This window comes from Corynebacterium sp. KPL2830, assembly GCF_040225635.1.
GTDB lineage: Bacteria > Actinomycetota > Actinomycetes > Mycobacteriales > Mycobacteriaceae > Corynebacterium.
Map to the genome: position 1 here is coordinate 1 of NZ_JBEHFR010000014.1, position 57,671 is coordinate 57,671.

A 57,671-nucleotide genomic window follows, 5' to 3' on the forward strand; every position below is an offset into this window, starting at 1 on the left:
CATCCTGGTCAAATTTTCTTGGCATGTTCCAGATTTTCCCATCTACTCAAACGGAACAAAACCTGGGACACTTCACAGCACGCGTTTACAGGCACTGCAGTCGCAGAAACGCTCCAACACCTCATCGACACCTACGGGCCACCCGCATCCACACTCACCGACAACGGACTGGTCTTTACGGCACGACTCACAGGTCGAAAAGGAGGCCGCAACGCATTCGAGAAAACCCTCAACCACCACCGCATCCAACAGAAAAATGGTCGTCCAGGCCATCCCCAAACTCAAGGAAAAATCGAGCGCTTCCACCAAACACTCAAAAAATGGATCAACGCCCGACCACCCGCTAAAGCCGTCGCTGAACTGCAGACACTCCTCAATGAATTCCGCGACTACTACAACACCACACGCCCCCACAAAGCCCTAGGCCGACGCACCCCACACCAGGCCTACACCACCGGCACCAAAGCCAACCCAGCCCACAACCCGACACAAGAATGGCGCACAAGAAACGACGTCGTCTGGGACAACGGCAAAACCACCGTGCGCTACGCCGGCAAACTCTTCCACCTAGGCATCGGCCGCAAATGGAAAAGACAGAAAATCCTCATGGTCATCGCCGACAACCACGTCATCACATCACTAGCCGAAACCGGCGAAGTCATCACCGAACACTACATCGACACCAGCCGCAACTACCAAAAGCCCTACTGGAAAAAAGGCGACCCACCCCTAGACCCCAAATAACAAGAAAACCGGCACCCCAGAACAAAAACAACTGAGATGCCGGTTCGTCAACGATGTCGCGACTGACCTGACAAGCATGTCGCGACTCATGACAATGGAGCCGACGACGGGAATCGAACCCGCGCCAGCAGCTTGGGAAGCTGCAGTTCTACCATTAAACTACGTCGGCGCTGCGCCAAATGCGCTTTCCCTACTATACACCTTGGGTAGGTGATTGAGTAGAATCGGGTCCGTGCTTCTTTCAGATCGTGATATTCGTTCCGCCATTGATTCCGGAGAGCTGGGCATCGACCCCTTTGATAGTGAGCTTATCCAGCCTTCTTCCGTTGACGTGCGCTTAGATAAGTACTTCCGGGTATTCAATAACTCCCGCTATACGCACATTGACCCCAAAGAGGAGATGCCGGAGCTTACCACTTTGGTGGAAGTAGAAGAGGATCAATCCTTCATTCTCCACCCCGGTGAGTTTGTCCTTGGTGCCACGCTGGAGAAATTCACCCTTCCGGCTGACCTGGCCGGGCGTTTGGAGGGCAAGTCCTCGTTAGGACGGCTAGGGCTATTGACCCACTCCACCGCAGGCTTTATCGATCCTGGCTTTTCCGGGCACATCACCTTGGAGCTCTCCAATACCGCGAACCTGCCCATTGCGCTGTGGCCGGGGATGAAAGTGGGCCAGCTGGCCATCTTTAAGATAACCTCGCCGGCGGAAAGCCCCTATGGCACGGGTGCCTTGGGATCGAAGTACCAAGGTCAGCGCGGCCCAACGCCATCAAAGTCTTACCTGAACTTCCGCAGGGATTAATCTGGTATTTACATAAAATCTCTAGGATGAGGTTTTATGCGGATGACTGTTATTGGCACCGGTTACCTGGGTGCCACCCACGCCGCCTGCATGGCGGAATTGGGGCATGAAGTTTTAGGCGTCGATGTAGACGAGGATAAAATCTCCGTCTTGCAATCGGGCAAGGTTCCCTTTTTTGAGCCGGGGCTACCGGAGGTGCTCGAGCGCAATATTGATGCTGGGCGCCTAGGGTTTAGTACGGATTATGACGAGGCCGCGCAATTCGCCAACGTGCACTTTCTCGGCGTGGGAACCCCGCAGCGCCGCGGTTCTTATGCGGCGGATATGACCTACGTTAAGGCCGTTATCACGGACTTGGTGCCCAAGCTGCGTGGGGAGCACGTTATCTTTGGTAAATCCACCGTTCCGGTAGGAACGTCGGCGGAACTACAAGAACTGGCGGATAGCTTGGCGCCCGAGGGAACCCGCGTGGAGATCGCGTGGAATCCGGAATTCTTGCGCGAGGGTTATGCGGTGCACGACACCATCACCCCGGATCGCATCGTAATTGGCACCCGCGAATCAGAATCGCGCGCGGAAGAGCTTGCCCGCGAGATCTACGCGCAGCCGTTAGCGCAGGATACGCCCTTCATCGTGACCGACCTGCAGACTGCCGAGCTGGTAAAAGTTTCCGCCAACGCTTTTTTGGCCACCAAGATTTCCTTTATCAATGCGGTCTCTGAGATTTGTGAGATCGCGGGCGCGGATGTGGTGGCGCTGGCGGATGCCATTGGCATAGACAAGCGTATTGGCCGCAAGTTCCTCGGCGCGGGCCTAGGCTTTGGCGGTGGTTGTCTGCCTAAGGATATTCGCGCCTTTATGGCGCGCGCCGGTGAGCTCGGCGCCGATCAGGCCCTGACCTTCCTGCGCGAGGTGGATGCGATTAATATGCGCCGGCGCGACCGCATGGTGGATCTGTCTAAAGAAGCCTTCAATGGATCGCTCTTGGGTCACCGCGTTACCGTGCTGGGCTGTGCTTTTAAGCCGAGCTCGGATGATGTGCGCGATTCGCCGGCACTATCGGTTGCTGGGTCCTTGTCCTTGGCGGGTGCTGCGGTCACCGTCTATGACCCCGAGGGTATGGACAACGCCAAGAAGGTTTTCCCCACTTTGGACTATGCCGCCGATACGGAATCCGCCTTGCAGGAGGCGGAATTGGTCATCCTGGCTACCGAGTGGCAACAATTTAAGGAGCTGGACCCGAACGAGGCTGGCGAGCTCGTGGATAATAAACAGATTATCGATGGTCGCAATGTGCTCGACGTTGCGGCTTGGTCTAACGCCGGCTGGAAGATACAGGCGTTGGGCCGCACGCTCTAGCGGCGGCGTGACGGGACCGTATACGCGGCAATCAATGTCGTAATCGGCACCGCGAGGGTCAGCGCCATGGCGCCGACGCCGGAGCGCAGGAGTTCGGTGGCGACGAGATCGCTGCTAAGTATTTGCCCCGCGGGGCGTTCGGCGGCGGTGATGAGCAGGAGCAGGGGCAATGCGGCGCCGGTATAGGTCAAAATGAGGGTATAGACCATCGAGGCAATGTGGTCGCGGCCGACCCTCATGGCGGATAAGAAAAGCTCTAGCGGTGTGGCAGCGGGGTCGGATTCATGCAGCTCGGTGATGGTGGAGGCTTGGGCGATGGCGACATCGGCAAGGCTGCCCAACGCACCCACGACGAAACCACACAGCAGCACGCCCAGGATGGAGACATTGGGCATATATAGCAGCAGTTTCAGGTTATCTTCGGAGCTAAAGCCTTGCAGCTGCGAGCTATCGATGGCTGCCCAAGCCAAAAACGCAGCGATGGCCAGCGCGGTCAGTGAACCGCCGACCGCAGAGGCGGATTTCCAATTCACGCCGTGGACAAGCGGCACGGCAAGGAGAATGATGGCGGTACAGGCGGCGAGGGCCACCCACAGGGGATTGGTGCCCGCAATGAGCGCTGGGATGAGGAAGCTAAAGACGATACCAAGGCTCAACCCCAAGCCGATGATCGCGCGCACCCCATGCCACGCCGCGAAAGCAATGATGACGATCGCGATGACCACTCCCCAGAGCAGGAGGCTATTGCTGCGCTGATAATCGGCAAAGGCATACGACACGGACCCGGCGGGATCCGTGGCCTTGGAGAGCACGATATTATCGCCCGGCTGCAATTCTGGGTCGCCCGCGTTGCCGAAGGTGACCAATTGGGTCATCTTTCCTTCGTCCTCACCGGAGGTGATCCTCACCAGCGCGCGGTTACAGTCCACCTCTTCCTTTTCCGGAATCAGCGGCGGGGTATCGAAGGCCAAGCCGGTCTGCTCCGATTGGCACGCCGAATGGTCGGTTTTCTCCACGGTTCCCTCGACCTGCGGGTGGTTCAGCGCATAGGTGGACTCGAACTCCTCCGAGGTATGGTCCGAGGCGGCACTAGAGGGCCAGAGTAGAACAAGGCCTACTAGCATGGCGATAAGGGCCGCGCCGATGGCGGTTACTAGGCCAACGCGCCACGGGTGGCCGGATACTTCCTGCACCAGCTGAATTGGATTTAAGCGTTCAAACGTTGACCGGCGTTGCGCATGCCCGCTGGGCTCCGATCGACGCCGCGCTTGCCGATGCCGCGAAGCTGAGCCCGACGCGGAATTAGAAACCGAGGAATGTCGTCCCATACGGTATATTGTCAACGATTATCACTGCAATTACCAATCGCCTGCTGGGGCGCTATTGGCGGTAGCTCACCAAGAAATTGCCCAAGCGCTCGATGGCGTTTTCCAGCTGGGAAGCCCAGGGCAGCGTGACCACTCGGAAGTGATCCGGGTGCGGCCAGTTGAAGCCGGTGCCTTGGACCATGAGGATCTTTTCGGCCTTGAGGATGTCCAACATGAGCTTGGAATCATCGTGAATCTCATAGACATTGGGGTCCAAGCGCGGGAAGAGGTACAGCGCGCCCTTGGGCTTTACTGCGGATACACCGGGAATCTCATTGATCTTGTCGTAGGCGATATCGCGCTGGCGCAGCAATCGTCCCCCGGCTCCGGTGAGCTCGTAGATGGATTGGCGCCCGCCCAGCGCCACCTGGATGGCGTGTTGTGCGGGAACATTCGGGCACAGGCGGGTACCGGCCAGCAATTCGAGGCCCTCGATAAGCCCGTGTGCATGATGCTTCGGGCCCGTAATGACCATCCAGCCCGCGCGGTAACCACAGACGCGGTAGGCCTTGGATAGGCCATTAAAGGTAAAGGTCAAGAGATCGGGGGCCAGCGAGGCGATGGAGATATGCTTCGCATCGTCATAAAGGATGCGGTCATAAATCTCATCGGCCAAAATCAGCAGGTTGTGCTCCCTGGCGATGTCCACGATTTGCTGCAGGACCTCGCGCGAATACACCGCTCCGGTTGGGTTATTCGGGTTGATGACCACGATGGCCTTGGTCTTTTCGGTGACCTTGGACCGAATATCCTCGATGGATGGGTTCCACTCGTCTTCCTCATCGCACAGGTAGTGCACCGGAGTACCACCGGCCAGCGAGGTTGCTGCGGTCCACAGCGGGTAATCGGGGGCTGGGATGAGGATCTCATCGCCGTTATTGAGCAGGGCCTGGGTGGTCATGGTGATAAGTTCCGATACACCATTGCCCAAGAAGACATCGTTAATATCAAAATGCGGGAAGTCCTCGAGCTCATAGCGCGTGACGATGGACCGCCGAGCCGAGGTAATGCCTTTAGAGGTGGAATAGCCCTGGGAGGTGGGCAATGCGCCGATCATGTCGCGCATGATGACATCGGGTGCATCGAAACCAAAGACGGCGGGGTTGCCGGTATTGAGCTTGAGGATGGTGTGGCCATCCAGCTCCATTCTCTCCGCTTCCGCTGAGACCTCACCGCGAATATCGTAAGCGATTCCCTTTAATTTTTCGGACTGGTCAAAGATGCGGGGTTTGGGAGAAGTCATGGCCATATTGTGCCATCTTTCACAGCGTTAAGAAATATTGCAGCGCACCTCAGCGCTATTTATTATTCCACTTGTTGATTTGCTTCTTTGCCATTTCCATAGCCTGACCAGTAAGTTCACCGGCCTGTTGGCGGCGCTCGGCCCACATTTTCTTTTCTAATTCTTTTTGGTGCGCCCGCTCGTGTGCCGTCAGTGCACGGATCTCGCGCTGCTGTTGGCGCTCAATTTGCCGCACCGACGGGGCGTGCCACGATTGCGGGCCCACCTTGGCCACGTACAAGAGGATCCACACGATAGGGATGAGCGCTGCGGCTACGGCACCGCCCGCCAGCAACCACGGGCTATTCATGGTGGCGCTGAGCATGACCAGGGTAGGAGATGCCGCGAGCAGAACCACCGAGCTGGTCAGCGCGGTAGCGATGCGGGGCTTTTTCGCGGCATTAAAGGCGCGGTCCACATCGCCTTGGGAATAGATCTTTACCTCTTGCGATCCGGTGGCAGGGATATCGCTGAAAATTGGCGCCAGGTCCTTGTGAGTGACGGCCTGCATGACGCTATCGGAGCGCTCCTCAAACTCGTCCATGGACAAGCGGCCTTCGCCCACTGCGCGGGCTAGATCGGTCAGGGCATCGTTGCGCTCTGAATCGGATAAACGCAGTGTCCGGTCGTAAGGGGAGGATCCGTAGCTATTAGGCACAGCCACCATAATAGACAAGCTGATTCAAAAAGAATATGCCCTGCCACGGTGGCAGGGCATGGCTTCTAGCGTGGAGTACACAGGCTAGAGTTCTTGCGACTCTTCTTCCTTATCGTCCTCGTCAGAATCCGGTTTCTTCTGTGGATCGGATTCATCAACCTTCTTGGAGTCCTTCCTTCCCACCAAGTTGGCCAGGAACGGGAAGATGGCAACGGTCAATGCGCCACCGGCGACGAAGATCGAGGCGGTTTCTTGTTTCATCAGTTCGGAGTTAACCGCCAGCGAGGTTACGGCGACGATGATCGGCAGGCCGGTCGCCGTGTACAAACTGACCTGGAGGCGCTCGCGCACCGTTTCAATTTCGGAACCGGTATGGCCCACATTTTCGCGCAGGAATACCGGCAGGCCGCGGGTGACAAGAATAAGCGCCGGGATGCCCAGTACCTTCCCCGGGTTATTAGCGATGGTATCCCAGTTAATCGTCATGCCAGAGACCACGAAGAAGACCGGGATGAGCATGGAGTGAAAGACCACATCGAGGCGGTGTTCTAGCCGGCGATGGAATTCATCCGGAATGATGCGGTTCAAGATAATGCCGGCGGCAAAGGCACCCAGCACGATGTCTAGCTCAAAGACCGCCGTGACGGCCATGAGCGTGGCAAGGATCAGAATGATGAGGCGCAAAATGGTCTGGTTGGTGGAACCCGCACCGGAGATAAACGCCGCTTTAACCCACGGAATCGTCGTGGCAATGGCCGCCGGCATGATGGCGACGGCCACGGAGATGCCGATGAACGCAAGCATAATTAGCAGCGTGGTCCACGTGGAGCGCGTGCTCAGCAGCAGCGCCATCGCGGTAATGGGGGCGACCTCACCAATAGCGCCGTGAATCATGACCGATTTGCCCACTTTGGTCTCGAGCACACGGTCCTGCTTCAACATGGGTTGCAGTGTTCCCAGTGCCGTGGACGTCAGCGCCAGCGCCACCACGATGGCACCTGGGACGTTATCGACCAAGAAGTACGCACCGACGCCGCAAGCCACGAGGCAGATAAGCCAGGTGGACAGCGCGGTTCCCGCCTCTTTGGTCTTGAGCGTAGAAATCTCGATCTCAAAACCGGCGAGCAAGAACAGCGCACCAACGCCCAGCTCTTTCAGCATGCTGATGCCGGCATCCTCATGGGCGACATCCAAAAGCGATGGGCCGATGACCATGCCAAAGATGATCAAAAGGGCAACGGCCGGCAGCCGGTTGCCCAACATGAACGACACTATGGGCGCCAACAGCGCCGCTAACATGATCCAGGCAAAGGAAACGAGGCTAGTGGTGTTTTCCGTCGCACCCGCTGCCAGAACAACAGTATCCGCAGCCCATCCCACATCTAAATGCATGGATCACAGCGTACGCACTCATCCCTGCACATGCCTACTCGGTATTCGTGTCTTTCGGCGGCGTGGGTGGCTTCGGCGGTTCCGGTGGCTTGGGGGCCTTGGGAGCCTCCGCGCTTGCCGATGGCGCCGGTGGTGCAGGCGGAGTGGATGGCGCGGACGATGCCGGCGGAGCCGGCGGGGCTGGCGGCGCAGCTGCCTCGGGTTTCTTGTCAGCCTGCGGTGGCTTTGGCGCTGCCGGAGCCTGTGGTGCCTTGGCAGCTTGCGGATCCTTTGGCGGTTGTGGAGCTGCAGGTGGTTCCGGCGCAGCCGATGCTTGCGATGCAGCGCGTGGCTGCGGGGCACTAGGCGGTTGGGGTGCCGCGGGTGCTTTCGCATCTGGAGCAGCCGGCGGAGTCGGGGCACCTGGAGCTGCCGGAGCCTTCGGAGCCGCCGGGGCACTTGGTGTCGAAGAAGAACCCGGAGCCGCTGGGGCCTTAGGAGCCTTTGGCGGCGTGGGAGCACCCGGTGGGGTTGGTGCGCTGGGCACGGAGGGGGCACTCGGTGCAGAAGGTGGAGTAGGTGCCGCCGGGGCATTAGTGGATTTCGGGGCACTCGGTGCGCTGGGTGCGTTGGGTGCCGAAGGATCCTTGGGGTCCGCCGGTGCCGAAGGAGCCGGTGCGGATGGAGCCGCAGCATTGGGAGCCGCCGGAGCCGTCGGAGCAGAGGGTGTGGCTGGGGCAGAGGGCGCGCTTGGAGCTGCCGATGCCGAAGGAGCAGAAGGCGCGGAGGCTGTAGCAGGTGGAGTGGCAGCTGTGGGGGTATTGCTGGAGGAGGGGGCATCGGCAGGCGTGGGTGCCTTGGGGGATTCAGCGGTGGTGGTAGCTGAGGCCGCACGGTGGCGCACTGGGGTGGCCAAGAAGGTCTTGGGACGAGGCTCTGGAAGGGTGCCCTTGTCATCCAGGGAAATGGAATTGCGCAGCATGGTGGCCACGTCGTTGACCTGGGTGGTGGGGGTGGACTCGGCGGCCAAAGACTTCACACCGCCGGTCATCATGACATTGCAGAACGGGCAGCCAGTGGCGATTTCCTCGGCGCCGGTCTCTAGTGCCTGCTCCGTGCGGAACTCATTGATGCGAGAACCCAGCTTTTCTTCCATGAACATGCGGGCGCCGCCGGCGCCGCAGCAGAAGGCCTCATCGCGGGACTTGTCCATCTCTCGCAACTCGACGCCCGTGGCCTCGAGAAGCTCGCGTGGTGGATCGAAGACCTTATTGTGCCGGCCTAAGAAGCACGGGTCGTGATAAGTGATGGGCTTGCGGTTTTCTGGGGTGCGCGGAACCGGCTGCAGCAGCTTCTCGCGTACTAGGCGGTTGAGTAGCTGCGTGTGGTGGAAGACATCGAAATGCCCGTCGAAGTCCGGGTACTCATTGCGGATGGTATTAAAGCAGTGCGGGCAGGTCGTGATGATTTTCCGCTGGCCTTCCGGCACGCCCTCGAAAGCGTTATTGAGGGTTTCCACGTTTTGTTGCGCCATCATTTGGAATAAGAACTCATTGCCGGCGCGGCGGGCGGGGTCGCCGGTGCAGGTCTCACCCGTAGAAAGCACGCCGAACTTTACGCCGGCGGTGTGCAGTAGATCCACGACGGCGCGGGTGGTGCGGCGGCCATTGTCATCATAGGCACCGGCGCAGCCGACCCAGAGGAGGTATTCCATATCGGAGAAATCCGCGGCGTCCTCGCCAATGATGGGTACCTCGATGCCATCGGCACGCGCCTCATCAATCCAAGCACGCCGCTCGGAATTATTGCGGCCCCAGGGGTTGCCCTTGGTTTCCATGTTCTTAAATAGGCCGGTGAGCTCTGAGGGGAAATCGGATTCCGCCAAGACCTTGAAGCGGCGCAGGTCTGCAATATGGTCGATGTGCTCGATATCAGTGGGGCACTGATCCACGCAGGCCCCGCAGTTGGTGCAGGACCACAGGACGTCATCGTCGATGACACCAGCCATCGAGAGCACATCGAGGCCCTCGTGCGGGTTGTAATTATCTAGCGCACCTTGACGCAAGTCCATCATGACCTTTTTGGGGCTGAGCGGCTTATCGGTATTCCAAGCCGGGCACAGCTCTTGGCAGCGGCCGCATTCAGTGCACGCGGTTGAATCCAGCAGCATCTTCCAGCTGCCAGGGGTGATGTCTTCTTCCAAGTCCGGGGTGGGCAGGGATTTAAGCGCCTTATCCCCAGAGGTATTGCGCTGGAAAAAGATATTGAAAAACGCCATGAAGCGGTGCCACATGACACCCCACTGGAAATTGCGGGCAATAAAGAAGATGAAGAGAAGCCCGGATAGCAGCTTGACCAAGGCGAAGAAGCTGACCAGTGCCGGGGACTCAGGCAGTGCCTTAGCTAAGTGAACGGTCAAGAAATCCGCGACTGCGGAACCGCCACCAAAGGCCGCGATCTTGGAAGCTTTGACCAAGAGCATGCTGAGGCCCTCGATGAATACAATGGCCTCTACCCACCGGGCCGCCGCCGTTTGGGAGTTGAAAAAGCGGCTGCCGCGCTCGGTATCGCCTAGTTTCAGGCGCACTCCGATGAGGAAGCAGATGCCCAGCACCGTGCCGATGCCAAGCATTTCTTCTACAAAGTGATACACCGGCCAGGTGCTTAAGCCAGGCCACCCTTTATCCGGGGCGAAGGTTTGGATATAGGCCTCAAACCACACCAGGATGCCGAATAAAAAGCCCACCATGACCGCCCAGTGAGCGGCATTGACCAATGGCTTTCCCTTGAAGTGGGTGTGGCCGAAGACCTCTACCAGCACGCGCCCGAGGCGTTTTAGAGGGCTATTGGTGCGCTCTAGTTGGGTTGGTCCGCCCGAGCGGATGAACTTAATGAGCGCGCCTATGCGGGCGAAAAAGTATAGCCACACCGGAATCGATGTGGCTATAGCAATCCAACCGGATACGGTTGTCATTCGTGCTCCTTCACTACTAATGCTCCACGTTGTTATCTACCTTAAGGCCTCAAGGTGCAATCGTGGGAGTCAGTATTCAGTAACTATGAGTGAAGGGGTAAAGGCCTTAGTAGTGGAAGCCGCCTTCAGCTTCCGCCTTCTCAAAGGCGCGGGTAGCGATAGGAACCATGCGTGCCTTACGCGGGAGGACGGAGAAGACGCCACGGACGGCGCGGGAGAAGATCTTGAGCTTGCGCTCATCCTTCTTGGTCCACTCCCAGCCAAGCTTGTTGCGCAGCTTGTCCGGAATCATGCCGATTGCAACCCACAACAGCAGGCGGGATGCGTAAGGTGCAATGGGCTTCCACAGCCAGTTGGGCACCTTGGGATCTGGGGTGTCGAGGGTAAGGCCGTTGATGATGCGGGACCGCTCGATGGTCTCGCTGATATCGAGGGTATCGATCATGTTGTCCACGTACTCTTCAAACTCAGCGTACGTCTTTGGCGCATCGTCGGGCTCTGCAACCTCGTAGAAGGTGTACCAGGTACGGGTCTCCTGGAAGAGCTGCTCGCGCTCCTCTGGGGTCAAAGGATCCATGAAGTTGCCGGCCAACTGGTACGGCATAGCAGCGAAGGTGGCGTGTGCCCAGTAGTAAACATCCGGGTTCAGCGGGTGGTAGCGGCTTCCATCTGGGTGGGTGCCCTTGATGTCCTTGTGGAAGTCACGAATCATGACGCCAACTTCTGGGCCTTCATAGATCGTGCGGATGATCGGGAAGGCGGAGCGAACCAAGCGTGCAACCTCGTTATCAAAAACGTTGGAGTGCTGCACCAAGGACCGGCTGACGTCACGCTGGGCAATCTGCAAAAGACCAGCAGACAGTGCGACGAATGCGGAGCGCCAGTCACCAAAGCGCTGCCACAGGATGGAATCCGGGCCCAGCTCAGGCAGGTTATCGGTGTTATTATCTGCAGTCTGGGTGTGCTTGTCGTTTACAGTGCTTTCAGGATTGCTCAGAGTAGTCATTATGCCTCCTTAAGGGCAGTAGCGGACTTTTGTTGTTTCTGGCGTTCGGACGAGGCGGACTCAGGGGCGTAGTTGGATGCTCGCTTGAAATCATGGGCCGGTGCATCGAACCCTGCGAGCACTTCGCGGATTCCGCGTACGGTACCGGGCTGAACCAACCACTTATCGTGCTTGACGGTTAGTTCGCCTGGTCCACGAATCTCGAGCTGGCGGACGTAACGGCGGCAGTGATCGGCGCGGGCTTCGATGACAGCCAGTGGGCGACGCTTGAGGTAAGAGTCACGCGGGGTGGGGCCGTCAACAAAGAGGGTATTAGGCAGCCCGAATACCTCTACGCCGTGGTGGAGGTACATGTCATCGACGCTGGCCTTTGACCGTCCTGGAACGGAAATCCACGGGGACTCCTCGCCGGTGGCGCGAATCAACACATCGAAAGCTTGGGTTTCCTGACCAGAATCACCGAGGTAGGAGATTTCCCATTTGCCCTCTGCTCGGTCGAACTCGGCACCAGTAACGGCGGTGGAACCGCGGAACTCGGCGCCACTGGCAGCAACAGCCTCTTCAAGGTGGCGTACTACAGAAGCTGGCGAGCCATCAGTTTTAGTGAGACGGAGGTACGGGGTACGGAAGTGGTGCTTCCGGGAAACCTCAGTGGCCTCAGCGGAATTGAAGTGACCACCGATGTGTGGTTCTTGTTCAAAAAGAACGGTGTCGAATCCAGAGAATGCGCATTCAGAAGCCGCGGCGCATCCGGCTACTCCGGCACCAACCACTGCGACAGTCGGTCGGCGGTATGGCTTGAACATACTGTTCCTTTCGAGTTTCACAGGGCGCTTACTGGCCGCTGTGTGTTTGTGCAATTTATGTATTCAGCAGAACACATTTCTGAGTATGTTGTGATCGTACACACATGCCTGCTAAATGTGAAGTGAGTTACTGAATTTAAGCGGTGACTGCTTATGCTGCGCAGTGCTTAGGGGAGGAAACGCAAGGCCTTTCCTAAGCGCAATGCAGAGCTCAGCAAAGTGCCGTAGTACTTATTGGGAAGCCAGCTTGGCCCACGCATCGGCATGATCCTTTGCGAGGAGATATTCTTCGCTTCCGTATATTTGGTCAGACCCTCGTGGCCATGGCGGCGACCAACACCGGACTCCTTGACACCACCCAGCGGGGTAGAAATCGAGGCCCACGTAGAGGCGTAACCGTCATTGATGGTCACGCTGCCTGCTTCAATTTTCTCAGCGATGCCCTGCGCGGTCTCGGGTTGTCCGAATACAGAGGAGTTCAGGCCGTAGGGCAATTTATTTGCCTGCTCGATGGCCTCTTCGACATCGCGCACGCGTTGCACATAGACCACGGGGCCAAAGACCTCTTGCTCTGCAAGCTCGGTGCCTTCTCCCAAATCAGTGAGAACCGTGGGTTCAAAGTGGTAGGGGCCAATATCCGGGCGGGGCTTGCCGCCGGTAATAACGGTGGCGCCCTTATCCACCGCATCGTCGACAAAGTGCTGCACCACATCTAGTTGGTTTTGGCCGATGAGTGAACCCATCGTGTAGTCCCAGTTCAAACCGGAACCAAGCTTGATGGACTCGGTTGCCCGGCGGAATGCGATGATAAATTCATCGAATATGGCATCGGGAACGTAGATGCGCTCAATCGACACGCACAGCTGGCCCGAATTGGAAAAGCAGGCGGTAGCGATGGTGTCAATATGCTTGTCGATGTCCGCATCCGGCGCGATGATCATCGGGTTCTTGCCACCCAGTTCTGCGGAGTATCCAACGAGGCGCTCGCCTACGGTGGTACCCAAAATCTTGCCGGTCTTGGTAGAACCGGTAAACATCAGGTAATCGCAGCGTTCTGAGATGGCGGAGCCGACGACTCGACCGGAGCCGGTAACGATCTGCAGCAGATCCTTCGGCAGTCCTGCTTCCCTCAAGAGGTAGAGGGAAATCAGGTTAGAAAATGGAGTGGATCCATCGGGCTTGGCCACTACGCCATTGCCAGCAAGTAGCGCCGCAACGGCATCGGAAATGCCCAATGCTAATGGATAGTTCCATGGGCTGATTTGCCCCACAACGCCCTTAGGAACCCGCTGCAGGTGAGTTGTGGTGATGAGTGGAAATGCGCCCGGCTGCTTCTGAGTGGCCAGTAGCTTTGGCGCATTATTTGAGTAATAACGCGCGTTATTTAGCACATCGAGTACCTCATCAAAGGCGGCCGTGCGGTCCTTGCCGGTTTCCAATTGGATGAAATCCGCCAGCAGCTCGCGGTGTTTAGCCACGAGGTGGTGGAAGCGCTTCATTACCTTTACGCGCTGCTTAACGTCGGTATCGGCCCAGGCCTTTTGGGCCTGACGCGAACGGCGGAAAGCCTCATCTACGTCTTCTTCGGAACCTACTCCAACCCATCCTAATTCTTCTTCGAATAGGGGGGAATGGACCGCTTGGTGTTCGCCTTTGTCCAGCGAACCAGTGGAGTAGTTAGTGGTGAGATGTTGTAGCTCAGTCAGTAAATGCTGTGGCAAGGGCCGTTCTTGTAGACGGCGTGGTAAAGACATGTAATGCACGCTCCAGAAAGATCAATGAAAAGGTTCGTGAGCTAAAAAGCTCACGAACAATTGGGAAGCCGGTGTGTTTTAGAACGGGCAGCCGGCAGCACGGCGTGCGGCTACTGCATCATCGGAATCCGGCTTGTCGGTAGATTCCGCGGTGGCAGCAGAGTCCTTAGCCTGGGCGGCGTTGTAGCCTTGGATCTTCTTCGGCTCCTTGTACTTGCCCTCAATCATGCCGTTCTTGATCATCAAGGAACGACCAGGCTCCATGTAGCGCTTGTCCTCTGGGAGGTGGTCCATGATGAAGCGAACGGACTTGGCGATGCGGTCGAAGCGCTTTTGGTCGCGCTTGGTCCACTTCAGATCCAAGATGTCGCGGTACTTTTGCGGCAGGGTAGCCACAGTCAACCAGATGGCGCTGCGCATAATGGGCTTCCAGATAACCTTCCATACGGCCTCTGGAACGCCTTCCGGAGCCTTGACCGGCTCTACGCGTGCGGTGCGCAGTGCGAAGTCAACGGTCTGGTTGCGCTCGAGCACGGTGTCTGCCATGTCATCCATGTACTTGATCAAGTCATCGTAGTTATCAATGACCGGACGCTCAGACATGCCGTACTTGTCCCACCAAGTCACGCCCTCGCGAACGATCTGGTCGCGCTCTTCCTTGGTGAATGGAGTACCGAAGAGGTCTTGGGCGTAGATAACGCGGTAGACGAAGGTAGCGTGTGCCCAGTAGTAGGTCTCTGGGTTCAGGGAGTGGTAACGCTCGCCATTTTGCAGCGTGCCCTTAATGGTGACGTGGTAGTCGCGGATACGCTCACCGATGTCCCCATCATCGTAGATGGACTGAATAATCTGCGGCGTAGAGCGCTGCAGACGGGCGAAAGGTTCGTCAAAGAACTTCGAGTGGTCCAAAAGGGACTGACCAATCGCTGGGTGCATATTCTGCAAAATGCCGGTGTAACCGCGCAGTAGCTGCAGGCGGTTGTCCGAGCCCCACTTCCACAACAGGGAATCCGGGCCCAAAGGAGCGCGCCGCAGTTCGCGCTTTTCTTCCTTCTTGTCCTGAGCGTTTACTTCTTCTGCACCGGACTGAGAGGAATCAATGTGGGTATTTTCTTCGTTTGCCTGTGCATTTTCGGGTTTCAGTGAGTTGGACAATTCGACCCTCCTTAGTCGATAAAATCTGATGGTTGTGTAGCGTAACACACACCGGTGGGCACCTATTACATGGCGCACAAATGTGGGGGTGCAACGATGTGCGCTGCAGGTTTAGTGGGGGATTTGAAGTTGACAACGGCAGGGGGTGCGATAATCTTCATTAAACATATGACTTGGGCTACACCGTTGCGGGCGTATTTAATTGCACCCCTATTTGTGTGACGTGTCTCAGGTAGTGTTAACGTGTGTTCAAGCTCATTTAATCAGTGGATTGCGTAGGTCTAATACTCATCATCGGCTTGTGTACCTCTGGCCGCGGTAAAGAGTGGGCTGAAAATTCACCGTAGACGGGGGATGCCGCTAAAACAGGCTGCTACCCCGCCTTTTCAATTCCACAGAAAGGTTCCTTCATGGGCAGGATTAGTATTCCAAAGTTTGCAACCGCACTGGCTGCCGGGCTTGCGGCTTTTGGCGTAACAGGTTTTGCGGTAGCCCAAGGTGGCTTGACCGCTAATATCGCACTTTCAGGAACCTTCTTTAAGGTGAACATGAGCCACCTAGAGGGCGAAGGATTGTCGATCTTCGTTGATAGGGACAGGATGGGAGAGGAAACCATCCCGGCCGCGCGCTTGAAGTTTGAGCACGCCGTGGCTTCCAACTTGTGCCTGTCCGCCAATCTTCCTGATGTCCCAGGGATTGGCGAGACCACCTTCGCCCTCCGTGCGAATGGTGATGACAGTGTGGAGGTAGAAAACCTCTTGGTTGGTGCTACCGACATTAAGGGTCAGCTCGATCTGACGAACGCCAACGTGGGTGTTGACGCCAGCCAGGTCAATGACAAGGCAGATCCAGGTTCGTGGGGATTGTACGCGCAGAAGGTGACCCTGAGCGCGGATGATATTCGTACGACCTCGGTGGGAGCAGAAAGGCTCGCTGCCTCTGGTGTGAATGTGACGGTGAAGAGGGGAAGCAACAACAATGGCTGCTAAGTCTTCTGATGATGAGACTTTGCGCATGCCTGCGGTGACCGAAACCGATACCGATAACGGCGAAGCTGCACGCAGCGCACAAGATTCCTCCCAGGAGTCGGCCGGAAATACCGCTGGCGAGGCCGCCATTGGCGCCGATCATGCTAGTGCTTCGGAGACGAAGGCCGAGGACACCGCTGATGCTGGTGCTGAAGCCACGGCCACAGCGGAAAGCGATGGAGAGAACACATCGCAGTCGGTAGCGGATGCGGTCAAAGGTGCTAATGAACCGCAGGATTCCGCAGCGAATAACAAGAATGACAAAGCCGTAACCAGAGTGGCCCCTAAAGAGAGCTGGTGGAAGCGGTTTAAACACTGGCGCAAGCGTCGTCCGTTCGCGGGTGGCTTGTTGCTTATCTTGTCCGGCATCGCCATCGCTGCGCCGGCCTATATTACTGTGCGCATTTCTGATCTGCTGGTCATGATTTCCACGGTGTCGGGCGTTTCGACGCTTCTTATTGGTGCGGCACTTATCATGTTCGGCCTAGGATCTTGGTTTAGGCAGGAGACGTCGTCTTACCTGGGTGTTTTAGCCATCTTGGTAGCGATCGTCGCGCTTCCCACCACCAACCTGGGTGGCTTCGTTATAGGCAGCCTTTTGGGCATTATCGGTGGTGCGCTCGCATTTGCTTGGCAGCCACAGGATCGCCAGAAGTCTCCTAAGAAGCGCAAGAAGAAGAAAAAGTCCCAGGCCAAAGAACTGGCGGTTTCAGCATGAAGCTATTCAGGCTGAGCTCACTACCGCGTCGTCGCTCCGCTCGTGTGGTAAAAGGTAGTGCGCTCGCAGTGCTCTGCGCTTTTACAGCGGTGTGTGCGGTGAACCAACCTGAGGAAACCCGTGCGCAGGAAGGCTTGGCCTTAGCGCAATCTGAACTCAGCACGGTGACTGCTGATAATGTCACCCTGACTGGAAACGTAAGCGCCTCGCTCATCACTGTGCCTACCGCACAGGGTGAACAACGAGCACTGAAGCTCGTAGGTGATAAGTTGGCGGCGCGAAACCTCTCGTTGACCCTGCCCGCAGCTATGGGACAAGGCAAGCTAACCACTGGTGACGTGGAAACCACCGTCACGGACGGGCCGGTCACCGTCCTGACCACTGGACTGCAGACAACGCCTGCAGTGGTGGATCACCCCACCATTCCGGTAAACGTCGATCTATCCAACGGCGATCTCAACGCGGTGCTTGATCAATTGGGCGTTCCTGACCCGCACGTGGTGCCCGATGCTCCTATCCCAAACGTTTTGATGGAGCACATTTCGCTGCAAGATGTCACCATGGAGCTGGTCAACCTGCAGGGCGCTAATTTGCATGCCCCGCAGGTCCAGCTCAACGTGCAGTAACCACGCAGCGGCTCCCCCTTAAGCCTCGTTGAACTGCGATTGGTGCAGGCGCCAATAAGCGCCCTGGGCGCGCAGCAGTTCTTCGTGCGAGCCTTGCTCGACGATGCCCCCGTTTTCCATCACCAAGATCAGATCAGCATCCCGGATGGTGGATAGGCGGTGGGCGATGACGAAGGAGGTGCGCTCTGCGCGCAGGGCATTCATGGCCTCTTGGACAAGCACCTCGGTGCGGGTATCCACGGACGAGGTCGCCTCATCCAAGATGAGCAGCGCAGGCTGGGCCAAAAAGGCGCGAGCAATGGTAATCAACTGGCGCTCACCGGCGGAGATGGCGCCGCCATCTTGGTCGATGACGGTGTCATAGCCCTCCGGTAGGGAGTGAACGAAGCGATCCACGTAGGTGGCCTTGGCAGCGGCAATAACCTCATCGTCCGTGGCATCGAGCCGGCCGTAGCGGATATTGTCCATGATGGTGCCCTCAAAGAGGACGGCATCTTGTAGCACCATGCCCACCTGGGAGCGCAGGGCGGTGCGGGGCATGTGGGCGGTATCGTGGCCATCGATAAGAATGCGCCCAGAATCGATGTCATAAAAGCGCATGAGCAGGTTGACCATGGTGGTCTTGCCCGCGCCGGTGGGCCCCACGATCGCCGCGGTTTGCCCCGGTTCCACGCGCAGGTTGAGCCCGGTAATAAGTTCCTTCTCCGGAGAATAGGAAAAGTCAACGTCCTGGAACTCCACGCGGCCGCGGGCGCGGCCGGCCAGCTCATCGCTGGCGCAATCCAACGATTGCTCTTCCGCATCGAGGAATTCGAAGACGCGCTCAGCAGAGGCCACGCCGGATTGCACCTGCTGCATCATGCCGCCCAATTGGCCCAGCGGCTGGTTAAATTCGCGGGAGTATTGGATAAAGGCGGTGGCCTGGCCCAGGGTCATCTGCCCGTTGGCCACGCGCAGGCCGCCCAAGACGGCGATGGCCACATAAGACAAGTAGGACACGAATTGCATGATGGGCATCATGATGCCGGAGAGGAATTGCGCCAGTGCAGAGGAGCGGAAGAGCTCGTCATTGCGCTCATCAAATTGGCGCGTCATATCCTCCGTGCGGCCAAAGACGATGCCCAGATCGTGGCCGGAGAAGGACTCTTCCACTTGGCCATTAAGCTGGCCGGTAGCGCGCCACTGCGTTTTGAACTGGCGTTGCGAGCGCCCGCCGATGACCCCGATGATCAGCGCGGTCAGCGGCAGCGCCAAGAGTGCCACCAGGGCGAGCTGCCAAGAGATGCTAAACATCATCACGGTGATGCCCAGGATCATCAAGATATTATAAAACAGCTGGGAAAGCGCCTGCTGGAGGGCCTGTTGCACATTGTCGATGTCATTGGTGGTGCGCGAGAGGATATCGCCGCGCTGGCGGGAATCGAAGTAATTTAACGGCAGGGCATGCACCTTGGCTTCCACGCGCTGGCGCAGCTCGTAGACCGTGTCGATGGTCAGGCGGTTTAAGATGAGCCCCTGCCAGAGCTGGAAGCCGGCAGAGACGATGTACATCGCTATCACCGCGATGATAAGCGTGCCCAAGCGGGTAAAGTCGATGCCTTCTCCGGGAGTGAAGTCCATGCCGGAGGCCATATCGGCCACCTGGTCTTGGCCCTGGGCGCGCATGCCGTCGATGGCTTGCTGCGCAGAGATGTCTGCCGGCAGCTCGCGGGAGATGACTCCGGAGAAGATGACGTCCATGGCATCGCCCAAGACCTTGGGAGCGAAGACCGCGAGGAAGACGCAGACTACGTTCATCGCCGCCACTACCGCTAGCAGCCGCTTATAGGGCATGAGCAGTAGTAGCAAGCGTTTAGCAGAGGGCCAGAAGTTCTTGGCCTGGCGGGGCGCGGAACCGGACCATTCATCGGCGGCGACCTTGGCCTCAAGCTCCTGGAGCTCGGCGTCCTCAGCGGAGGAGTTGTGTGTGGTGTCCTTGGCCATTACTGCTCTCCTCCAGCTACTCCAGCGGTTTCTTGGGATTCAACGATTTCCTGGTACACGCCCGAGGATTTCAGTAACTGCGCGTGGGTGCCGCGGGCGACGATGCGCCCGGCATCGATGACCAAAATCTGATCAGCATCTTGGATGGAGGCCACGCGCTGGGCCACGATGATGGTGGTGACGGCCTCGCCGCGCTGGGCAAAAGACTGGTGCATGGCAGCGCGCACATTGGCATCCGTGACCACATCCAGCGCGGAAAAGGAATCATCAAAGAGATAAATGCGCGGCTGGGCCACGAGCATGCGGGCGATGGACAGGCGCTGGCGCTGCCCGCCCGATACATTGGTACCGCCCTGTGCGATGGGCATGTCCAGGTCATCGACGAAGTCTGCCTGCGCTACGCGCAGCGCCTCCCATAGTTCATCGTCTGTGGCCTCGGGGCGGCCCAACCGCAGGTTGGAGGCCACCGTGCCGCTAAAGAGGTAAGCCTTTTGCGGCACGAGCGAGACGCGGCTGACGATGTCCGGGCGGGAGAGGGAGGTTGTCGGGGTGGCATCGATCAGCACCTCGCCCTCGCTCGGGACATACAGGCGCGGGATGAGGGAAAGCAGCGTGGTCTTGCCCGCGCCGGTAGAACCAATGATCGCGGTGGTGGTGCCGGGAGTGGCGGTAAAGGAAATATCCTCTAGCACTGGGGCATCCGCGCCGGCATAGGAGAAGCTGACATTGCGAAACTCCACGGTGCCGGACATGGTTTCAGGGGTGACGGTATCTTGCGGCGGGGTAATGGACGGCTCGTGGCTCAAGACCCCGGTGATGCGGCGGGCACACACGAGGGCGCGCGGGAGCATCATCGCCATAAACGTGCCCATCATGACCGCGGCGAGGATTTGCAGTAGGTATTGGAGGAAGGCGGTGAGCCCGCCGACATCGACAAGCCCGGCATCCACGCGGTGGCCGCCAAACCACAGCACGGCGCCCGTCGCCACGTTCAAGATGACGGTGATAAGCGGGAACATGAGGACAAAAAGCTGGCCGATTTTCAGCGAAAGCTGGGTAATATCCTTGTTGGCCTTGGTAAAGCGCTCAGTTTCATAAGCCTCGCGCACAAAGGCGCGCACGACGCGGATGCCGGTGATTTGCTCGCGCAAGGTGCCGTTAATAGTGTCCAATTTGTCCTGCATAGAACGAAAAGCGGCATAAGCCGCACGATGAGGACGGAGATGGTGCCGAGCAGCACCGCGACAGAAACCCACACCAACCAGGACAGTCCGGCGTCCTCGCGGATGGCCATAATGATGCCGCCTATGGACATAATGGGTGCTGTGACCATGAAGTTCAGCATCATCATGTAGACCATCTGCACTTGCTGCACGTCATTGGTGCCGCGGGTAATAAGCGTGGGCGTGCCGAACTCGCTCATATCTTCTGCAGAGAAGGTAGTGACCTTGCGGAAGACCTCGCTGCGCAGATCCCGGCCTACGGCCATGGCGGTGCGGCTGCCGCACCACACTGCGCCGATGGCGGTAATCACCTGAACAAAGGCCACGATGAGCATGATTCCGCCGGTGCGCCAGATATAGTCGATATCGCCTTGAGACACGCCTTCATCAATGATCTTGGCGTTCAAGGAGGGCAGATACAGGGTCGCCGCGGTGGACAGCGCCTGCAGGACAAGTACCGCTATGACGTAGAGCGTATAAGGCGCCGAGCGGGTGAAGAGGATTCGGACTAGATCCATAAACCTGCGCTTCTTTCGGGACTAATAGGGGGGTAACCGCGCAAGTATATCTGGTTGGCGCACGCGGGGCGAACGATATTTTTTGGCACCTGCCCGTTTGGTACCCGCCCGCAAGGCCGAATCTAGACCAAGACGTGTGCCAGCTGTGCCTGAGCGATGACGCTGGTCCAGTCCTCAAAATCCGTGATTGGCGTGCACAGTCCCTCCCACGTGGTGACGGGAATACCACGGGCCTTTAACTCCATGACGATGAGCTCGCGGTCACCGTGGGCGGCCAACTGGTGGACCTCGTTATGGGTGATATCGCCGTCTACTCCCACGCGCACGTTTCCCAGCAGGCGCAGCCGCGGAGTAGTACCCGGTGTGCACTCGTGCGGCACGGCCTCCTCGAGCACCCCGGCAAGCCCCGCGAACCGACGAAGTAGACCGAACGGTGCAGTTTTTTCTGAGATGAGGTCTACGCACATGCCGGCGCTCAGGAGCCTTTCCGCAGTGGATAAGGCGGCAGGACCTTCTCCAATGATGGCAACACGCTGCATAAAAGTTCCTCCTTGGGCGAATCCAGTCCGCCCGCGATAGACTACGTTGTCTATAAATCTAGTCAGCTTGGTCCAGAAATAAAACATTTTATTCTTTCCTTCGGCCAAGCTCAGCGCCGTTTCCGGAAAAACGTGCTGCGTGAGCTACCGGGGTTGCCTAGTGTGTGAGCTCATGAACCCAACGACGAACTTGCTGGATGGCGGAAAGCCCTTCCGCGATCCCCACATCTCGCCCGAAGGCACGCGCGATACCGCGCCGCTTTCCACTGACGTGGCCGCGCGCAATGAACAGCTAGTGGAAAAGTGGGCGGATAAGCTCGCCTACGAATCCGCAGAAAACATCACCGAGTGGGCCGCCGAGCACGCCCCTGGCCGGCTTGCGGTCACCATGTCCATGGAAAATACCGTGCTGGCAGAGCTCTCCCACCGCGCCGGGCTCGCAGCGGATCTGCTCTTCATCGATACCGGCTGGCACTTCCCTGAGACCCTTCAGGTGGCCGAAGAGGTGGAAAAGCGCTACCCGGATCTCCCCCTTGTCCGCGTGCTGCCGCTGCTGAGCCCCGAAGAACAAGACGAGGTGTACGGCCCGCGCCTCTACGCGCGCGATACTTCCGCCTATAACCGCATGCGCAAGGTCGAGCCACTGAATATGGCAATGGATCCTTATGTCGGATGGGTCACGGGCCTGCGCCGGGCCGATTCTGAACACCGCGCCCACGCCCCAGCGCTCAGCCTGGACCGCACTGGGCGGTTAAAGATTTCGCCGATGATCACTTGGAACTTGGACGATACCGATCAGTACATCGCAGATAATGACCTCATCATCCACCCGCTGACCCTGCAGGGATACCGGTCCATCGGCGACGCGCCGTTGACCTTCCCGGTCGGCGATGGTGAAGACGCCCGCTCCGGGCGAGTATTTGGAGATGGCAAGACAGAATGCGGGTTACACGAATAATGAGCACACTTTCCCCACACCTACAAGACCTAGAAAATGAATCCATCCACATCCTGCGCGAGGTGGCCGGGCAATTCGATAAGGTAGGCATCCTCTTTTCCGGCGGCAAGGACTCCGTCGTCGTCTTCGAACTGGCCCGCCGCGCCTTCGCCCCGGCCACGGTGCCATTTGAATTGCTCCACGTGGATACCGGCCATAACTTCCCCGAGGTCATCAAATTCCGCGATGACTTGGTCGCAGAATCCGGTGCCCGCCTCCACGTCGCCCACGTTCAAGACTGGATCGATAGCGGCGAACTGCAGGAACGGCCCGATGGAACGCGCAACCCGCTGCAGTCGGTGCCGCTGGTAGAGACCATCGCCAAGCGCGAGTACGACGCCGTGCTGGGTGGGGCCCGCCGCGATGAGGAGCGCGCCCGCGCCAAGGAACGCATCTTTTCCATCCGCGATTCCTTCGGTGGCTGGGACCCGCGCCGCCAGCGCCCCGAGCTGTGGGACCTGTACAACGGCGGCAAGATGGCCGGCGAAAACGTGCGCGTCTTTCCCATTTCTAACTGGACCGAATCCGATATTTGGGAATACATCGGCGCGCGCGGGCTCGAGCTGCCGCCCATTTATTACTCGCACCAGCGCGAGGTCTTCAACCGCGGCGGCATGTGGCTTTCGCCAGGTGAATGGGGCGGGCCGAAAGGCGATGAGCAGCTAGAGACCCGCACCGTGCGCTACCGCACCGTCGGCGATATGTCCTGCACCGGTGCCGTCGACTCCACCGCATCCAGCCCCGATGAGGTGCTCGCGGAAATCTCCATTTCCACCCTGTCTGAGCGCGGCGCCACCCGCGCCGATGACAAACTTTCCGAATCCGCCATGGAAGACCGCAAGAAGGAAGGCTACTTCTGATGACGACTACCCTCGAGCCGAATGTCGGCGCCCTCAAACAGCGCGATACCCTGCGCTTATGCACCGCTGGCTCCGTTGATGACGGCAAATCCACCTTCGTCGGCCGCTTGCTCTATGACACCAAGTCCGTGCTCGCGGACCAGGTCGAGTCCATGGAGCGCTCTTCCTCCGATCGCGGTTTCGATGGCATGGACCTGTCCCTGCTTGTCGATGGCCTGCGTGCCGAGCGCGAGCAAGGCATCACCATCGACGTGGCCTACCGCTACTTCGCCACCGATAAGCGCACCTTCATCCTCGCCGATACCCCAGGCCACGTGCAGTACACCCGCAATACGGTCACCGGTATGTCCACCTCGCAGGTAGTGGTGCTGCTTATCGATGCCCGCCACGGCGTTGTCGAACAAACCCGCCGCCACCTCAACGTGGCCGCGCTTTTGGGCGTGCGCCACGTTGTCCTCGCGGTCAACAAGATCGACCTCGTGGACTATGACGAGCAGGTCTTCCGCGATATCGAGGCCGAATTCCATAAGATTGCGCAGCGCCTGGACATTACTGATACCACCGTCGTGCCCATTTCCGCGCTCAAGGGCGATAACGTGGTCGAGCGCTCTACCACCATGGACTGGTACACCGGCCCCACGGTCCTCGAGGTCCTTGAGACCATTCCCGTCGCTACTGGCCGCGCCGATGAGCTGGACTTTCGCTTTCCCATCCAGTACGTCATCCGCGAGCACGCCACCGATTACCGCGGCTACGCTGGCCGCGTGAAAGCCGGGTCCATCGCCGTGGGCGACGAGGTGCACCTCCCCGAAGGCCGCACCAGCACCGTCACCCAGATCGATACCGCCGATGGTCCTGCCTCCTTGGCCGCCGCCGGTGATTCTGTGACGCTGCTGCTTGCCGATGACGTCGATCTCACCCGCGGCGATCTCCTCGCCGGCGCTCAGCGTCCCCCGGCCACCCGGGAATTCGATGCCACGGTGGTAGGACTTACCGAAAAAGACCTGAAACCTGGCCAGATGGTAAAGCTGCGCTACGGATCCTCCTTGGTCAAGGCCCGCATCGCTGCCCTTGCCCGCACCTTGGATCTCGATGGCGTATCTGACGTGGATGATCTCGAGGCCGTTGTCATGAACGATATCGCCCGCATCACCATCCAGACCCAGGCCGAACTGCCCGTGGAGGATTACGCCGCCCGCGGCGCCGTGGGAAACTTCCTGCTCATTGACCAATCCTCCGGCAATACCCTGGCCGCCGGCTTCGTTGGCCACCGCCTGCGCTAAGACTCATGTACCAAGCGCACAGATGTCTACAGCAACCGCGATTCGCTCGATGCTAGGGCGAATCCGAGGAGAACGCGGTAGCTGTAGACATATGTGGTGCGCGCTTCATCAGGACCATCGCCGAAAAGGCAGAAGCCCTTCTTAACAGGGATCGCTGAAGTCTGCGTTGTTATTTAGGGATCGGGCGTTGCCGCCGGACGTCGCCTTGAGTTCGCAGACTTTGTCCACGCTGTGGCCGGCATCGAAGTAGATCGCATAGGCCGTGCCTCCGTCGACTTGGCCGCGGAGAGAACTACAGGCATTGCCGGAAAGAATCTTGGAACCCGGGTATTTGTTTTGCACGCGTTGCGTCTCTGCTGACGGATCTTCGCCCACAGGAATGATGGCAGACTCGACGATCATGATGTAGCGGCCATCGCATTGATCATTTCCGGTGGATTGATCGGAGCGGATCTGGGTCTCCGTTGTCGTCTTTGTCGCAGGTCCAGGTTTCTCTGCGGCCGCGTCCTCATCCTCCTTACCGGTCTGCGCAGCCTCAGGGGAAGGACCTTCGGCGTATTCGGTTTCCTCTTGAGACGTGGTGACGGGGACAAAGGCGTCGACGTCAGTGGAATCAGCAGAGTCGCTGTTATTCGTGAGCGCCCACGTGACACCGGCGGTGATTGCGATGATGGCAATGATTGCGAGGACGATCATCGCCAAGCGTGCGGCCTTGCCATTTTTTCCACCATCACCTGTGGAATCTCCGGTGGGGGAAGAGGAATTCCACGATTGGTGCTGAGAGGGATCCGGCTGACCCAAAGAATTATTAGTCAACGAGGGAGCTCCTTTGCATGCTTCGGTTGGAGGATTGAGTAGAAAACTTGATGAGAATTAATGAAGTCGCGCCATACTATATCCATCCATTGCCTTAGGACCATTTAAAAAGTCGGGTTTTAGTACGGTAGGTACGCCCTAGTAACTAGGTAGATTCTTACTAGCACGGCTCAATTTCCTCAATAAGATCTTCTGGCACATTTTCTTCCTCCAGGTAGCCCCGGGTATAGCAGGCAATTTCCGCTGGATGGATCATGCCATCCGGCCGCATCCTATTCCAGCCGTTGCCACTCCACTGAAAGAGCGAGAAATGCGAGGTGCCGGATTCGGCCACATAAAGCCAGCTGTCATCGCAATGTAACTGGATGGGCCGATGGAGTTGGCCAATCGCTTCCCCGTAGTAACTGCCACATTTTTCTTCCGTGGATATGCTCTTTTCTTTCGATTCTTCCTTCGTGGAAGCCCCATCCTTCTGCTTGTTAGGCGCAGCCTCTTCTTGCTTTTGAGGCGCAGGGTCGTCCGCAGTGTCGGTGGATTCATCTTCCTCGGAACCGGGTGCATTCTTAGGGGAGGATTCTTGTAAATCAGAAAATGCGGGCTCCGCGGCTTCATTGGTGGAGCTTGCCGGTCTATTAAAGGAAAAGGTCACTCCCGCCACCAAGGCAATAACAGCGATGATGGCGATGGTGATCATCACGCCCCTCTTGCCTTTACCTTTTTCGGTGCCTTCCTGGGCTGCGGCGCGCGGCCCAGCGTCCGGCGACGGACTTGCATCTGCGGCGGGGGATGATTCTGGTTCTTGCGAAGAATTGTTCTTGCTCACGAGAAAGATTCCTTAAAACTAAAGGGCAGTTTAAGCTGGAGAAAAGAGTGGGGATACGGGAAAGGGCTTTCCCTAAACCATAGCTGGGACATTCGGGGCTTGTCGTAGGAATTCTTTAATTCGGGCGCAGCCGACCACAGTGCTCCCAGCGGCGCGGAAGGATAAGCATCTATGCAGGCGAGTCCAGCGACCACGTGGAGTGCAGGTATTCTCGCAGACATGGAGAATCTCAACGGACGCACACTTTTCGTCGCCGCCGTGGACGCCGAAGCTGCGCACATTCCAGACGGCGAAGCGCTGCTCATTACCGGAATCGGCACGGTTCCAGCCGCGATTTCCCTGACCGAGGTATTGGCAGAGGCCCGCGCACACGATGCTTTGCCTGAGCGCGTGGTCAATATTGGTACGGCAGGCGCGCTTGTCGATGGCATGGATGGTGTCTTCGAGATCAATAAAGTAACCAAGCACGATTTCAAGCTAGAAGTGCTGACCGATATCAGCCGTTATCTCCTGCCAGAATTCATCGAGTTGGAGACCTCCGGCGAGCTTCCGGCACGCGGGCTGGCGACCGGTGACATGTTTGTCTCTACTACCGCATTGCGCAATGAGCTGGTGAAAAAGTCCCAGCTATGCGATATGGAGGGCTATTCTATTGCCGCTACCTGCCAGCGCTTTGGTGTGCCTTGTACGCTGCTGAAGCAGGTGTCCGATTCCGCTAATGAGGAATCGATGGGCACCTGGGCTGGCGTCTTGGACCGCAGCGCCCGCCAGCTTGCCGCTGCCGCAGCCGATTTAGGCTTCTTGCGCTAGCCGATGCCTCCGTCGCCTTCCTCGCCGTTTCGCACGGCGGAGGAAGAGCGGGGCTTTTTAGGTTAGCGGGCTCATGGCCGCGAAGAGCTGCTTTACCTTTTCGCGAGGAGACTCTTCGAGGGGGCTGTCGCTGTCGCCTTCTTCGCCGGTGCGCTTGTCCTCGGGGTCTGTATTGTCCGCGTCCTCAGCTTCTTCGTCTTTGGACGTGGACTTGGAACCTGTGACGATTTCGATGTCATCGGGGGAAACCTCGCCGGCGCGCAGCGCGGCCATCTCTGCGTGGTAGCGCAGGACAACGGTAATGGTCGCGGCGACTGGCACGGCGAGGAAAGCACCAACGATGCCGGCCAGGGTGGAGCCCACGGTGATGGAGAGCAAAACGATGGCCGCGTGCAGGCCCATGGCCCTGGACTGCAGGATGGGCTGGAGGACATTGCTTTCTACCTGCTGGACAATGATGATTAGCGCCAGCGCGAGCAGCGCATTGGTCAGCCCGTTGGACACCAAGGCGATAATGACGGCCAAGGCGCCAGCGGTGACGGCACCGATAATGGGGATAAAGCCCGCGAAGAATGTGATGACGGCGATGGCCAGTGCCAGTGGGACCTGGAGGACCCAGAGGCCGAGGCCGATAAAGACGGCATCGACAAGCGCGACTAGGGCTTGGGCCTGAATGAAGCCAGACAACGTCTTCCACACGCGGGAGGTCAGTTCCGTGATGTGCCAGGCAGCGGAGTTACCGGTGTATTTGCGCAGCCAGGGCAGGAATCTATCGCCGTCTTTAATGATGAAGAAGGTGATAAAGAGCATGATGACGGTGGCTACCGCAATGGAGCTGGCCATGGAGAAACCGGAAAGCACGCCGGTGGCGATGGTGGAAGCCTGGCCCTTGGCAAAGGACACGATGTCCTCGAGGACCGACTGCAGTTGGTCCACCTCAATATCCAGTGGGGAATCATTGACCATCTTGGTCAGCTGCATAATGCCGGCTTCGGCTTCATTGATAAGCACTTTGGACTGCGCGGTGACCATGGGCGCCATGGCGGCAAAGATGCCGCCGAAAATAACCACCAAACCCAAAAGCGTTGTGACCGCTGCCAGGGTGCGGGGAAAGCCCTTGGAGCGCAGGTAGGCGCTAACTGGATAAAGCACCGTCGAGACCAAGATGGCGAGGATAACCGGCAGCAGACCCACCCAAATAAAGCGCAGCAGGAAACCCGCCAGGCCCAATCCTGCGACGATGAGGATAAAGCACACCGAAATCTTGGCCATGCTGCGGAAGTCCTTGGCCAGCACGGCGGATTTATTATCGCGATCGGCGGGATCGGCGGTGGCTACCTCAGCGCCCAATTGGGATTCATCGGGGGAGACCAGCGGCGCGACAAAGGGGTTCTTTGCGTCAGCCTTGCGGTTGACGGAGTTTTGCTCGAGCGTCGACGGATACTGCGCGCCCTGCGCCGAGTTCTGGCCCGGGTGCTGCTCGGTGCCGCTGGAAGAGTGGTTATCTGGCGTAGTCATTCATCTACTATGCCACACGAAACCACCTAGAGATAGCGCGGGAAAAGCAGAGAAAAAGGTAGCGCCCCACCCAATTCCCAGCAGAAAAAGGGCGGGAGAAGGTGGGGCGCTTAGTCACTGTGCCGCGGCGACGGCAACTGGCGTATTAGTCGCGCAGGTTGCCCACGTTGCGGATGATGCCGAAGCGGTGCATGGTCACGGAGACTGCCTGCTCGAGGAGGTAAGGCATGAGCTCACGGCGGCCATCGGCAAGCACGGGCTGGTCCAGCACCACGGAGTTGGAGCGCACCGCTGCCTCGTAAACGGAATCCGGCACGGTGCCCAGGGCGCGCACGCGGGAGGACTCGTCATTGGCCACGGCGGCGGCGAAGGAACCGTCAGAAATGGACTTCACGTCGAAGCCGAGCTCCTGCAGCTGGCCGGCAACCTCTGGGGCGGCGGAGATTTCCGTCTCGGTGCCGGTAATCCCGGAAGCCAGTACCTGGCGGGCGACATCGCGCAGCTTGTAGTCCTCGCCCACGCGGATGCGCAGCTTGGTCAACAGTGGGCGGTAGCGGAAGCGATTGGCCTCAGAAACCAGTGCGGTGCGGTCGTGGGTGCGACCGAATTCCTCGAGCCATGCAATCCGGTCCAGCTCGGCAGAGCGCCAGAGCCATTCCAGATCGTTCTGGCTGAGCTCATCAGAAAGCTCATCGCGCAGGCGCTGCAGAATCTTCACGCTGGCTGGGGCGATATCCACGTCGCGCGGCTTGAGCTCGCCATCGGTCCAAGTACCCATCTGGGCTACGTAGTTCGGGCCGCCGGCCTTGGCGCCCGGTCCCATGACGGATTTCTTCCAGCCACCGAAGGACTGGCGCTGGACAATCGCGCCGGTAATGCCGCGGTTGACGTAGGCGTTGCCCACCTCAACGTTGTCGATCCAGTACTCGATTTCCTTGTCATCCAGGGAGTGGATGCCGCCGGTCAGGCCATAGCCGGTGCTGTTTTGCCAAGCGATGGCCTCTTCCAAGGTATCGGCGTACATGATGCCAAGGATGGGGCCGAAGCACTCGTTCTTGTGGTACCAAGAACCCGGCTGGACATTATCGCGAATGCCCGGGGACCACAGGGTGCCTTCCTCGTTGAGCTTCTCTGGCTTCAGCAGCCACTTCTCGCCCGGCTCCAGCTGGGTCAGGCCGCGCAGCAGCTTCTCGCTCGGCTTTTCAGCCAGGCCGTTCATCGTGGTGGTGATGTCATAGCCCGGGCCAGGCTTCAAGGTCTTGACGGAATCCAGCAGCTGCTCGCGCAGACGCTTGGACTTGCCCGCAGCGCCAACGAAAATCACCAGCGAGGCGGCCGAACACTTCTGGCCGGAGTGGCCAAAGGCGGAGTTGTACAGGTCCTGGATGGCCAGGTCCGGGTCGGCGGCTGGGGTGATGACCAGCGCGTTCTTGCCGGAGGTCTCTGCCATCAGGTTCATCTTGGGCTTCCAGGAGCGGAAGAGCGCGCCGGTATCGGATGCACCGGTCAAGATGATGTTGTCCACGTCATCGTGGGAGAGCAGGGCCTTGCCGGCATCGCCTTCATCAGTCAGCACCAGCTGCACCAGATCCGGGTCCAAGCCTTCTGCTTCGAGTGCGGTGCGGAAGGCCTCAACCACCATCTTGCCGCAGTGGACTACCTGGGGAGCAGGCTTGACGATGACCGCCGAGCCCGCCGCCAAGGAAGCCGCAATGCCGCCGGTAGGAATGGCGATGGGGAAGTTCCACGGCGGGGTCACCACGGTGACGGTGTGCGGGTGGAACTCGGAGTGTGCCTCTTCCAAGAAGCGGGCGGACTGGCCGTAGTAGGTGCAGAAGTCAATGGCTTCCGAGACCTCCGGGTCAGTCTGGGTGACCGTCTTATTTGCCTCGTAGGCTGCCACGGAGATGAAGTCCCCGCGCTTGGCTGCCAGCTGGTCCGCGACGGCGTCCAGGGCTGCGGCGCGCTCTGCGGCGGGGCGCTTGCCCCATTCGGTGCCCAATTCCTTGGCGCGGGCGACGTAGCTTTCAACAGCCGATGGGTCGGTGACCTCTTGGACGCCGTGCTCACCGGGGTCATTTGCAAGCGCGCGCTTGGCCCAAGTGCGGTTCGGGGTAATTGCCGGGTCCGTATCAGGCTCGTTCCTGAAGCGCCCGGAATCGGGTGCCTGGCGCCCGGAATCCTCGAGGCGGTTCTGGGTGCGGCGCGATCCAGCGAAGGTATCCCAGCGCTTGGCCACGGCCTTGCGGAAGGTCTCTTCCTGGCTAGCCAGCGGTTCCTCGCCCGGTGCAAAGAGGGCGTAAAGGAAGTTCTGCGGCGCGGAGTTCTCCTCCAAGCGGCGCACCAGGTAGGACACGGCGACGTCGAAATCATCCGCGTGGACGACGGGGGTGTAGAGGATCTGGCGGCCCTCGTAGACCTTGCGCACCGCTGCCTGCTGCGCCGGGGACATGCCCTGCAGCATCTCAGAATCCAGCATGTGCAGCACGCCGCGCTTTACACCTAGCTCGTAGGCCATGGCGGCGGTGTACAGGTTGTGGCTGGCCACGCCGATGCGGATGCAGTCCGCGAATTCCTCCTGCAGGATAAAGTCGAGCAGGCGGTAGTAGTTAGCGTCTACGTCCAGCTTGTTGGTGTAGGTAGCCAGCGGCCAGTCGTGGACCTCGCTTTCTGCGGTCTCCATAGACAGGTTGGCGCCCTTTACAATGCGCACCTTGACCTTGGCGCCGCCCTCTGCCACGCGCTGCTTGGCAAATTCCGCGATGTCCTGGAGGGCATCGAAGGTATCGGGCAGGTAAGCCTGCAACACGATGCCGGATTCCAGGTTCTTGAACTCCGGCTCGCTCAAAAGGCTCTTGAAAAGGCGCAGCGTCAGGTGGAGGTCGTGGTATTCCTCCATGTCCATGTTGATAAAGACCTGTGGGTTGCGGCGAGCGGCCTCCTGGTAGAGCGGGCGCAGGCGGTCCTTCAAACGCTCCACGGAACTGCCGATGTCCCAGTTGTTCAGCTGCGCCACCATCGAGGACGCCTTGACGGATACGTAGGTCACGCGCGGGTTTTTGATGAGGTCCAGCGTGCGGCGCGCGCGGGACTGTGCTTCCTCTTCACCAAGGACGGCCTCACCCAGGAGGTTGAGGTTCAGTTGTTCACCGGAAGCGGCGGCCTTTTCCAGGGTGTCATTGAGTGCATCCGATTCCGCGTCCAGCACCAAGTGGCCAACCATCTTGCGCATGTACAGGCGCGCTACCGGCATGACCAGGTTAGGCAGGATCGGGCCGAAGAAACCGCCGGCACCGACGAGCGCGCCATTGATGCTGCCCAAGAAGGAAGGATCGTACTGGGAAGAAATGTCCTTCAGTGCCTTGGCCGCAACCTTGTCATCCTCTGGGCGCATGACGCGGTCAACGAAGTCCATGGTGAACTTCACGCCATTGTCATCGCGCAACAGCTCCGCGAGCTGCTCGGTGGCCTTATCCTTTTCATCCGCGGTGGAATCGAGCCAGCCTTGTGCGCGCTTAATGGCGGCAGGCAGTACGGCCTCAACATCATCAGATAGTGGCGTGCGGGTGTATGCGGGAGAAGTCATGTGAAATTCAACCTCTTTTTCGAAACGTGTACTTCCAGGTTGGTGGCCAACCCACACCGCGGTGTGGCCTTTGTTCTGTGACTTTTAGCGCCGGGGGCAGAAAGTGGCTGGTAAGTCTATGAAAATTAGAAAGCATGCGGCGATTAGGTCTCCGCATACCTGGCAATGAGTGGAACACGCGGGATGCGCGCGCCGCTGCTCGGAGGTTTAAACCAAGCGAATCAACAAGCCATAGTGCTACCGGTAGTGGGGGACCGGGGGCCTGTCGCTATGGCGGCGGACGCGTGCCAAGTTGGTGTTCAACACTCACCTGCTTTCTACACTGTGGCGATGTGGAGCTAGGGGGCAGGAATGTAAAGCCCAGTAGTGGTTTCCTAATCCGGTCCTAGCACAGGCATCAGTGGACGAATGATGCCGAATGATGCGTGGGAAATGCTATGTAGTTGTGTGTGAAATCAATTATAGGGTTGTCGATATAGTGATGCTAGTCTCGTTAGCAAAATCGGCAGTGGGGGTATAAAGGTAAAAAAGAAAACCCCAGCATGTGGGGTTTTAAGGGGGTGGGGCCACGATTAGGGGTGAGCGCTATTCGCGCCTATGCAGCTATTTGCCGTACCCCGCTTTTAGCGCCTTGACCGCTAGCTCGAGACGAGACTTGGCGTGAAATTCGGTTAACAGGCTAGAAACATATTTCTTTACCGTTCCCGGAGCATAGTGAGTGCTTTTTGCGATCTCTTCGTTGGATTTTCCCTCGCATACCAAATCGAGGATCTGAGCTTGAGCAGGCGAAATATGGTGCTCAGGGGCGGAAACCGCAGACGTAGATTGAGCATCGTTTTCGCTCCAGCCAGGCATTTGTTGGAATAAGCGCGTTAAAGGTTGGGGAGCCACGACCGTGCCACCGCGGACGGCCTCGCGCACCGTATCCAAAATATAGGCCGGCTTCGAGCTTTTGAGGATATAGGCTGCCGCCTTATTGGACAGGACTTCCCTTAGGGTGTCGTCATTATCCATTGCGGTCATAGCAATGAATACCGGTGGATTAGGCAGCTCATTAAGCTCGCGCAGCAGTGCTGTGCCGTCCATCTCCGGCATATGAATATCCGCGATGACGGCATCGACATCGTGTTGTTCTAGCTGCTGTAATGCGGCTTTCCCATTTTCTGCGACGGCGCTGATTTCCATATCTTCGGCCGCAGCGAAATAGTGGCCGAGTGCCTCGATGACTAGTGGATCATCATCGACTAGGAGCAGCGAAGTTTTTACTTGAAGCACCATGGGGCTGGGCAGCCGAAGACGAGCTCTGCCGAGGACTCGTATTTATTGTTTTGCGGGAGGTCGCCAGGGGTGAGGTCTGCGCCAAAGAGAGAGGCGGACAGCATGAGGGGCGCGAGAAAGCTAGCGAGGGCAGCCTGCATTGCACGACTCCTTTATATAAAAACCGGATTTATAAGAAACATACGTAAGTGTAGTAAAGGAATGGTGGCGCTGCCAGCGAAGGTGGCTGAACTAACGTTCTTCATGCGCAGACGGGGGCAGCGCGAGCGTGAGCTCCCAGTATTCATCGACACGACCTGCCTCCAGCCGAGCATCGATAGTTGCCGCAAGGCGCGTCATCGAATTAATTCCTATGCCGGAGGAAGTCTCCGGCGTGGTGCTCGTTGGCTTGGCAATAGGGTTGCGGATAGTAAGAATCGTCCATCCCAAATGTGGTTGTGCCGATACGCTAATTTCCGCCCCAGGCGGCGAGTACTTGACGGCGTTGAGGCAAGCCTCCCTGGTGATGGCTGCGACCGAGTCAAGAACAGAAGGAGAAAACTGGGGGCAAAAATCTTCTCCGCTTACCTTAATGATTGGCGTGCGGTTGAGCTTTGATAGCTGTTCTTCTTCCCAGGCCAGTACCTGTGCAAGGCTTGTAGGGCGTGGTGCTTGATTAAAACTAAATTCGTCGTTGATGCCGTCAATATTGGAACGCAAGACTTTAGTTAAAGCGCGTATTTCAGACATCGACGAGCGCATCGCATCGCTTAATTCATCGAGGCGGCGGCTGAGCTCCGGTGTGCTGGCGTATTCCAAACTGAGCGCTTCTAACTGCATGGTATTGACGGTAAGGCTGGAAATTACCGAGTTATGCAGGGTTTCAGCTAGGTCGGACTGTCGGCGCTTGACATCGTTATTCCACTCCACCATGGCGGTTTTATAGCGCCGTGCGGAATGGGCGAGTGAGCTGCCGATGAAGGTGCTAATGACCAAGAAAATTCCCCAGACCAGTGCCGGTGTTGGATTGAGGACTAGCCGCAACGTACTAGGATCTACCAGTCCTACCAGCCAAAACACTACGCAGAGAAGAATCGACTGCCACTTGGTACTGCGAAAAGCGAATACGGCAAGGAATACCGGGGCTAAGAAAACGGAACTGGCGTAGGGGATTCCCACGGTAAGGATGGCAATAATCCAAATTGCCAGAAACCCCACTGCCATGGTCTTCGGGTATCGATAGGCAGATGTAGTGATGGCCGTCAAAATTAACCCGACGATTGCCGCTGAAAGTTGGTGTTTAGTTGGGGTGAGAAATGCGGCGAAAAGGGTAAGGACCAAGCAAATGATGGCGATCAGCGCTGCGGTGCGCTGTAAGGTCATCGCCGCCCGAAGGCGGTGGCGAAATGGTAGTGGCGGGGTGAAAGTCACGGTGGAATGCGCTTCTTTGGTGCTCAGGCTGAATAGTTGTGAAAAGCTTGTGGCGTCTCGCACCTAGCTTAAGGCCTGGAAGCGTGAAACCAGCAAATGAAAACAACTAAACCCCGCACCTTCCGGTGCGAGGTTTAAAACCTGCGTGGAAAAGTGCGGGGGTTTAGTCGGTCTTCATGAAGGAGTGTAAACGCGAAGGTTTACTTAAGCGTTAGCTGCGGTTTCGGTAGCAGCGTCAGCGTTGTCCTTGGAGGACAGGCCCTCGATTACGGAGGACAGGTCCACGGAGTCGGAGTTGGACTCGGAGGACAGCTCAGCAGCGCCCTTGATGGCCTTGAAGATTGCCTCGAAATCGAGGGAGGAGCTGAGGTTTACGAGGGTGTCGAGCATTGGGCGTTTCCTTTCGAGTTGGCGGAGTGAAACTACAAATCAATCTCTCTCTGGGTAGCAACCAGTGGCTGCTGTGGTTTCCAGTATGTGCGAGTTAAATACGCCTGCCAAGCCTCTTTTGGATCCTTTGTGAGGTAACTTTTGGCCACCTTTTTACGGCCCTTTGGGGAGCTTTTGGGTGTGGAAGAGTTTGTTTTAAAAGGTAGTTCACTCCTGTTTGAAGCAGTAGGAGGGAGCGGAGTTTGAGGCTAAGAGCTGGGAAAATGGAACAATTTTTGAGGAGGGTTGAGCCGGCGGGAATAAGATTTGAGTCTTAGTGGTTATAAAGATTGAGTGACACGGGCTCAAGAATTTATGAACGAGTTCGCAACTTCTGTTAGAGTAGCGCACGGACGCAACGAGAAGTTGAGTCACTGACAATCAACTTTATTAACTGCACTCGATAAAAAGGAGAACGAATCATGGGACGCGCAGTAGGTATTGACCTTGGTACGACGAACTCCGTCGTTTCCGTACTGGAAGGTGGCGAGTCCACCGTTATTGCTAACTCCGAAGGCTCCCGCACCACGCCTTCCGTTGTAGCCTTTGCTAAGAACGGCGAAATCTTGGTTGGTCAGTCCGCCAAGAACCAGGCCGTGACCAACGTGGACCGCACCATCCGCTCCGTCAAGCGCCACATTGGTACTGACTGGACCGTCAACATCGATGACAAGGACTACACCTCCCAGGAGATTTCCGCTCGCACGCTGATGAAGCTCAAGCGCGATGCAGAGTCCTACTTGGGTGAGGATGTTACGGACGCCGTTATTACCGTTCCTGCATACTTCGAGGACGCACAGCGTCAGGCCACCAAGGAAGCTGGCCAGATTGCCGGCCTGAACGTCCTGCGCATCGTCAACGAGCCCACCGCGGCTGCGCTTGCATACGGCCTAGAAAAGGGCGAGCAAGAGCAGACCATCCTGGTCTTTGACTTGGGTGGCGGCACCTTCGACGTATCCTTGCTGGAAATCGGCGATGGCGTCGTTGAGGTTATGGCCACCGCAGGTGACAACACCTTGGGCGGCGATGACTGGGACCAGCGCATCGTTGACTGGTTGGTTGACCGCTTCAAGAGCTCCCAGGGTGTTGACCTGACCAAGGACAAGCGCGCCGTACAGCGTCTGCGCGAGGCTGCAGAGAAGGCCAAGATTGAGCTGTCCTCTTCCCAGCAGGCCAACATCAACCTGCCTTACATCACCGTTGACTCCGACAAGAACCCACTGTTCCTGGATGAGACCCTGACCCGCACCGAGTTCCAGAAGATCACCCAGGATCTGCTGGACCGCACCAAGGCTCCGTTCAACCAGGTCATCAAGGATGCTGACCTTTCCGTCGGCGATATTGACCACGTTGTGCTGGTCGGCGGTTCCACTCGTATGCCGGCCGTATCTGACCTGGTCAAGGAGCTGACCAGCAAGGATCCGAACAAGGGCGTTAACCCGGACGAGGTCGTTGCAGTAGGTGCTGCCCTCCAGGCAGGTGTGCTGCGCGGTGAGGTTAAGGACGTGCTGCTTCTCGATGTCACCCCGCTCTCCCTCGGCATTGAAACCAAGGGCGGCGTGATGACCAAGCTCATCGAGCGCAACACCACCATCCCGACCAAGAAGTCCGAGACCTTCACCACCGCAGAAGACAACCAGCCTTCCGTACAGATTCAGGTCTTCCAGGGTGAGCGCGAGATGGCTACCGCCAACAAGCTGCTGGGTTCCTTCGAGCTCGGCGGCATCGCACCGGCGCCTCGCGGCGTGCCCCAGATTGAGGTCACCTTCGACATCGACGCCAACGGCATCGTCCACGTGACCGCCAAGGACAAGGGCACCGGCAAGGAAAACACCATCAAGATCCAGGAAGGCTCCGGCCTTTCCCAGGAAGAGATCGACCGCATGGTCAAGGACGCCGAGCAGCACGCTGAGGAAGACAAGAAGCGTCGCGAGGAGCAGGAGCTGCGCAATAACGCAGAGTCCACCTCCTACCAGACCCGCAAGTTCTTGGAGGACAACGAGGACAAGGTCTCTGAGGACACCAAGACCAAGGTCACCGAGGCTGCTGACGCCGTCGACGAGGCACTTAAGGGCGATGACCTCGATGCCATCAAGTCCGCAGTAGAGAAGCTGTCCACCGAATCCCAGGAGATGGGCAAGCAGATCTACGAGGCACAGGCTGCAGAGGGCGGCGCCGAGGGTGCTGCCGATGCCGGCGCCGCACAGGGTGACCCAAACGTGGTCGACGCTGAAGTTGTGGACGAAGACGAGAACTCCGACGACAACAAGGATGGCGACAAGTAATGACTCAGGACAGCGGAATGCCGCAAAACCCAGGCGACCCGGAAAACACGGATCCGGAGGCTACCTCGGCTGACCGCGCTGAGGCTGCTGCCGAAAAGGCCGAGGAAGCACAGGCTGCCAACGACGCGCAGGCCGATGCCTCCGAGGAAGCCAAGTTGGATCCCACCCTTGATGCTGACCTCGAAGACGCGCTGGCTGATGTCAACGCCGATGAGGTCGAAGCCGAGGCGGAAGGTGATGAGCCAACCTCCACCGGTGCTGCCACCAACGATGTGGAGGCGCAGTTGGCAGAACGCACCGAAGACCTGCAGCGTCTGAATGCGGAATACACCAACTACCGCCGCCGCACCGAGCGTGACCGCCAATCCGTTATCGAAACCGCGAAGGCAAAGGTCATTAGTGACTTGCTGCCGGTGCTCGATGACCTCGATTTGGCCAAGCAGCACGGTGACCTGGAGGGCCCGCTCAAGGCGGTTGCGGATAAGCTCCGCAAGGGCCTAGAGCAGCACAACCTCACCGCCTTTGGTGAAGAGGGCGAACCCTTCGACCCAGAGATGCACGAGGCCGTGCAGGATTTGTCCTCCGGCGATGAGCAGGTGCTCGGCACCGTGCTGCGCCAGGGCTACCGCGTAGGCGAGAGGCTGGTGCGCAACGCGCTGGTCATCATCGCGGACCCCGGTGAGGATTCCGGCAGTTCGGAAGGCACCGAATAAGCCGATTAATCCGGGAAAAGGGCGCCTTGGGAACTGACTGATTCAACTTCCCCCGGCGCCCTTTTTACTAATTACAACCGATTCTTCTTGAAAGGAGGAGATGCCCAGTGAGCGCTAAACCCGAATGGGCAGACAAAGATTATTACGCGGATCTGGGGGTCTCCTCGTCCGCAGACCAAAGCGAGATCAAGCGCGCGTACCGCAAGCTTGCCCGCGAAAACCACCCCGATACCCACCCCGATGACCCTGCGGCAGCGGACCGGTTCAAGCGGGTTGCGGAAGCATACGATGTGCTTTCTGATGCCTCCGAACGCAAAGAATACGACCAGTTCAAGGCCATGCTGCGCAATGGCGGTGGCTTCGGACGGAACGGAGGCGCCGGCTTTCCCGGCGGGTTTCGATCCACGAACATGGGTGGACAAGGTGCGCAAGACTTCGACCTCTCGGACCTCTTCGGAGGCGCCACTGGAGGATCGTCTCAAGGCGGCGGTTTTGGGGATATCTTCGGTAGCGTTTTCAACCGCAGCGGTAGTGCTGGCCACTCAGCTAAACCGTCGCGGGGGGCCGACGTCGAAACGGAAATAACCCTCGATTTCCGCGAGGCCGCCAAGGGGACCACCATCCCGCTGGCCTTAAGCGGTAACGCGCCGTGCACCACGTGCCATGGCTCGGGTTCTTCCTCCGGCAAGACCTCAACGTGCGGGACCTGCAATGGCTCCGGATACACCTCGGAAAACCGCGGTGCGTTCGGCTTTTCCGCCCCATGCAAGGATTGCGATGGCACGGGCCGCCGCATCACAGATCCGTGCCCAGACTGCAACGGCACCGGAACGGTGCACCGCACCCGGAACATCACGGTCCGCATCCCCGCCGGCGTCATCGACGGCCAAAAGGTCCGTATCGCCGGCCAAGGCGAGGCTGGTCCGAATGGTACCCCGGCCGGTGACCTCTTCGTTGCGGTCACCGTCAGGCCTGACAAGGTCTTTACCCGCGACGGCGACGATATCCACATCACCGTCCCCGTCTCGTTTGCCGAGCTCGCCCTTGGTGACACCATCACGGTTCCTACCTTGGATAGCCCGGTCCGCGTGAAGATCCCGGCTGGCACCCCGGATGGCCGCACCCTGCGCGTGCGTGGGCGCGGCATTGCCAAGCGCGCCGGCAAGTCTGGCGACCTCTTGGTGAGCGTGCAGGTCACCGTGCCTTCCAAGCTCGATGCTGCGGCCTCTAGCGCCCTGCGCACCTATGCACAAGCCGAAAAGGACTCTGGCTTTAATCCCCGCGCAGGCTGGGCCGGCGCGGAGAGCAATTAAGGCAGGAGGTGCATTGCACAATGAGTACTGGAAAGGCAGAAGGCTCCGCCACCGCGGTCTACGTCATTTCCGTGGCCGCCGAGCTTTCCGGGATGCACGCCCAAACCCTGCGCACCTATGACCGCATGGGTTTGGTCTCCCCGGCCCGCACTCGCGGCGGCGGCCGCCGTTATTCGGATCGCGATATTGAACTGCTCCGCAAGATTCAGGCGCTTTCGCAAGACGATGGCGTCAACCTTGCCGGCATCAAATCCATCATCGAGTTAACCGAAGAACGCGATCGGCTCGAGGCCGAACGCGATGCGCTTGCCGATGAGGTCCGCACCCTCCGCGACCAGCTCGCCGCCGGGCAGCGCTCGGGGGCACAGCACCCCCAAGCGCAGGGGCAGTACACCCGCGGCGCACAGGGCCCGCAAGGTTCGCAGGCCCCAGTGCGTTCCCAACGCAGCGGCGAGCTCGTCCACGTCCCGCGGTCTACCTCCGTGGTGATGTGGAGCCCGCGCACCGCGCGCGACCGCAAGCGCAATCGCCGAAACAACGGTGGCCAAACCACCTAATCCGTCCTGCGGACGAGAAACCTCAACTTAAACCCTCCATACCTTTGCCACGGCATAGCGCCTGCACAGGTCTGGAGGGTTTATCTTTGCCCAAGAGTTCCTCGCTCTCTCGGTGCATTCGCGGAGCTCTCTCGGTACTCTCCTCTCGGGCCCCATCGGCCCCACCTTCCCGCGCCTTCTTTTCCGGCCCCATCGGCTCCTACCGTTCCTGCGCCCTCTCGCACCTCGCTAAACCCTCGACTCGGCGGTGGTGCACCCGTACAACCGGACTTTACGCTGTGAAGAAATGTTAATTTCCCACCCCTATTTAGTGCGAAATGCGAAAAATTGCATTATTATGACGAGGAAAGCAGGTGAAATACAACACAGACAAACACCTGTAGTGGCACGGGCCATACCCAACAATGGTCACAGTCGAAATTTCTACACGAGAGGACACCACCATCATGACTTTGTACGCAGCACCCGGAACCGAAGGGGCCATCGTCAACTACCGCGACCGCTATGACAACTACATCGGCGGTAAGTGGGTTCCGCCAGTCGATGGCGAATACATGGACAACATCAGCCCCGTGACCGGTGAGGTATTTTGTCAGGTGGCCCGCGGCAAGGAAGCCGATGTCAATGCGGCCATCGATGCTGCGGAAAAGGCCTTCGCCACCTTTGGCAAGACCACTCCAGCAGAGCGCGCGCTCTTGTTGCACCGCATCGCGGACCGGATTGAAGAGAACCTGGAAAAGATCGCCGTCGCGGAAACCTGGGAGAACGGCAAGGCCGTCCGCGAGACCTTGGCCGCCGATATCCCGCTGGCCGTTGACCACTTCCGCTACTTCGCGGGCGCCATCCGCGCACAAGAGGGCCGTCTGTCCCAGATCAACGAAGACACCGTGGCCTACCACTTCCACGAGCCACTCGGCGTGGTTGGCCAAATCATCCCGTGGAACTTCCCGCTGCTCATGGCCTCTTGGAAGATTGCACCGGCCCTGGCTGCGGGTAACTGCATCGTGCTCAAGCCTGCGGAGCAAACGCCAGCATCCATCCTCTTGCTCATGGACATCATCGGAGACCTCCTCCCAGATGGCGTACTCAATATCGTCAACGGCGTGGGCGAGGAGGCCGGTGCGGCACTGTCGGGTTCGGACCGCATTGCCAAAATCGCATTTACCGGTTCCACCCCGGTGGGCAAGCTCATCAATAAGGCCGCCGCGGACAAGGTCATCCCGGTCACCCTGGAGCTCGGCGGTAAATCGCCGTCCATCTTCTTTAAGGACATCATGGATGAAGATGACTCTTACCTGGAAAAGTGCGTCGAAGGCTTCGTCATGTTCGCCCTTAACCAGGGCGAGGTCTGCACCTGTCCATCGCGTGCGTTGGTCCATGAGGATATTGCCGATAAGTTCTTGGAGCTTGCCATCGAGCGCGTCAAGAAGATCAAGATTGGCCACCCGTTGGATACCGAAACCATGATGGGTGCCCAGGCCTCCCAGGAGCAGATGGACAAGATTACCGAGTACCTCAAGATCGGCCCGGAAGAAGGCGCGGAAACGCTCATCGGCGGCCACGTGAACAAGGTGGAGGGTCTCGAAAACGGTTACTACATCGAGCCCACGGTCTTTAAGGGCAGCAACGATATGCGCATCTTCCAGGAGGAAATCTTCGGGCCTGTCCTCTCTGTGGCGACATTCAAGGACTACGACGAGGCCATCGAGATCGCGAATACCACCAACTTCGGCCTCGGCGCCGGCGTGTGGTCGCGCCAGCAAAACACCTGCTACCGCGCCGGGCGCGATATTCAGGCCGGCCGCGTGTGGGTCAACCACTACCACGACTACCCAGCACACAGCGCGTTCGGCGGCTATAAGGAGTCCGGCTTGGGCCGCGAGAATCACTTGATGATGCTCGGCCACTATCAGGAAACCAAGAACATGCTGGTCTCGTATTCGGATGCCCCCGCAGGCCTGTTCTAAACCCACAACTGGCGTTCCCCAACCTGCGCTAATCCGTCCTCGATTCCCCAGCAGCCACCGTGCCCAGCCCGTGCAGGAACTGTGGGTCCTCCCAATAGGACCCGTGGTCCCCGGGCAGGCCATCCGCGCCGGGGAGGGGAGTGGCACCAAAGGACTGGACGGTGGGATCCGGTCCGTGGATCCCGCTCAGTGGCCCCGTCGCGATAGCGATGGGGTCATTGTCATTGGTCGCCGCCCACACGGTGCCGTGCAGCTCGCGGGCATGCTGAGCACTCGTACCGGGGCTTCCCACCAGCACAATATCGGAGGCGATTTCCTCCTCGCGCGCCGCGTATCCAGTCACGACGGAGCCATAGGAATAACCCACCACCGTTCGCTTTGCACCTGGATACCGCTTGCCGATGCCCCGCTGAAACCGCACCAACTCCTGCCCCGCCGCACGCGCGGGATCGGCGTGCACGGCGCGCGGCAAGCTCGACGGGGCCTGGTAGCCCAACCACACGGCGGCCGGCCCACCGCTTGCGGTGGCAATATTGCGGCCGCGGTCCACGGCGCGCTGCCAGGTGGTGGGGTCGGAGGAATGCACGCCTTCAACGAACGTGGTCACAGACGCTGGTTCCGTGCGAAAACCCTCCGGATCCACCAGCGCCACCAGTCGGCCGGGGCTGGTTTCGACGATGCGCATATCGGGGTTATCCGCGGCCAGCTGCGCCACGCGGTCGCTGGCTTGGGCGAGGTTGATCTCGTGGATGGTATCGAGGGGGAGATCGGCAAAATCCTCGAGCCGCCGCGGCGGTTCCACCCCGGCGGGCGTGCAGAGGGCGTCGATTTCTTGGGAGCAGAGCCAATCGAGGGCATCGCCAAGCGCACGTACCTCCCGCAGTAGCACGCCGCCGGCCAGTGCGGCGGGCCCAGAAAACTCATCGACCTTGCCCAAAAAGGAAATGATCCGCGCCTCCACCCCCTCGCGCCAGGCCTGCAGGTCCGCGTGCCGGTCAAGCACCTCGATGACCTGCTCCATCTGCCCAAGGGGGCTACTCAGCCACTCGGTCGCCTCCGCTAACCCGGATCGCGCCGCCACGCCCGCGGGCCCACCCAGCGATAGCGAGTGCCAATCGTGGTGCGAGTCCACATAGTGAGTGTGCAGGCCAGAGCGATCCGCGGCGAGCTGCGCGGCGCTGTGGCGCAGGGCAGTCGATAAATTCATCGCGCCCTCCTCAAGCTCGCAGCGAGCGAGGAATCGAGCGCGCCGCTGCGGTCCAGGAAGACGTGGAGGCTGCGCAGGCGCTCGGAAACGGTGGCATCGCTAAGCTGCTGCGTCTCAGACCACTGCGCCACCGCGCGCTGCAGGGCGGCAGACGTCCGGGAAGCCACGCTTAAGCGTGCCCCCGGCATAGCCGCCGCCGGCCGCGCCCTCAACGTGCGTACATGTGCGGGAAGGTATTCAGGAATATCTACATAACTCATGGCCTTAAGCGTGGCCGCTGCGGGCTGTGGCCGCGAGGGCAAAACCGCCAACCTGTGGATAACTAGGTGACGCTGCACTAAGTTGGGATTTATGAAAGTAGCAGCAGTGCAATTGACCTCCACCGGCAGCATCGAGGAAAACCAAGAACTCGCCCTGGATAAAATCCGCGAGGCCGCGGCGGCGGGCGCACGCCTTATCGTGCTGCCCGAGGCCACCTCGCAGAACTTCCGCTCGGGCCGCCTAGACGAGCAGGCGCAGAACCTCGAAGGCCCGTTCGCCACCGCGATTCAGGAAGCGGCGGAGGAGTTGGAGGTCACCGTCGTCGTCGGCATGTTCTGCCCAGCCGATACCATCGAGCGCGAGGATAAGACCATCAACCGCGTATCCAATACCGCGCTCGTCGCGGGCCCTGGCGTGCTGGGCGGCTACGAGAAAATCCACACCTACGATGCCTTTGACTACCGCGAATCCGATACGGTGCAGCCTGGGGAATCCTTGGTGACCTTCGACGTCGATGACCTCACCGTCGGCGTCGTGGTCTGCTACGATATCCGTTTCCCAGAGCAGTTCAAGGACTTGGCGCGCGAGGGCGCGCAGCTCATCGTCGTGCCCACCAGCTGGGCGGATGGCCCCGGCAAGCTAGAGCAGTGGCGCCTGCTCACGGCCGCGCGGGCGCTGGATTCCACCAGCTATATCCTCGCCGCGGGCCAATCCCGCCCAGGCGGCAACGCTGAGGCCGGGTCCCCCTCGGGCCCGACCGGCATCGGGCACTCCACCATCGTCGATCCCAACGGCGTGCGCGTGGCCGAGGCCGGCTACGAAGACGAAATCCTCTACGCCGATATCGACCCGCAAGAAGTAGCGAAGACGCGCCGCTCCCTGCCGGTGCTAGAACTTAACGACTAAGACTGCGCCGCATAATCCTCCGGCAGCCACTCCCGGTCGCGGCCCCAGCTGTGGCTTAAGATCCACTGCTTGCCGATGCCCCTTTTCTCCAACCCCCTCCTTCCTTCCGCTACCTCCTCGGCGCTGCCGAAGAGGGCGAAGTAGGTGGGTGTGCCTGTGGATAACTCGACCTCGTTGACTACTACATCGGTCGGGTCGGGGGAGAGGGTGTGGGTGGCGGCATCGGCAAGCGGCCGTGCCCCCAGCAACCACGGGTCGTTTTCCTGCCGGATGATGCGGCGCAGGCTGAGATCGGGGTAGAGGGCCGCAAGATTCTGCTGGAAATGCGTGTCATAGTGCGCGCCGGGGCTATCCGCAACGGCAAAAACCTGCAGGGCCAGGTTCTTCGCGAGGCCCTCCTCGCCCGCATCCGCGGCCTGGCGGGCCGCCAGCGCCAAGCACCGCGCCGCCGCCCAGCCCGTGCCATAGGCCACGATGACCAACCTGCCGCCGCGCAACGCGCGCAGGTCCTGCCAGATGGACCCGGTGGGCCGGCCCAAAGTCCACCAATCACCCGGCTTGGTATGCGCAAGCGACCGCGAAGCCTCGCCCACCGCGGCGACGTGGAAGACCAGCTGGCCGGTGGCATCGCTTGGCTGTGCGGGGGTGAGCATGCGCCATTGGCCGGGAAGGTACTGGGTGGTGACGGGGAAATACTGCCCCGGCTCAAAGGCTGCGGGCATTCCCGCCTCGACGCGAATGATCGCGGTTTCACGCGTCGGCCGATCCACCGCGACCACCTGCCCCGAATACGCCGGCGCCTCCCCAGCCAGGTCCGCCTCGCGCGCCGCAGTGGCCATCTCCGCGCAGACCTCGTGGATGACGGCACAAGCGAAGTCGTATTGGTACCGCGTCAGCGCCAATACCCGCAGGCCTTTGATGAGCGCCTCCTCGAACCGCGCGTACACCTCGGCCGGGAAGCCGTGCCTGCGGTGATCGCGGCCGAGCTGCGCAATCTTCTCCCGGACGCCCTCGGACAGCGCAGCCCCAACCCCGGATCCAACCCCCGTGCCGGCCTTGCTGGGCTCCGCATGTTCAATCACCCACGCCAATGCGTGCACCATGGACCGGTGGGTGTCCTGCATAGAAAGGGAAAAGACCTGCCGCGCCTCCGGCACCATGAGGAAAAACTGGTCATGTACCGCATCGCGGTAGTCGTCTGCATACTTCCGGAAGTGCTCGCCCAATTCCCACATGCTTTCCCATCCTAGTGTGCTTGCCTGCCTTTTAGCGTGCGCATTTTCGTCCTCGGGCTACAGTCCCAGCACCTTGATAACTTCACGCGCCGCCAAGCGCCCCGCGCGCGTCGCCCCCACCGTCGAGGCGGTCGATCCATAGCCGGCGAGGAAAACCCGCGGGTTCGCGACAGGCGAGACCTCGTTGCGCATGACAATCCCGCCCTTGCGTGAGCGCAAGCGCAACGGCGCCAGGTGGTCCAGCACCGGGCGGAAACCGGTATTCCAAAAGATGACGTCCACCGCCAAGTGCATGCCCGCCGGATACGGCTGCCATGCCGCCACGCTTTCCGATGCCCCCGCCACCTCACCGCTCGCAGACTCGCCAAACCGCACGCCGGTCGCATCGATGGCTTCGAACATGCCGCGCGAGACCAGAACGCCGCGCTCGACCGCATCCAGGTATTCCTGCCAGGGCGGAATCCCGGTGGTCGAGACCACCGAGGCTGGAGGATTTCCGCTAAAGACCCGCTCGCGGACCTTCTTTTCCACATCCAAGCCCCACTGCTTATCAAACTCCGTATCCGTAAAATCCGGTGCTCGCCGCGTGGCCCAAGTGGTTTGCGCGATGCCTTCAAGCTCCAATAAGAACTGCACCGCGGATAGCCCACCGCCAACGACCAACACGTGCTGGCCTGCAAAATCCTCCGCCGCCGAATAATCCTTAGTGTGCAGTTGGCGCCCGCCGAAACTGCCGATGCCCGGAATATAAGGAATATACGGCCTATCCCACGTGCCAGTGGCGTTAACGATGGTGTCCGCGGAAAACTGCTCGCCGGACTCCAGCGTCACGAGAAACGCGCTGCGCGCTGCATCCTCCCCGCGCAGTTCTGCTGCGCCTCTCGGCTCGGGCTCGCCATGAGCAGCGTGCACGCCGCGCGCGCCGGGCTCTCCGGGCAGGGCGCGGACGCTGCGGACGCGCGCCGGGCGGTAGGGTCGCAGTTGGAACTTGTCCTCGTAGGCGCCGTAGTAGTCGGCGACTACGTGGGAGGCGGGGGAGGAGGCATCGGCAAGCGGGGCGGGCATGCCCGGCAGGCTCGCGATGTTGTGGGCCTTGCCCAGCGTCAGGGAATCCCAGCGGTGACGCCAGGCGCCGCCGGGGGCGGGGTTGGCATCGATAAGCAGAAAGTCTTGGGCGGGGATAAGGCCGCGGGAGGTGAGCTGGTGGGCCGTTGCCAAGCCTGCCTGGCCCGCGCCGATGATGATGCTGAGGTAGTGCTCCACCGTGCCATTGTAGCGGGGGTGAAAAATCCGCCTTATGTTGTGGCTCACTACATGATAGGTAATGTACTTTTTGTCTGCGCGCTCGCTACTCGTGAGCAGCCTGCCATAACTGCACAGCTAGAAAGGATTCCCATGGAAGATTTTTCCGCTTATACGCTCATGCTGGACGTGGGTTGGATTTCCTTACTCATGGTCATCGGCAATATTTTGCGCCACCAAGTGAAGTTCATCTTCCAGGACTTATTGCTGCCTGCCCCCATCACCGCCGGCCTGCTTGGTCTGCTGGTCGGGCCCAACGTGCTGGGTTGGATCAACTTCTCCGATAACCTCGGCGATTACACCTCCATCCTCATCGCCGTGGTCTTTGCCTCGATGGCGTATTCCATGGAGGTTGGCGGCAACATGGGCAAGGGCGCGCGCAATATGTGGGGCTATTCCACCATGATGTTTACCGGCCAGTGGGGCCTTTTCATCGTGCTCGGCCTGCTCTTCTTCGCCCCAGTCTTTGATACCCCCAACTGGTTCGGCATGATGCTGCCGGTTGGCTTTACCGGTGGCTTCGGCACGGCCGCCGCTGTGGGTGGCGCGCTGGAGGGCGTTGGCGCCGAGGCGGCAGCGTCTCTGGGCTTTACCTCCGCGACCGTCGGCACGCTGGCCGCAATTATCGGCGGTGTCATCGCTGGTAACTGGGGCATCCGCAAGGGCAAGGTGTCCTACGTTCCCAAGGAGCTGCCGGAGGAGATACGCCGCGGCTACATCAAGAACCTCGATGATCGCCCCTCTCTCGGCCGCGCGACCACCAACCCTTCTTCCATCGAGCCGCTCGCGCTGCACTTCGGCTTCATCATTCTCACGGTCATGACGGCTTATGGCGTCAATCAGGGTATTTCCAGCATTTGGGAAAACGTTTCCATCCCGCTCTTTGCGATGTCCATGGTTATCGGTCTCCTCTTCCGCGCCATCATGAACTTCGTCGGCGCCGAGGACTACCTGGATAAGGATTCCGTATCCTCCATCTCTGGTGCCGCTACTGACTACCTCATCGCCTTCGGCGTGGCCGCCATTGTTCCTGCCGCTATCGCCTCCTACTGGCAGGCGCTGCTCGTCCTGTTCATCTTGGGCACGATCTTCTGTACCTTCTTCCTGATGTGGTTCCCCGCCGAGTTCTTTGGCGAGCGCTGGATCGAGCGCGGCATCTTCGGCTGGGGCTGGGCGACGGCCACCGTGGCCACCGGCATCGCCGTACTCAAGATCGTCGACCCGAAGCTGAAGTCCGGCACGCTTTCCGAATACGGCATGGCCTACATCGGCTTCGGCCCGTTCGAGATTTCGTGGACCATCATCGCGCCGATGGCCGTGATGTACGGGTTTACCGGCGCGTTCGGTGCCGTCTCGCTGGCCATTTCCATCGGCGTGTACTTGACGTTCAAATTCATGGGCTTGCTTCCGCCGCGCGGCACGATTTTCAAAGAGGGCATTGGCCACGTGGGCCAGAAACAAGAAACCTAGCCTTCACAAATTCACTCTGTGCAAGCCGGGCTCCCACACTTCTGCTGTGGCGGCCCGGCTTTGGCGTGCCGCCAATTCGCTTGCTTGCCGATGCCCGTCTACCCCCTGCCCTCATTAGCGCTGGGCGCCCCGTTTCGTGGCCTAGTCTTTCGCGTCATGGAGGGGTCCAGTCCTCATTAGCGTGGGACGCTCACTCCTGGGGTGCCCGATCTTCGATAGGGCTGTTGTGGCAGTGCGGTAGGGGCGCAGGAGGTAGCAGGAGGTATCTGCGGGGTAAAGCGCGAAGTTGAGCCGGGGGGACTCAAAAAAGTTGGGTTGAGTGGAATAGGCTCAACTTTATGTGCGTTATACCAAGTGAATCCTTAAAATGGATGAATAAATCTTAGAAGGAGAAACGTACAGATGAGTTCTTTTAACCCCACCACCAAAACACAAGAGGCGCTGCAGGAAGCCCTGCAGACCGCTTCCGCGAATGGCAACCCGGATATCCGCCCGGCGCACTTGCTGGCGGCCATCCTTGGGCAGGAAGGCGGCATTGCCGCGCCGGTGCTTAAGGCCACCGGTGTGGACCCGGATACCGTGCTGAAGGAAGCGCGCGAGCTGGTTAACTCTTATCCCAGCGCCGAGGGCGCCAATATGTCCAACCCGCAATTTAACCGGGATGGCCTGAATGTACTGACCAAGTCACAGGAATTGGCGGGCGAGCTTGGCGATGAGTTCGTGTCCACCGAAGTCCTCCTCGCCGCCATCGCCGGTTCGAAGACCGACGCCGCCGAGTTGCTGACCGGACGCGGCGCAACCTACGACGCTATCAAGGGCGCCTTCCCGTCCGTGCGCGGGGCCGCCAAGGTGACCTCGGAGAACCCGGAGGACCAATTCCAGGCGCTGGAAAAGTACGCCACCGACCTCACCGCGCGAGCGCGCGAGGGAAAGATCGACCCGGTTATCGGGCGCGATCAGGAAATCCGGCGCGTCGTCCAGGTGCTTTCGCGCAGGACGAAGAATAATCCGGTGCTGATTGGTGAGCCGGGCGTCGGCAAGACTGCGATTGTTGAGGGCCTGGCCCGCCGCATCGTGGCTGGCGACGTCCCCGAGTCCCTGAAGGGCAAGACGCTTATCAGCCTGGATCTTGGCTCCATGGTCGCCGGCGCCAAGTTCCGCGGCGAGTTCGAGGAGCGCCTCAAGGCGGTTCTGGATGAAATTAAGCAGTCTGAGGGCGAAATTATCACCTTCATCGATGAGCTGCACACCATCGTCGGCGCCGGCGCTACCGGCGAAGGCTCCATGGATGCGGGCAACATGATTAAGCCCATGCTGGCCCGCGGCGAGCTGCGCCTTGTTGGCGCAACCACGCTGGATGAGTACCGCAAGTACATCGAAAAGGACGCCGCCCTCGAGCGTCGTTTCCAGCAGGTCTACGCCGCAGAGCCGTCCGTGGAAGACACCATCGGTATCCTGCGCGGGCTTAAGGAGCGCTACGAGGTGCACCACGGTGTGCGCATCATGGACTCCGCCTTGGTTTCGGCAGCGGAGCTATCGAACCGCTACATCACCAACCGCTTCCTGCCGGATAAGGCCATCGACCTAGTCGATGAAGCCGGCTCCCGCCTGCGCATGGAAATCGACTCCTCGCCGCAGGAAATCGATGAGCTCGAGCGCATCGTTCGCCGCATGGAGATCGAGGAGCTCGCGCTGAAGAAGGAATCCGACGCCGCCTCCAAGGACCGCCTGGCCGCCCTGCAGGGCGAGCTCGCGGACCAGCGCGAAAAGCTCGGCGAGCTCAAGGCGCGCTGGGCCAACGAGAAGAAGGCCATCGATGACGTGCAGGATATCAAGGAAGAACTCGACGATCTCCGCCGCCAAGCAGAAATTGCCGAGCGCGATGGCGACCTCGCCCTAGCCTCCGAGATCAACTACGGCAAGATTCCGCCGCTGGAAAAGGACCTGGCCGCAGCCGAAGAAAAGGCCGCCGCCCAGCGCAATACCATGCTAGATGAGGAGGTCAGCCCGGATACCATCGCGGAGGTCGTCTCCGCGTGGACCGGCATTCCCGCCGGCAAGATGTTGCAGGGCGAGACCGAGAAACTGCTGAACATGGAATCGGTGTTGGGCAAGAGGGTCGTCGGCCAGCGCGAGGCCGTGACCGCCGTTTCTGATGCCGTGCGCCGCTCCCGCGCGGGCGTGGCTGACCCCAACCGCCCGACCGGCTCCTTCCTCTTCCTCGGCCCTACCGGCGTGGGTAAGACGGAGCTGGCTAAGGCGCTGGCGGACTTCCTCTTCGACGATGAATCTGCCATGGTGCGCATCGATATGTCCGAGTACGGCGAGAAGCACTCCGTCTCCCGGCTCGTCGGTGCCCCTCCGGGATACGTCGGCCACGAAGCCGGCGGCCAGCTCACTGAGGCCGTGCGGCGTCGGCCTTATACGCTCGTGCTTTTCGACGAAGTGGAAAAGGCCCACCCCGACGTCTTCGATGTCCTCCTCCAGGTCCTGGATGAGGGGCGGCTTACTGATGGCCAGGGTCGCACCGTCGACTTCCGCAATACCGTCATCATTCTGACGTCCAACCTGGGCGCCGGTGGTACGAAGGACGAGACCATGGAGGCCGTAAAGCACGCCTTCAAGCCCGAGTTCATCAACCGTCTTGATGATGTGGTTATGTTCGAGCCGTTGTCGGAGGAGCTGCTGCGCGGCATCGTGGACATTCAGCTGCGCGATCTCTCCGAGCGCCTGGCGGCTCGTCGCCTGACGCTGCAGGTATCTGATTCCGCGAAGTCCTGGTTGGCCGACCGCGGCTATGACCCCGCTTACGGTGCCCGCCCATTGCGCCGGACCATCCAGCAGGCTATCGGTGACAAGCTGGCGAAGAAGCTTTTGGCCGGTGATATTGCCGATGGCGATACCGTCCACGTCGACGTCGCCGATGGCGGCGCGGAGCTGGACATTTCCGCTCGCTAAATTACCGGGCGAAAAATAATGCTCATGCCTTTAGACTGGAAGGCATGAGCATTTTAGTTTCCCCGCAGGAACTCAAAGAATCCATCTACCACGGCGATCGTTTCACTCTTCTCGGCACCCACTGGCACCCCAAGACGGGCCAGAGCTTCATCGACTTTGCGTCGCAGCACATCCCCACCGCGCTTTTCGGCGATACCGGTGCGGCCTTCGTCGGCCTTCCGGGCTCGCGCAATGGCCGCAACCCGCTTCCGGACGAAGACAAGCTGCAAGCCTGGATCCGTTCTTGGGGCCTGCAGGAAGACCGCCCCGTGGTGGTCTATGACGAGGGCCGCGGGCTTTTTGCCGGCCGCGCGTGGTGGACGCTGCGCTGGGCCGGCCTAACTGATGTGCGCATCCTCGATGGCGGCCTGGAAAACTGGCTCGCGAACGGTTACCAAACCCTCACGGGTCCGGGCAATATCGCGGTCGGCTCGAAATTCGAGGTCACTCCCGGCCAGCTGCCTACCGCCACGATTGAAGACGTCCGCGAGCACGATGGCGTGCTCATCGATACCCGCTCGAGTAACCGCTTCGCCGGCCGCCGCGAGAACCTAGATTTGAAGGCGGGCCACATCCCCGGTGCGGTCAATGTTCCCGAGCGCCTTTTCCACAACGATGGGGTGCGCACGTTGAAGACCCCGGATGAAATCCGTGAGGTGCTGGCCGCAGCCGGATTGACCCAGGAAAACACCAAGGACGCAATCATCTATTCCGGTTCGGGCAACCACTCCGCACTGGCACTCGCGGCGATGGAGGACGCAGGATTTACCGGCCTGCGCCACTACATCGGCGGCTGGTCGCAGTGGTCTGCAGACCCGACCAACCCAGTGGAACGCGGGGATAGGACTTCGGTTGACGATTAATTCCAATTAATCACTCCGACTCCGACTGGTACCGGCACCGTGGGGTGCCGGTACCTATTATTATCGGGAGATGATGGCTTCTTTACTCCTGATTTTCGCACTCGTGCTCGGCATCGCCGGTGGCTTCTTGCTGTACTACGACCGCACGCAGCGCGCAGCCGATGCCCAGCGTGATACTGCATCCCAGCACGACCGGAAAGACTGGGACACCTGGGAAGACCAGGATGCGCCTTCCCACGCACGCCCCGAAACTAAAGAGGAAACTGAAGAGGATGCGGAAGACGCCGCAGGCTCTGAGGCCGTTACAGATCCTGAGAGCGAAGGCAGTACTGAGGCCCACCCCGGTTTCGAGGCGAAGTACTCGCCGTCCCCCGATGTTGAATCCGATCCTGATTCCATTCGCTCTTCAGGCCGCCACCATCGCACGGTAGGCGATTCGGACCGCAGCGGTGACGACAGGGCGAGTGAGGATAGCGCCAGTGACGCCAATGCCAGCGACGAAGCCAGCGCTAACGACTCCGAGGCTGTTTCAGATAATGGCGTTGTAAAAGGCGACGCCTCCACCGCAACCACTGCTGCCTCTACCTCCGACACCAATGCAGCAGCACCCGCATCCGGTTCTGACAGCGTCAACAGCTCCGACAATGTCGGCAGAACTGGCAGTGCTGTCCGTGCCAACACTGCAGGCAACACAGAAAAGACGTCGGAAGCTGGCGCAGATTCTGACATTAACCAGGATGCGGACTCAGACGCAGAAACGGAATCGGGTGCGGATAACTCCCTCGAAGAGGCAGGCCAAGAGGGGACTGAAGAGCCACCGGAAGGTCACGCAAAGCCTAAGCCGGTAGGGCGGCCGCGGCCGCTTATCCCTGGCACCATTCGTCGGGAGCGCAAGAACTGGGCGGAGACCCGGGGTTTTGAGTACATGAAGTCGGACCAGTACCTTGTCGATGAATGGACAAGGGGAGTGGCCTCCTCCGGCGCCGCGCCGAAAGACATCGTTGCCGGCAACGTGTATGGCCACGAAATGTTGCTGATGGATATCGACGGCGTGAATGTGATGGCGATGCGGACGGGGGCGGCATCGGATGTGGTCGTTGATTTTCAGCGCTTCGAAAGTCAAGAGGCCGAGATGTCCGAGGACCTGCTATTGGCCATGCGCATCGAGGGTTTCGATGTATATTCCTCCGATCGCGGCGTGACGGAGCGGATGGTGGACGAGCGCGTGCGCATCGCGCTGCAGCGCATGCCGGAGGTGGTCTCGGCGCTGTGGCTGGAAACCGAATGGGTTTTGGCACAAACCACCAAGCACTCGCGCACCGCGGATTGGGAGGCAATGCTGCCGCCCCTGGCTTTACTTGCCGATGCTTCCCGCGTCCTTCCGCCCCGTTCCTCCTCCGTGCATACCATCCACCTTGAGGACTTGGACCCGGCCAGGGAGATTCCCGCCGCGCCTGTGGTCGACGCGGTGGGTGGAACAGCGGCGGCGGGACAGCCGGAGTTTTCCCGGCCGGTCATTCAACGGCCGGAGGAACCGTTGGATATGCCCTCGCGCACGTATTCTGAGACCCGCGGCCCAGTTGAGCACACTGCGCTTGGGGCGGACGAGGTCGATGCCATTGCCGATGGCAATGAACGCCCCACCCCCGACTCGGGCACCGCCCGCCTGCCGCGCCAGCAATTCGGGGAGGCTTCCATCTTCGACGACGCTTCCGATGATGCTTTTGGTGACGACCTCGGTGACGCGGCCAAAGACTCGTCCACCGGCTCAACCAGAAATTCTTCTCGAGGCAGCTCCCAAGACGCCAGTGGCACGGCCGCTGCACGGGAGAAAGAGGATACAGACCGCTATGACGATTCCGGGTCGCAGCAGGGAGAGTAGCCTAGAATGTTGCGTTGGCCCACATAGCCAGGACTTTCCTCATATGCTGAAAACTCTAAAGAAACTCTAGAAAAAGGAGCAATGCGATGACTGAAGTGCACCTGCAAGAAGACAAGAAGAAGCGTCTCGCGGAACTGGTCAAGGAGCTTGCCGTGGTGCATGGCAAGGTTACTCTGTCCTCGGGCAAAGAGGCCGATTACTACGTCGATTTGCGGCGTGCGACCTTGCACCACGAAGCCTCCCGCCTCATCGGGTCCTTGCTCCGCGAGCTCACCGCCGATTGGGATTTCGCGGCCGTGGGAGGACTAACCCTTGGCGCGGATCCGGTAGCGACCTCCATCATGCATGCCGAGGGCCGCGATATCGACGCCTTCGTCGTACGCAAGGAAGCTAAAAAGCACGGCATGCAGCGCCGCATCGAGGGCGCGGATGTGACCGGAAAGAAGGTGCTGGTGGTCGAGGACACCACCACGACCGGCAACTCGCCGCTCACGGCAGTCGCCGCATTGCGCGAGGCTGGAGCAGAGGTGGTCGGTGTAGCTACCGTCGTTGACCGCGCTACCGGCGCCGAGGACGTCATCTCGGCCGAGGGCCTTGAGTACCGTTCTTTGCTTGGCTTGGGTGACCTTGGACTCGCGTAACGAGATGGACCAGGAAAGCCAGGAGGCGCCCGCCGGGCAGGCCGAGAGTTCTGCGCAACCAGAGCAGCAGGAGCAGCCCGAGGAGGCGAAGGGTCCCACCGAATGGAACGAGGGCCGCCACGGCGTGGGGCCCTGGGAAGGTCCCTGGCCGGAAGGCACGGAGGCGGACAAATACGATCCGGAGCTGCTGCGCGAGGGCGACCGGCGCAATGTCGTCGACGCGTATCGGTATTGGCGGAGGGAGGCGATTAAGGGGGATATCGATAAGCGGCGGCACAGCCTGCATATCGCCATCGAGAACTTTGAAAATGACGCCAATATCGGCACCGTCGTGCGCACCGCCAACGCCTTTGCCGTCGATACCGTCCACATTGTGGGGCGGCGCCGGTGGAACCGCCGCGGTGCCATGGTGACAGATAGGTATCAGCATCTGCGGCATCATGAGAGCGTCGATAAGCTCATTGCCTGGGCAGCCGAGCAAGACCTGACGGTCGTGGCCATTGATAACACCCCCGGTTGCGTGCCCCTCGAAACCGCCGAACTGCCGGAACGCAGCCTGCTGCTATTCGGGCAAGAAGGCCCCGGCGTCAGCGCCGCCGCGCAAGATGCCGCCCTGATGACCTGCTCCATCGCGCAATTTGGCTCTACGCGGTCCATCAACGCGGGCGTGGCCGCGGGCATCGCCATGCATGCCTGGATCCGGCAGCACGCCGATCTGAACAATTCCTGGTAAGAGATCGTTACACTAACTGTAATAAACCTTGCTACTGGAGTGATAAAGAAATCGTGGAAGAAAAGTGGGCCCACCGCGCCGAACTCGCGGAAACCGCCATTGATGAGCGCCATGCGCATTCCGTATGGGGCCTGCCGCGAACCAACCTCGCCATCGTCAGCTGGCCGCCCACCACGAAAGAAAAGCTCCTCGTGCACTGGCACTACTGGTGGCAGGCGCACTACCTTGACTGCCTCGTCGATGCTGCGGAGCGGAAGAATACTAAGGGCCGCCGCCAGCGCATCCTTGACACCATGCGCGGGATTCGCGTGCGGAATCTTGCGCAGCTGACCAAGAATAAGTACTTCGACGACAAAGCCTGGCTCGCACTCGCTTTCGGGCGCGTGGGCGAGGTAAAGAAGATGAAGCAGCCCAAGGCGTTGGCGTCTTTGCAGCGCAATATTGTCGAGGGACTCGATGACTCGCTGGGCATATTGCCGTGGCGCGATGGCGAGAATTTCATGAACGTGCCGGCCAATGGGCCCGGTGCCATCATGCTCGCGCGGATGGGAGATATTACCGCGGCCCGCCGCATCGTTGACTGGGTCTACGACAACTTGGTCAATGAAGATGGCTTCATTATGGACGGCGTGCGCATGCGCATGGACGGCCCCGAAATTGTCAAACAAGTCCACCCGTACTGCCAAGGCGTGATGCTCGGGGCATGCCTGGAGATTGTGTTGGCGATGCGGGAGGAGTCGAGCATCGGCAAGCTGGAGCAGATCGATAGCGTCTACGAGGCCGAACTGGCATCCGAGATGATGAGCTACATCATTAAGATTCGGGGCCTAGTGCAGGCTATTGCTTCCGGGATGGCGACTCCCTCCGGCGTCGTGGATTGGGAGACCGGTGATGGTGATGGCGGCCTGTTTAAGGGCATTCTGATGCGTTATCTTGCCGATGTTGCCGTGCGGTTGCCCGGGGACTCGCCCGCGAACCGGGCCACCAAGAAGCTGGCGACCCGGATGGTTGTGGCGTCTGCCGAATCCGTGTGGGAGCACCGGCTCGAGGTCGATGGCTTGCCAATTTTTGGCTCTGACTGGACTGCCGATGCCCGCCTACCGCACAACTACGGCTTCGGGCACACAACCGTGAGCGAGAAGATGGGCATCATTCGCGTGGATGAGCGCGACCTATCCGTGCAGCTGTCTGGTTGGATGCTTCTGGAGGCGTGCGCCCGGGTGGCTCGTGACCTGCATAAAACATCGGGTCGCGATTAACCGCGTTTAACCGTGCTGTTAAACACCTTGCGCGGGGCTTGTCGTGTGGGGGCGCGTCATTTTTGAGAGTTGGGTAGTAAACACAGGAAATGTCACACCAATTTTGCGGCGGGATTCCGGAAATGTGGGCATAATTGGGTGTTGGAACGTGTTTGACCGCAATCCCACTTAAGGATGGAATTTCATGCCAATTGCAACCCCCGAGGCGTATAACCAGATGCTGGACACCGCGAAGCAGAACGGCTTCGCATTTCCAGCCATCAACTGCACCTCGTCTGAAACGATCAACGCAGCACTGAAGGGCTTTGCCGAGGCAGAGTCTGACGGCATCATCCAATTCTCCACCGGTGGCGCAGA

General features: G+C 59.6%; 47 protein-coding genes, 1 tRNA gene and 1 pseudogene (1 of these 49 running past the window's edge). 24 read left to right on the plus strand and 25 right to left on the minus strand.

Translation table 11 applies throughout. The features are described from left to right. Positions 1 to 744 (plus strand): integrase core domain-containing protein (locus tag ABRP87_RS06225; RefSeq protein ID WP_349868077.1); only part of this gene is annotated, 744 nt, incomplete at its 5' end. Positions 745 to 839: 95 nt separating this feature from the next. On the opposite strand, the gene ABRP87_RS06230 is transcribed toward ABRP87_RS06225, so the two are convergent. Further along, a tRNA-Gly gene (locus ABRP87_RS06230) sits at positions 840 to 913 on the minus strand. Between the two features lie 63 nt (positions 914 to 976). On the opposite strand from ABRP87_RS06230, the gene dcd reads away from it, so the two are divergent. Continuing rightward, a complete protein-coding gene (gene dcd, locus ABRP87_RS06235) occupies positions 977 to 1,546 on the plus strand; it encodes a dCTP deaminase (RefSeq protein WP_349868078.1) in 570 nt (189 codons plus the stop codon). Positions 1,547 to 1,582: 36 nt separating this feature from the next. After that, positions 1,583 to 2,905 (plus strand): UDP-glucose dehydrogenase family protein, encoded by a 1,323-nt coding sequence (locus ABRP87_RS06240; RefSeq protein ID WP_349868079.1) that lies wholly within the window; start codon positions 1,583 to 1,585, stop codon positions 2,903 to 2,905. Here the strand turns inward: ABRP87_RS06240 and ABRP87_RS06245 are convergent. The 9 genes from ABRP87_RS06245 to ABRP87_RS06285 form a co-directional block, all read right to left on the minus strand. Then, positions 2,902 to 4,029: a YibE/F family protein gene (locus ABRP87_RS06245; protein WP_349868113.1), complete on the minus strand. Its 1,128-nt coding sequence runs from the start codon at positions 4,027 to 4,029 to the stop codon at positions 2,902 to 2,904. The two genes, ABRP87_RS06240 and ABRP87_RS06245, sit on opposite strands and share 4 nt — an antisense overlap. A 256-nt stretch (positions 4,030 to 4,285) precedes the next feature. Beyond that, entirely contained in the window at positions 4,286 to 5,515 is a 1,230-nt protein-coding gene (locus ABRP87_RS06250) for a pyridoxal phosphate-dependent aminotransferase (RefSeq protein WP_284644250.1), read from the minus strand. Positions 5,516 to 5,570: 55 nt separating this feature from the next. Further along, positions 5,571 to 6,221: a DUF1707 SHOCT-like domain-containing protein gene (locus ABRP87_RS06255; RefSeq protein WP_349868080.1), complete on the minus strand. Its 651-nt coding sequence runs from the start codon at positions 6,219 to 6,221 to the stop codon at positions 5,571 to 5,573. A 75-nt stretch (positions 6,222 to 6,296) separates the two neighbouring features. Beyond that, positions 6,297 to 7,604 (minus strand): cation:proton antiporter, encoded by a 1,308-nt coding sequence (locus tag ABRP87_RS06260; RefSeq protein WP_349868081.1) that lies wholly within the window; start codon positions 7,602 to 7,604, stop codon positions 6,297 to 6,299. Positions 7,605 to 7,638: 34 nt separating this feature from the next. Next, positions 7,639 to 10,557 carry a (Fe-S)-binding protein gene (locus ABRP87_RS06265; protein ID WP_349868082.1) on the minus strand — a complete coding sequence of 973 codons (2,919 nt, stop codon included), beginning with the start codon at positions 10,555 to 10,557 and terminating at the stop codon, positions 7,639 to 7,641. Positions 10,558 to 10,663: 106 nt separating this feature from the next. Continuing rightward, on the minus strand, positions 10,664 to 11,563 hold the full coding sequence (locus tag ABRP87_RS06270) for an oxygenase MpaB family protein (protein WP_284770401.1): 900 nt from the start codon (positions 11,561 to 11,563) through the stop codon (positions 10,664 to 10,666). Further along, on the minus strand, positions 11,563 to 12,369 hold the full coding sequence (locus tag ABRP87_RS06275) for an NAD(P)-binding protein (RefSeq protein WP_349868083.1): 807 nt from the start codon (positions 12,367 to 12,369) through the stop codon (positions 11,563 to 11,565). The genes ABRP87_RS06270 and ABRP87_RS06275 overlap by 1 nt, the downstream gene beginning before the upstream one ends. A gap of 167 nt (positions 12,370 to 12,536) precedes the next feature. Then, the gene (locus tag ABRP87_RS06280) at positions 12,537 to 14,123 is read right to left on the minus strand and encodes a succinic semialdehyde dehydrogenase (protein WP_349868084.1); all 1,587 of its coding nucleotides are present in this window, start codon (positions 14,121 to 14,123) and stop codon (positions 12,537 to 12,539) included. Between the two features lie 78 nt (positions 14,124 to 14,201). Beyond that, the gene (locus tag ABRP87_RS06285; RefSeq protein WP_239269260.1) at positions 14,202 to 15,278 is read right to left on the minus strand and encodes an oxygenase MpaB family protein; all 1,077 of its coding nucleotides are present in this window, start codon (positions 15,276 to 15,278) and stop codon (positions 14,202 to 14,204) included. Between the two features lie 410 nt (positions 15,279 to 15,688). On the opposite strand from ABRP87_RS06285, the gene ABRP87_RS06290 reads away from it, so the two are divergent. The 3 genes from ABRP87_RS06290 (at position 15,689) to ABRP87_RS06300 (ending at position 17,650) form a co-directional block, all read left to right on the plus strand. Further along, a complete protein-coding gene (locus ABRP87_RS06290) occupies positions 15,689 to 16,267 on the plus strand; it encodes a DUF6230 family protein (protein ID WP_349868085.1) in 579 nt (192 codons plus the stop codon). Beyond that, a complete protein-coding gene (locus ABRP87_RS06295; RefSeq protein WP_349853651.1) occupies positions 16,257 to 17,024 on the plus strand; it encodes a DUF6114 domain-containing protein in 768 nt (255 codons plus the stop codon). Before ABRP87_RS06290 ends, ABRP87_RS06295 begins: the two co-directional genes overlap by 11 nt. Positions 17,025 to 17,122: 98 nt before the next feature. Then, complete coding sequence (locus ABRP87_RS06300) at positions 17,123 to 17,650, plus strand: hypothetical protein (protein ID WP_349868086.1); 528 nt, start codon at positions 17,123 to 17,125, stop codon at positions 17,648 to 17,650. Between the two features lie 18 nt (positions 17,651 to 17,668). On the opposite strand, the gene ABRP87_RS06305 is transcribed toward ABRP87_RS06300, so the two are convergent. From ABRP87_RS06305 to ABRP87_RS06315, 3 genes and pseudogenes are all read right to left on the minus strand, one after another. Further along, positions 17,669 to 19,633 (minus strand): ABC transporter ATP-binding protein, encoded by a 1,965-nt coding sequence (locus ABRP87_RS06305; protein ID WP_349868087.1) that lies wholly within the window; start codon positions 19,631 to 19,633, stop codon positions 17,669 to 17,671. Further along, a pseudogene (locus tag ABRP87_RS06310) lies at positions 19,633 to 21,374 on the minus strand (ABC transporter ATP-binding protein). The gene ABRP87_RS06305 and the pseudogene ABRP87_RS06310 overlap by 1 nt, the downstream one beginning before the upstream one ends. A gap of 122 nt (positions 21,375 to 21,496) precedes the next feature. Further along, entirely contained in the window at positions 21,497 to 21,913 is a 417-nt protein-coding gene (locus ABRP87_RS06315) for a methylenetetrahydrofolate--tRNA-(uracil-5-)-methyltransferase (protein ID WP_349868088.1), read from the minus strand. A gap of 172 nt (positions 21,914 to 22,085) precedes the next feature. On the opposite strand from ABRP87_RS06315, the gene ABRP87_RS06320 reads away from it, so the two are divergent. Genes ABRP87_RS06320 through ABRP87_RS06330 form a run of 3 tightly spaced genes read left to right on the plus strand, consistent with a single transcriptional unit; the run spans position 22,086 to position 25,053 of the window. Beyond that, positions 22,086 to 22,871, plus strand: coding sequence for a phosphoadenylyl-sulfate reductase (locus ABRP87_RS06320; protein WP_349868089.1), 786 nt, complete (start codon positions 22,086 to 22,088; stop codon positions 22,869 to 22,871). Then, positions 22,871 to 23,770 (plus strand): sulfate adenylyltransferase subunit CysD, encoded by a 900-nt coding sequence (gene cysD, locus ABRP87_RS06325; RefSeq protein WP_349863419.1) that lies wholly within the window; start codon positions 22,871 to 22,873, stop codon positions 23,768 to 23,770. The genes ABRP87_RS06320 and cysD overlap by 1 nt, the downstream gene beginning before the upstream one ends. After that, positions 23,770 to 25,053: a sulfate adenylyltransferase subunit 1 gene (locus ABRP87_RS06330; RefSeq protein WP_349868090.1), complete on the plus strand. Its 1,284-nt coding sequence runs from the start codon at positions 23,770 to 23,772 to the stop codon at positions 25,051 to 25,053. The genes cysD and ABRP87_RS06330 overlap by 1 nt, the downstream gene beginning before the upstream one ends. A 141-nt stretch (positions 25,054 to 25,194) precedes the next feature. On the opposite strand, the gene ABRP87_RS06335 is transcribed toward ABRP87_RS06330, so the two are convergent. Both ABRP87_RS06335 and ABRP87_RS06340 read right to left on the minus strand, forming a co-directional pair. Next, a complete protein-coding gene (locus ABRP87_RS06335; protein WP_349868091.1) occupies positions 25,195 to 25,869 on the minus strand; it encodes a hypothetical protein in 675 nt (224 codons plus the stop codon). Positions 25,870 to 26,029: 160 nt separating this feature from the next. After that, positions 26,030 to 26,692 (minus strand): hypothetical protein, encoded by a 663-nt coding sequence (locus ABRP87_RS06340; RefSeq protein WP_349853642.1) that lies wholly within the window; start codon positions 26,690 to 26,692, stop codon positions 26,030 to 26,032. 219 nt (positions 26,693 to 26,911) lie between these two features. On the opposite strand from ABRP87_RS06340, the gene ABRP87_RS06345 reads away from it, so the two are divergent. Next, positions 26,912 to 27,502: a nucleosidase gene (locus tag ABRP87_RS06345; protein ID WP_349868092.1), complete on the plus strand. Its 591-nt coding sequence runs from the start codon at positions 26,912 to 26,914 to the stop codon at positions 27,500 to 27,502. A 57-nt stretch (positions 27,503 to 27,559) separates the two neighbouring features. Here ABRP87_RS06345 and ABRP87_RS06350 read toward each other — a convergent pair whose 3' ends face one another. The 6 genes from ABRP87_RS06350 to ABRP87_RS06375 form a co-directional block, all read right to left on the minus strand. Continuing rightward, the gene (locus ABRP87_RS06350) at positions 27,560 to 29,020 is read right to left on the minus strand and encodes an AI-2E family transporter (RefSeq protein ID WP_349868093.1); all 1,461 of its coding nucleotides are present in this window, start codon (positions 29,018 to 29,020) and stop codon (positions 27,560 to 27,562) included. A gap of 145 nt (positions 29,021 to 29,165) precedes the next feature. After that, the gene (locus tag ABRP87_RS06355) at positions 29,166 to 32,606 is read right to left on the minus strand and encodes a bifunctional proline dehydrogenase/L-glutamate gamma-semialdehyde dehydrogenase (protein ID WP_349868094.1); all 3,441 of its coding nucleotides are present in this window, start codon (positions 32,604 to 32,606) and stop codon (positions 29,166 to 29,168) included. Between the two features lie 603 nt (positions 32,607 to 33,209). After that, positions 33,210 to 33,884 (minus strand): response regulator, encoded by a 675-nt coding sequence (locus tag ABRP87_RS06360; RefSeq protein WP_349853635.1) that lies wholly within the window; start codon positions 33,882 to 33,884, stop codon positions 33,210 to 33,212. Further along, positions 33,869 to 34,024, minus strand: a complete 156-nt coding sequence (locus tag ABRP87_RS06365) for a hypothetical protein (protein WP_284771664.1) — start codon at positions 34,022 to 34,024, stop codon at positions 33,869 to 33,871. Before ABRP87_RS06365 ends, ABRP87_RS06360 begins: the two co-directional genes overlap by 16 nt. A 91-nt stretch (positions 34,025 to 34,115) precedes the next feature. Next, positions 34,116 to 35,294, minus strand: a complete 1,179-nt coding sequence (locus ABRP87_RS06370; RefSeq protein WP_349868095.1) for a sensor histidine kinase — start codon at positions 35,292 to 35,294, stop codon at positions 34,116 to 34,118. A 204-nt stretch (positions 35,295 to 35,498) separates the two neighbouring features. Next, the gene (locus ABRP87_RS06375; RefSeq protein ID WP_023024121.1) at positions 35,499 to 35,684 is read right to left on the minus strand and encodes a hypothetical protein; all 186 of its coding nucleotides are present in this window, start codon (positions 35,682 to 35,684) and stop codon (positions 35,499 to 35,501) included. Positions 35,685 to 36,145: 461 nt separating this feature from the next. Here ABRP87_RS06375 and dnaK point away from each other — a divergent pair, with 461 nt between their 5' ends. From dnaK to exaC, 5 genes are all read left to right on the plus strand, one after another. Continuing rightward, complete coding sequence (gene dnaK / locus ABRP87_RS06380; RefSeq protein ID WP_126319898.1) at positions 36,146 to 38,008, plus strand: molecular chaperone DnaK; 1,863 nt, start codon at positions 36,146 to 36,148, stop codon at positions 38,006 to 38,008. Next, positions 38,008 to 38,721 carry a nucleotide exchange factor GrpE gene (grpE, locus tag ABRP87_RS06385; RefSeq protein ID WP_349868096.1) on the plus strand — a complete coding sequence of 238 codons (714 nt, stop codon included), beginning with the start codon at positions 38,008 to 38,010 and terminating at the stop codon, positions 38,719 to 38,721. The genes dnaK and grpE overlap by 1 nt, the downstream gene beginning before the upstream one ends. A 107-nt stretch (positions 38,722 to 38,828) precedes the next feature. Next, the gene (dnaJ, locus tag ABRP87_RS06390) at positions 38,829 to 40,034 is read left to right on the plus strand and encodes a molecular chaperone DnaJ (protein WP_349853631.1); all 1,206 of its coding nucleotides are present in this window, start codon (positions 38,829 to 38,831) and stop codon (positions 40,032 to 40,034) included. Positions 40,035 to 40,054: 20 nt separating this feature from the next. Further along, a complete protein-coding gene (locus ABRP87_RS06395; RefSeq protein WP_349868097.1) occupies positions 40,055 to 40,591 on the plus strand; it encodes a heat shock protein transcriptional repressor HspR in 537 nt (178 codons plus the stop codon). 446 nt (positions 40,592 to 41,037) lie between these two features. After that, the gene (gene exaC / locus ABRP87_RS06400; RefSeq protein ID WP_349868098.1) at positions 41,038 to 42,558 is read left to right on the plus strand and encodes an acetaldehyde dehydrogenase ExaC; all 1,521 of its coding nucleotides are present in this window, start codon (positions 41,038 to 41,040) and stop codon (positions 42,556 to 42,558) included. A gap of 28 nt (positions 42,559 to 42,586) precedes the next feature. On the opposite strand, the gene ABRP87_RS06405 is transcribed toward exaC, so the two are convergent. Then, complete coding sequence (locus ABRP87_RS06405) at positions 42,587 to 43,765, minus strand: alpha/beta hydrolase (protein ID WP_349868099.1); 1,179 nt, start codon at positions 43,763 to 43,765, stop codon at positions 42,587 to 42,589. Then, positions 43,762 to 44,025 (minus strand): hypothetical protein, encoded by a 264-nt coding sequence (locus ABRP87_RS06410; protein ID WP_034659553.1) that lies wholly within the window; start codon positions 44,023 to 44,025, stop codon positions 43,762 to 43,764. Before ABRP87_RS06410 ends, ABRP87_RS06405 begins: the two co-directional genes overlap by 4 nt. 91 nt (positions 44,026 to 44,116) lie before the next feature. Here ABRP87_RS06410 and ABRP87_RS06415 point away from each other — a divergent pair, with 91 nt between their 5' ends. Continuing rightward, on the plus strand, positions 44,117 to 44,932 hold the full coding sequence (locus ABRP87_RS06415) for a carbon-nitrogen hydrolase family protein (RefSeq protein WP_284637508.1): 816 nt from the start codon (positions 44,117 to 44,119) through the stop codon (positions 44,930 to 44,932). Here ABRP87_RS06415 and ABRP87_RS06420 read toward each other — a convergent pair. After that, on the minus strand, positions 44,929 to 46,167 hold the full coding sequence (locus ABRP87_RS06420; RefSeq protein WP_349868100.1) for an FAD-binding oxidoreductase: 1,239 nt from the start codon (positions 46,165 to 46,167) through the stop codon (positions 44,929 to 44,931). The genes ABRP87_RS06415 and ABRP87_RS06420 overlap by 4 nt on opposite strands. A gap of 57 nt (positions 46,168 to 46,224) precedes the next feature. Beyond that, a complete protein-coding gene (locus ABRP87_RS06425; RefSeq protein ID WP_349868101.1) occupies positions 46,225 to 47,430 on the minus strand; it encodes an NAD(P)-binding domain-containing protein in 1,206 nt (401 codons plus the stop codon). 132 nt (positions 47,431 to 47,562) lie between these two features. Here ABRP87_RS06425 and ABRP87_RS06430 point away from each other — a divergent pair, with 132 nt between their 5' ends. From ABRP87_RS06430 to fbaA, 8 genes are all read left to right on the plus strand, one after another. Then, positions 47,563 to 48,939 carry a sodium/glutamate symporter gene (locus ABRP87_RS06430; RefSeq protein ID WP_349868102.1) on the plus strand — a complete coding sequence of 459 codons (1,377 nt, stop codon included), beginning with the start codon at positions 47,563 to 47,565 and terminating at the stop codon, positions 48,937 to 48,939. Positions 48,940 to 49,341: 402 nt separating this feature from the next. Continuing rightward, positions 49,342 to 51,897, plus strand: coding sequence for an ATP-dependent chaperone ClpB (gene clpB, locus ABRP87_RS06435; RefSeq protein ID WP_349868103.1), 2,556 nt, complete (start codon positions 49,342 to 49,344; stop codon positions 51,895 to 51,897). 44 nt (positions 51,898 to 51,941) lie between these two features. After that, complete coding sequence (locus tag ABRP87_RS06440) at positions 51,942 to 52,799, plus strand: sulfurtransferase (RefSeq protein ID WP_349868104.1); 858 nt, start codon at positions 51,942 to 51,944, stop codon at positions 52,797 to 52,799. Positions 52,800 to 52,869: 70 nt separating this feature from the next. After that, entirely contained in the window at positions 52,870 to 54,681 is a 1,812-nt protein-coding gene (locus ABRP87_RS06445; protein WP_349868105.1) for a TtfA family protein, read from the plus strand. 86 nt (positions 54,682 to 54,767) lie between these two features. Next, positions 54,768 to 55,322: an orotate phosphoribosyltransferase gene (gene pyrE / locus ABRP87_RS06450; RefSeq protein ID WP_239269997.1), complete on the plus strand. Its 555-nt coding sequence runs from the start codon at positions 54,768 to 54,770 to the stop codon at positions 55,320 to 55,322. A gap of 4 nt (positions 55,323 to 55,326) precedes the next feature. Then, on the plus strand, positions 55,327 to 56,055 hold the full coding sequence (locus tag ABRP87_RS06455) for a TrmH family RNA methyltransferase (RefSeq protein WP_349868114.1): 729 nt from the start codon (positions 55,327 to 55,329) through the stop codon (positions 56,053 to 56,055). Between the two features lie 53 nt (positions 56,056 to 56,108). Further along, the gene (locus ABRP87_RS06460; protein ID WP_349868106.1) at positions 56,109 to 57,314 is read left to right on the plus strand and encodes a glycoside hydrolase family 76 protein; all 1,206 of its coding nucleotides are present in this window, start codon (positions 56,109 to 56,111) and stop codon (positions 57,312 to 57,314) included. A gap of 184 nt (positions 57,315 to 57,498) precedes the next feature. Beyond that, positions 57,499 to 57,671, plus strand: the beginning of a protein-coding gene (gene fbaA / locus ABRP87_RS06465) for a class II fructose-bisphosphate aldolase (RefSeq protein WP_023024081.1). It continues 862 nt past the right edge of the window; the window shows 173 of its 1,035 coding nt (coding positions 1-173); the start codon lies at positions 57,499 to 57,501; its stop codon lies off the right edge, out of view.

What these genes read in the sequence shown, in the direction of transcription:
- ABRP87_RS06240 (WP_349868079.1), top strand. Translation starts at nt 1,583, where the DNA reads ATGCGGATGACTGTTATTGGCACCGGTTACCTGGGTGCCACCCACGCC.
- ABRP87_RS06245 (WP_349868113.1), bottom strand. Translation starts at nt 4,029, where the DNA reads ATGCTAGTAGGCCTTGTTCTACTCTGGCCCTCTAGTGCCGCCTCGGAC.
- ABRP87_RS06250 (WP_284644250.1), bottom strand. Translation starts at nt 5,515, where the DNA reads ATGACTTCTCCCAAACCCCGCATCTTTGACCAGTCCGAAAAATTAAAG.
- ABRP87_RS06255 (WP_349868080.1), bottom strand. Translation starts at nt 6,221, where the DNA reads ATGGTGGCTGTGCCTAATAGCTACGGATCCTCCCCTTACGACCGGACA.
- ABRP87_RS06260 (WP_349868081.1), bottom strand. Translation starts at nt 7,604, where the DNA reads ATGCATTTAGATGTGGGATGGGCTGCGGATACTGTTGTTCTGGCAGCG.
- ABRP87_RS06265 (WP_349868082.1), bottom strand. Translation starts at nt 10,557, where the DNA reads ATGACAACCGTATCCGGTTGGATTGCTATAGCCACATCGATTCCGGTG.
- ABRP87_RS06270 (WP_284770401.1), bottom strand. Translation starts at nt 11,563, where the DNA reads ATGACTACTCTGAGCAATCCTGAAAGCACTGTAAACGACAAGCACACC.
- ABRP87_RS06275 (WP_349868083.1), bottom strand. Translation starts at nt 12,369, where the DNA reads ATGTTCAAGCCATACCGCCGACCGACTGTCGCAGTGGTTGGTGCCGGA.
- ABRP87_RS06280 (WP_349868084.1), bottom strand. Translation starts at nt 14,123, where the DNA reads ATGTCTTTACCACGCCGTCTACAAGAACGGCCCTTGCCACAGCATTTA.
- ABRP87_RS06290 (WP_349868085.1), top strand. Translation starts at nt 15,689, where the DNA reads ATGGGCAGGATTAGTATTCCAAAGTTTGCAACCGCACTGGCTGCCGGG.
- ABRP87_RS06295 (WP_349853651.1), top strand. Translation starts at nt 16,257, where the DNA reads ATGGCTGCTAAGTCTTCTGATGATGAGACTTTGCGCATGCCTGCGGTG.
- ABRP87_RS06305 (WP_349868087.1), bottom strand. Translation starts at nt 19,633, where the DNA reads ATGGCCAAGGACACCACACACAACTCCTCCGCTGAGGACGCCGAGCTC.
- ABRP87_RS06315 (WP_349868088.1), bottom strand. Translation starts at nt 21,913, where the DNA reads ATGCAGCGTGTTGCCATCATTGGAGAAGGTCCTGCCGCCTTATCCACT.
- ABRP87_RS06320 (WP_349868089.1), top strand. Translation starts at nt 22,086, where the DNA reads ATGAACCCAACGACGAACTTGCTGGATGGCGGAAAGCCCTTCCGCGAT.
- cysD (WP_349863419.1), top strand. Translation starts at nt 22,871, where the DNA reads ATGAGCACACTTTCCCCACACCTACAAGACCTAGAAAATGAATCCATC.
- ABRP87_RS06330 (WP_349868090.1), top strand. Translation starts at nt 23,770, where the DNA reads ATGACGACTACCCTCGAGCCGAATGTCGGCGCCCTCAAACAGCGCGAT.
- ABRP87_RS06345 (WP_349868092.1), top strand. Translation starts at nt 26,912, where the DNA reads ATGGAGAATCTCAACGGACGCACACTTTTCGTCGCCGCCGTGGACGCC.
- ABRP87_RS06350 (WP_349868093.1), bottom strand. Translation starts at nt 29,020, where the DNA reads ATGACTACGCCAGATAACCACTCTTCCAGCGGCACCGAGCAGCACCCG.
- ABRP87_RS06355 (WP_349868094.1), bottom strand. Translation starts at nt 32,606, where the DNA reads ATGACTTCTCCCGCATACACCCGCACGCCACTATCTGATGATGTTGAG.
- ABRP87_RS06360 (WP_349853635.1), bottom strand. Translation starts at nt 33,884, where the DNA reads ATGGTGCTTCAAGTAAAAACTTCGCTGCTCCTAGTCGATGATGATCCA.
- ABRP87_RS06365 (WP_284771664.1), bottom strand. Translation starts at nt 34,024, where the DNA reads ATGCAGGCTGCCCTCGCTAGCTTTCTCGCGCCCCTCATGCTGTCCGCC.
- ABRP87_RS06375 (WP_023024121.1), bottom strand. Translation starts at nt 35,684, where the DNA reads ATGCTCGACACCCTCGTAAACCTCAGCTCCTCCCTCGATTTCGAGGCA.
- dnaK (WP_126319898.1), top strand. Translation starts at nt 36,146, where the DNA reads ATGGGACGCGCAGTAGGTATTGACCTTGGTACGACGAACTCCGTCGTT.
- grpE (WP_349868096.1), top strand. Translation starts at nt 38,008, where the DNA reads ATGACTCAGGACAGCGGAATGCCGCAAAACCCAGGCGACCCGGAAAAC.
- ABRP87_RS06395 (WP_349868097.1), top strand. Translation starts at nt 40,055, where the DNA reads ATGAGTACTGGAAAGGCAGAAGGCTCCGCCACCGCGGTCTACGTCATT.
- exaC (WP_349868098.1), top strand. Translation starts at nt 41,038, where the DNA reads ATGACTTTGTACGCAGCACCCGGAACCGAAGGGGCCATCGTCAACTAC.
- ABRP87_RS06405 (WP_349868099.1), bottom strand. Translation starts at nt 43,765, where the DNA reads ATGAATTTATCGACTGCCCTGCGCCACAGCGCCGCGCAGCTCGCCGCG.
- ABRP87_RS06410 (WP_034659553.1), bottom strand. Translation starts at nt 44,025, where the DNA reads ATGAGTTATGTAGATATTCCTGAATACCTTCCCGCACATGTACGCACG.
- ABRP87_RS06415 (WP_284637508.1), top strand. Translation starts at nt 44,117, where the DNA reads ATGAAAGTAGCAGCAGTGCAATTGACCTCCACCGGCAGCATCGAGGAA.
- ABRP87_RS06420 (WP_349868100.1), bottom strand. Translation starts at nt 46,167, where the DNA reads ATGTGGGAATTGGGCGAGCACTTCCGGAAGTATGCAGACGACTACCGC.
- ABRP87_RS06430 (WP_349868102.1), top strand. Translation starts at nt 47,563, where the DNA reads ATGGAAGATTTTTCCGCTTATACGCTCATGCTGGACGTGGGTTGGATT.
- clpB (WP_349868103.1), top strand. Translation starts at nt 49,342, where the DNA reads ATGAGTTCTTTTAACCCCACCACCAAAACACAAGAGGCGCTGCAGGAA.
- ABRP87_RS06440 (WP_349868104.1), top strand. Translation starts at nt 51,942, where the DNA reads ATGAGCATTTTAGTTTCCCCGCAGGAACTCAAAGAATCCATCTACCAC.
- ABRP87_RS06445 (WP_349868105.1), top strand. Translation starts at nt 52,870, where the DNA reads ATGATGGCTTCTTTACTCCTGATTTTCGCACTCGTGCTCGGCATCGCC.
- pyrE (WP_239269997.1), top strand. Translation starts at nt 54,768, where the DNA reads ATGACTGAAGTGCACCTGCAAGAAGACAAGAAGAAGCGTCTCGCGGAA.
- ABRP87_RS06455 (WP_349868114.1), top strand. Translation starts at nt 55,327, where the DNA reads ATGGACCAGGAAAGCCAGGAGGCGCCCGCCGGGCAGGCCGAGAGTTCT.